At 69.4% G+C, this 57,671-nt stretch carries 51 protein-coding genes and 3 pseudogenes (1 of these 54 running past the window's edge); 22 read left to right on the forward strand and 32 right to left on the reverse strand.

From position 1 onward, the window contains the following. Positions 1-224 precede the first annotated feature (224 nt). From AB0950_RS06145 to AB0950_RS06155, 3 genes and pseudogenes are all read left to right on the forward strand, one after another. Positions 225-467 (forward strand): DUF5302 domain-containing protein, encoded by a 243-nt coding sequence (locus AB0950_RS06145; RefSeq protein WP_366777929.1) that lies wholly within the window; start codon positions 225-227, stop codon positions 465-467. Between the two features lie 536 nt (positions 468-1,003). After that, a complete protein-coding gene (locus AB0950_RS06150) occupies positions 1,004-1,207 on the forward strand; it encodes a cold-shock protein (protein WP_014670069.1) in 204 nt (67 codons plus the stop codon). A 269-nt stretch (positions 1,208-1,476) separates the two neighbouring features. Then, positions 1,477-1,692, forward strand: a pseudogene (locus AB0950_RS06155) (hypothetical protein); the annotation flags it as partial. Between the two features lie 31 nt (positions 1,693-1,723). Here AB0950_RS06155 and AB0950_RS06160 read toward each other — a convergent pair. Continuing rightward, a pseudogene (locus AB0950_RS06160) lies at positions 1,724-2,032 on the reverse strand (HNH endonuclease signature motif containing protein); the annotation flags it as partial. Between AB0950_RS06160 and AB0950_RS06165 the strand changes: the two are divergent. Beyond that, positions 2,033-2,488 (forward strand): hypothetical protein, encoded by a 456-nt coding sequence (locus AB0950_RS06165; RefSeq protein ID WP_366778186.1) that lies wholly within the window; start codon positions 2,033-2,035, stop codon positions 2,486-2,488. It abuts the pseudogene before it with no gap. 372 nt (positions 2,489-2,860) lie between these two features. Here the strand turns inward: AB0950_RS06165 and AB0950_RS06170 are convergent, their stop codons facing one another. The 7 genes from AB0950_RS06170 to AB0950_RS06200 form a co-directional block, all read right to left on the reverse strand. Beyond that, positions 2,861-3,265 (reverse strand): RidA family protein, encoded by a 405-nt coding sequence (locus tag AB0950_RS06170; RefSeq protein WP_158918976.1) that lies wholly within the window; start codon positions 3,263-3,265, stop codon positions 2,861-2,863. A gap of 214 nt (positions 3,266-3,479) precedes the next feature. Continuing rightward, positions 3,480-4,667, reverse strand: a complete 1,188-nt coding sequence (locus tag AB0950_RS06175; RefSeq protein ID WP_366777930.1) for a saccharopine dehydrogenase NADP-binding domain-containing protein — start codon at positions 4,665-4,667, stop codon at positions 3,480-3,482. Between the two features lie 128 nt (positions 4,668-4,795). Continuing rightward, positions 4,796-6,103 carry an FAD-binding oxidoreductase gene (locus AB0950_RS06180; protein ID WP_360155314.1) on the reverse strand — a complete coding sequence of 436 codons (1,308 nt, stop codon included), beginning with the start codon at positions 6,101-6,103 and terminating at the stop codon, positions 4,796-4,798. Positions 6,104-6,295: 192 nt separating this feature from the next. Next, a complete protein-coding gene (locus tag AB0950_RS06185; RefSeq protein WP_366777931.1) occupies positions 6,296-7,750 on the reverse strand; it encodes an SDR family NAD(P)-dependent oxidoreductase in 1,455 nt (484 codons plus the stop codon). Between the two features lie 142 nt (positions 7,751-7,892). Continuing rightward, the gene (locus AB0950_RS06190) at positions 7,893-8,786 is read right to left on the reverse strand and encodes an NAD(P)-binding domain-containing protein (protein ID WP_158918972.1); all 894 of its coding nucleotides are present in this window, start codon (positions 8,784-8,786) and stop codon (positions 7,893-7,895) included. A 34-nt stretch (positions 8,787-8,820) separates the two neighbouring features. Beyond that, a complete protein-coding gene (locus AB0950_RS06195; protein WP_158918971.1) occupies positions 8,821-10,068 on the reverse strand; it encodes a cytochrome P450 in 1,248 nt (415 codons plus the stop codon). Between the two features lie 135 nt (positions 10,069-10,203). After that, complete coding sequence (locus AB0950_RS06200) at positions 10,204-11,766, reverse strand: AMP-binding protein (protein WP_366777932.1); 1,563 nt, start codon at positions 11,764-11,766, stop codon at positions 10,204-10,206. A 256-nt stretch (positions 11,767-12,022) separates the two neighbouring features. Here AB0950_RS06200 and AB0950_RS06205 point away from each other — a divergent pair, with 256 nt between their 5' ends. After that, positions 12,023-13,384 carry an NAD(P)/FAD-dependent oxidoreductase gene (locus tag AB0950_RS06205; RefSeq protein WP_366777933.1) on the forward strand — a complete coding sequence of 454 codons (1,362 nt, stop codon included), beginning with the start codon at positions 12,023-12,025 and terminating at the stop codon, positions 13,382-13,384. Between the two features lie 52 nt (positions 13,385-13,436). On the opposite strand, the gene AB0950_RS06210 is transcribed toward AB0950_RS06205, so the two are convergent. Continuing rightward, positions 13,437-13,559, reverse strand: coding sequence for a hypothetical protein (locus AB0950_RS06210; protein ID WP_360155327.1), 123 nt, complete (start codon positions 13,557-13,559; stop codon positions 13,437-13,439). Between the two features lie 179 nt (positions 13,560-13,738). On the opposite strand from AB0950_RS06210, the gene AB0950_RS06215 reads away from it, so the two are divergent. The 4 genes from AB0950_RS06215 to AB0950_RS06230 all read left to right on the forward strand — a co-directional run bounded on the left by AB0950_RS06215 (position 13,739) and on the right by AB0950_RS06230 (position 17,665). Continuing rightward, on the forward strand, positions 13,739-13,942 hold the full coding sequence (locus tag AB0950_RS06215) for a ferredoxin (protein ID WP_360155330.1): 204 nt from the start codon (positions 13,739-13,741) through the stop codon (positions 13,940-13,942). A gap of 4 nt (positions 13,943-13,946) precedes the next feature. Then, positions 13,947-15,125 carry an FAD-dependent oxidoreductase gene (locus tag AB0950_RS06220; RefSeq protein WP_366777934.1) on the forward strand — a complete coding sequence of 393 codons (1,179 nt, stop codon included), beginning with the start codon at positions 13,947-13,949 and terminating at the stop codon, positions 15,123-15,125. A 569-nt stretch (positions 15,126-15,694) separates the two neighbouring features. Further along, a complete protein-coding gene (locus AB0950_RS06225; RefSeq protein WP_360155336.1) occupies positions 15,695-16,288 on the forward strand; it encodes a TetR/AcrR family transcriptional regulator in 594 nt (197 codons plus the stop codon). A 138-nt stretch (positions 16,289-16,426) separates the two neighbouring features. After that, positions 16,427-17,665 (forward strand): cytochrome P450, encoded by a 1,239-nt coding sequence (locus AB0950_RS06230; RefSeq protein ID WP_360155339.1) that lies wholly within the window; start codon positions 16,427-16,429, stop codon positions 17,663-17,665. 242 nt (positions 17,666-17,907) lie between these two features. Here the strand turns inward: AB0950_RS06230 and AB0950_RS06235 are convergent, their stop codons facing one another. After that, positions 17,908-19,281 (reverse strand): NAD-dependent succinate-semialdehyde dehydrogenase, encoded by a 1,374-nt coding sequence (locus AB0950_RS06235; RefSeq protein ID WP_366777936.1) that lies wholly within the window; start codon positions 19,279-19,281, stop codon positions 17,908-17,910. Between the two features lie 344 nt (positions 19,282-19,625). On the opposite strand from AB0950_RS06235, the gene AB0950_RS06240 reads away from it, so the two are divergent. Together AB0950_RS06240 and AB0950_RS06245 are read left to right on the forward strand one after the other, a co-directional pair. Further along, positions 19,626-19,820, forward strand: coding sequence for a helix-turn-helix domain-containing protein (locus AB0950_RS06240; protein ID WP_360155345.1), 195 nt, complete (start codon positions 19,626-19,628; stop codon positions 19,818-19,820). A gap of 62 nt (positions 19,821-19,882) precedes the next feature. Then, a complete protein-coding gene (locus AB0950_RS06245; protein ID WP_366778170.1) occupies positions 19,883-20,182 on the forward strand; it encodes a hypothetical protein in 300 nt (99 codons plus the stop codon). Positions 20,183-20,282: 100 nt separating this feature from the next. Here the strand turns inward: AB0950_RS06245 and AB0950_RS06250 are convergent, their stop codons facing one another. Together AB0950_RS06250 and AB0950_RS06255 are read right to left on the reverse strand one after the other, a co-directional pair. Further along, positions 20,283-20,855 (reverse strand): response regulator transcription factor, encoded by a 573-nt coding sequence (locus tag AB0950_RS06250; protein ID WP_360155348.1) that lies wholly within the window; start codon positions 20,853-20,855, stop codon positions 20,283-20,285. A gap of 307 nt (positions 20,856-21,162) precedes the next feature. Continuing rightward, entirely contained in the window at positions 21,163-22,275 is a 1,113-nt protein-coding gene (locus tag AB0950_RS06255; protein ID WP_366777937.1) for an NDMA-dependent alcohol dehydrogenase, read from the reverse strand. A gap of 425 nt (positions 22,276-22,700) precedes the next feature. Here AB0950_RS06255 and AB0950_RS06260 point away from each other — a divergent pair, with 425 nt between their 5' ends. The 3 genes from AB0950_RS06260 (at position 22,701) to AB0950_RS06270 (ending at position 26,831) form a co-directional block, all read left to right on the forward strand. After that, positions 22,701-23,858, forward strand: a complete 1,158-nt coding sequence (locus AB0950_RS06260) for an acyl-CoA dehydrogenase family protein (RefSeq protein ID WP_360573487.1) — start codon at positions 22,701-22,703, stop codon at positions 23,856-23,858. A gap of 226 nt (positions 23,859-24,084) precedes the next feature. Then, the gene (locus AB0950_RS06265; protein WP_360155357.1) at positions 24,085-24,873 is read left to right on the forward strand and encodes an SDR family oxidoreductase; all 789 of its coding nucleotides are present in this window, start codon (positions 24,085-24,087) and stop codon (positions 24,871-24,873) included. A 161-nt stretch (positions 24,874-25,034) separates the two neighbouring features. Beyond that, entirely contained in the window at positions 25,035-26,831 is a 1,797-nt protein-coding gene (locus AB0950_RS06270; RefSeq protein ID WP_366777938.1) for an acyl-CoA dehydrogenase, read from the forward strand. A gap of 65 nt (positions 26,832-26,896) precedes the next feature. Here the strand turns inward: AB0950_RS06270 and AB0950_RS06275 are convergent, their stop codons facing one another. From AB0950_RS06275 to AB0950_RS06330, 12 genes are all read right to left on the reverse strand, one after another. After that, positions 26,897-28,468, reverse strand: a complete 1,572-nt coding sequence (locus AB0950_RS06275) for a transporter (protein ID WP_360155363.1) — start codon at positions 28,466-28,468, stop codon at positions 26,897-26,899. Between the two features lie 11 nt (positions 28,469-28,479). Next, positions 28,480-28,683, reverse strand: coding sequence for a hypothetical protein (locus AB0950_RS06280; protein ID WP_360155366.1), 204 nt, complete (start codon positions 28,681-28,683; stop codon positions 28,480-28,482). Between the two features lie 189 nt (positions 28,684-28,872). After that, a complete protein-coding gene (locus AB0950_RS06285) occupies positions 28,873-30,096 on the reverse strand; it encodes an acyl-CoA dehydrogenase family protein (RefSeq protein WP_360155369.1) in 1,224 nt (407 codons plus the stop codon). Beyond that, a complete protein-coding gene (locus AB0950_RS06290) occupies positions 30,096-31,130 on the reverse strand; it encodes a phosphotransferase family protein (RefSeq protein ID WP_366777939.1) in 1,035 nt (344 codons plus the stop codon). Before AB0950_RS06290 ends, AB0950_RS06285 begins: the two co-directional genes overlap by 1 nt. Continuing rightward, positions 31,130-31,579: a MaoC family dehydratase gene (locus AB0950_RS06295; protein ID WP_360155375.1), complete on the reverse strand. Its 450-nt coding sequence runs from the start codon at positions 31,577-31,579 to the stop codon at positions 31,130-31,132. Before AB0950_RS06295 ends, AB0950_RS06290 begins: the two co-directional genes overlap by 1 nt. Then, on the reverse strand, positions 31,576-32,331 hold the full coding sequence (fabG, locus tag AB0950_RS06300; RefSeq protein ID WP_360155378.1) for a 3-oxoacyl-ACP reductase FabG: 756 nt from the start codon (positions 32,329-32,331) through the stop codon (positions 31,576-31,578). Before fabG ends, AB0950_RS06295 begins: the two co-directional genes overlap by 4 nt. A gap of 34 nt (positions 32,332-32,365) precedes the next feature. Then, positions 32,366-33,121 carry an SDR family oxidoreductase gene (locus AB0950_RS06305; RefSeq protein WP_360155381.1) on the reverse strand — a complete coding sequence of 252 codons (756 nt, stop codon included), beginning with the start codon at positions 33,119-33,121 and terminating at the stop codon, positions 32,366-32,368. Next, positions 33,118-34,335, reverse strand: a complete 1,218-nt coding sequence (locus AB0950_RS06310; RefSeq protein ID WP_366777940.1) for an acetyl-CoA C-acetyltransferase — start codon at positions 34,333-34,335, stop codon at positions 33,118-33,120. The genes AB0950_RS06305 and AB0950_RS06310 overlap by 4 nt, the downstream gene beginning before the upstream one ends. Positions 34,336-34,470: 135 nt before the next feature. Next, complete coding sequence (locus tag AB0950_RS06315) at positions 34,471-34,935, reverse strand: thioesterase family protein (RefSeq protein WP_366777941.1); 465 nt, start codon at positions 34,933-34,935, stop codon at positions 34,471-34,473. A gap of 200 nt (positions 34,936-35,135) precedes the next feature. Further along, positions 35,136-36,581 carry an MFS transporter gene (locus tag AB0950_RS06320; RefSeq protein ID WP_360573475.1) on the reverse strand — a complete coding sequence of 482 codons (1,446 nt, stop codon included), beginning with the start codon at positions 36,579-36,581 and terminating at the stop codon, positions 35,136-35,138. 138 nt (positions 36,582-36,719) lie between these two features. After that, positions 36,720-37,151, reverse strand: a complete 432-nt coding sequence (locus AB0950_RS06325; protein WP_366777942.1) for an ATP-binding protein — start codon at positions 37,149-37,151, stop codon at positions 36,720-36,722. A 176-nt stretch (positions 37,152-37,327) separates the two neighbouring features. After that, complete coding sequence (locus AB0950_RS06330) at positions 37,328-39,616, reverse strand: LuxR C-terminal-related transcriptional regulator (RefSeq protein ID WP_360155396.1); 2,289 nt, start codon at positions 39,614-39,616, stop codon at positions 37,328-37,330. Positions 39,617-39,957: 341 nt separating this feature from the next. Here AB0950_RS06330 and AB0950_RS06335 point away from each other — a divergent pair, with 341 nt between their 5' ends. Further along, positions 39,958-40,620 carry a response regulator transcription factor gene (locus AB0950_RS06335; protein ID WP_360155399.1) on the forward strand — a complete coding sequence of 221 codons (663 nt, stop codon included), beginning with the start codon at positions 39,958-39,960 and terminating at the stop codon, positions 40,618-40,620. Between the two features lie 81 nt (positions 40,621-40,701). Here the strand turns inward: AB0950_RS06335 and mftE are convergent, their stop codons facing one another. The 5 genes from mftE to mftA are packed head-to-tail and all read right to left on the reverse strand — an operon-like array spanning position 40,702 to position 44,314. Beyond that, positions 40,702-41,400: a mycofactocin biosynthesis peptidyl-dipeptidase MftE gene (mftE, locus tag AB0950_RS06340; protein WP_360155402.1), complete on the reverse strand. Its 699-nt coding sequence runs from the start codon at positions 41,398-41,400 to the stop codon at positions 40,702-40,704. Beyond that, positions 41,400-42,593 (reverse strand): pre-mycofactocin synthase MftD, encoded by a 1,194-nt coding sequence (gene mftD / locus AB0950_RS06345; RefSeq protein WP_366777944.1) that lies wholly within the window; start codon positions 42,591-42,593, stop codon positions 41,400-41,402. The genes mftE and mftD overlap by 1 nt, the downstream gene beginning before the upstream one ends. A 37-nt stretch (positions 42,594-42,630) precedes the next feature. Then, positions 42,631-43,794, reverse strand: coding sequence for a mycofactocin radical SAM maturase (gene mftC, locus AB0950_RS06350; RefSeq protein WP_366777945.1), 1,164 nt, complete (start codon positions 43,792-43,794; stop codon positions 42,631-42,633). Between the two features lie 47 nt (positions 43,795-43,841). Beyond that, positions 43,842-44,183: a mycofactocin biosynthesis chaperone MftB gene (gene mftB, locus AB0950_RS06355; RefSeq protein WP_360155411.1), complete on the reverse strand. Its 342-nt coding sequence runs from the start codon at positions 44,181-44,183 to the stop codon at positions 43,842-43,844. An 11-nt stretch (positions 44,184-44,194) separates the two neighbouring features. After that, on the reverse strand, positions 44,195-44,314 hold the full coding sequence (gene mftA / locus AB0950_RS06360) for a mycofactocin precursor MftA (RefSeq protein WP_158918944.1): 120 nt from the start codon (positions 44,312-44,314) through the stop codon (positions 44,195-44,197). 177 nt (positions 44,315-44,491) lie between these two features. Here mftA and mftF point away from each other — a divergent pair, with 177 nt between their 5' ends. The 4 genes and pseudogenes from mftF to AB0950_RS06380 all read left to right on the forward strand — a co-directional run. Further along, positions 44,492-45,928, forward strand: a complete 1,437-nt coding sequence (mftF, locus tag AB0950_RS06365; RefSeq protein ID WP_360573463.1) for a mycofactocin biosynthesis glycosyltransferase MftF — start codon at positions 44,492-44,494, stop codon at positions 45,926-45,928. Continuing rightward, positions 45,921-47,480 carry a mycofactocin system GMC family oxidoreductase MftG gene (gene mftG, locus AB0950_RS06370; protein ID WP_366777946.1) on the forward strand — a complete coding sequence of 520 codons (1,560 nt, stop codon included), beginning with the start codon at positions 45,921-45,923 and terminating at the stop codon, positions 47,478-47,480. The genes mftF and mftG overlap by 8 nt, the downstream gene beginning before the upstream one ends. 317 nt (positions 47,481-47,797) lie before the next feature. Further along, complete coding sequence (locus AB0950_RS06375; RefSeq protein WP_366778171.1) at positions 47,798-50,185, forward strand: SpoIIE family protein phosphatase; 2,388 nt, start codon at positions 47,798-47,800, stop codon at positions 50,183-50,185. Positions 50,186-50,666: 481 nt separating this feature from the next. Further along, positions 50,667-50,897, forward strand: a pseudogene (locus AB0950_RS06380) (RNase J family beta-CASP ribonuclease); the annotation flags it as partial. Between the two features lie 457 nt (positions 50,898-51,354). Here the strand turns inward: AB0950_RS06380 and AB0950_RS06385 are convergent. Together AB0950_RS06385 and AB0950_RS06390 are read right to left on the reverse strand one after the other, a co-directional pair. After that, positions 51,355-52,473 carry an acyl-CoA desaturase gene (locus AB0950_RS06385; RefSeq protein WP_366777947.1) on the reverse strand — a complete coding sequence of 373 codons (1,119 nt, stop codon included), beginning with the start codon at positions 52,471-52,473 and terminating at the stop codon, positions 51,355-51,357. A gap of 7 nt (positions 52,474-52,480) precedes the next feature. Next, complete coding sequence (locus tag AB0950_RS06390) at positions 52,481-53,545, reverse strand: ferredoxin reductase (protein WP_366777948.1); 1,065 nt, start codon at positions 53,543-53,545, stop codon at positions 52,481-52,483. An 87-nt stretch (positions 53,546-53,632) separates the two neighbouring features. Between AB0950_RS06390 and AB0950_RS06395 the strand changes: the two genes are divergently transcribed. Continuing rightward, positions 53,633-54,772 (forward strand): helix-turn-helix domain-containing protein, encoded by a 1,140-nt coding sequence (locus AB0950_RS06395; RefSeq protein ID WP_366777949.1) that lies wholly within the window; start codon positions 53,633-53,635, stop codon positions 54,770-54,772. After that, the gene (locus AB0950_RS06400) at positions 54,769-54,897 is read left to right on the forward strand and encodes a hypothetical protein (RefSeq protein WP_360573509.1); all 129 of its coding nucleotides are present in this window, start codon (positions 54,769-54,771) and stop codon (positions 54,895-54,897) included. The genes AB0950_RS06395 and AB0950_RS06400 overlap by 4 nt, the downstream gene beginning before the upstream one ends. Positions 54,898-55,267: 370 nt before the next feature. On the opposite strand, the gene AB0950_RS06405 is transcribed toward AB0950_RS06400, so the two are convergent. Continuing rightward, positions 55,268-56,356, reverse strand: coding sequence for a hypothetical protein (locus tag AB0950_RS06405; protein WP_366777950.1), 1,089 nt, complete (start codon positions 56,354-56,356; stop codon positions 55,268-55,270). Positions 56,357-57,038: 682 nt separating this feature from the next. On the opposite strand from AB0950_RS06405, the gene AB0950_RS06410 reads away from it, so the two are divergent. Then, positions 57,039-57,671, forward strand: the 5' portion of a protein-coding gene (locus AB0950_RS06410; protein WP_366777951.1) for an IS110 family transposase. It continues 456 nt past the right edge of the window; only the first 633 of its 1,089 coding nucleotides appear in the window; its start codon is at positions 57,039-57,041; the stop codon falls past the right edge of the window.

A 57,671-nucleotide genomic window follows, 5' to 3' on the forward strand; every position in this document is an offset into this window, starting at 1 on the left:
GCAACGGCTGACAGCCGTTGTCCTGGCAGTGAATGGCCTGGCCACGGGATCGACAACCCACGGCCCGGCCCGAAGCCGTCCTGTGCACCTCACCTACGAAGTCAACGCCTTTGGCCGCGGGAGGGATGCCCGCCGAAACGGAGCAAGATGATGTTGCCGGCGCCTGGCACTGCGCCCGGCATGACAAGCTGTGCTTGCCCACCCCCCGAACCCAGGAGGTCACCATGACCGCAGAGCCCGTATCTACGGAAGGTTCGGAGCCGGCTGCCCCCGAGACGTCCCCTCTGGAGCCGGACAGCGACGACAACTACGACCTCAAGCGCAAGTTCCGCGAAGCCCTGGCGCGCAAGCGCGGTGCGCAGGCGGATGCCGCTGATGTTGCCGCCAAGTCCGATACATCGAAGGTGCGTTCGGCGCACGGCCCGGCTGCGAGCCAGCGGTCGTTCAGGCGCAAGAGCGGCGGCTGAGTCGATGAGTCCCGCGATCTAACCGCTTCACCGGCACTCGCGCTATCCACTCGCGCGTCCCGTGCAGTGGCCCGCGACGTGCGCATGCCCGTGCGCGCGTTGCGGGCGGGGCGTAGCCGGGGACTCGCCTGGGGGAATGGCCCGGATGCGGTTGGCTCGGGTCGGTGGCGCCGCCGAACTGGAATTCCGGGATGAGGGCATGATCGGTGGGGCCCACCCGGAGAACAGTCGGCGGCGGGGAGAGGCCATGCCTCGCCGCAGCCTTGTGCAGAAAAAGGGGCGCGAAGCTGCTTGATCACCATCGGCCGAGCCTCACGGGCGATCCAGCCCTTCGTTCCGGGCCGGATGCTGGCGCGTTTTCGCTAGCGGCTTCCGTCATGCCGTTATAGCGTTGTGATCAGCAGTCGTGGTTCCGAAGTTCCGTTCGCCCGTGATCGCCTCACGGGCGTTCTTGCTGTTCAGCGCCTCTCCGGACCAGGGCGATCACCTCCCGGTCGCGCAGCGTGCGTGCCCGGTTTCCCTCAAAGGAGACAGTCATGGCCAAGGGCACAGTGAAGTGGTTCAACAGCGAGAAGGGCTTCGGCTTCATCGAGCAGGAGGGCGGCGGCCCCGACGTCTTCGCCCACTACTCCAACATCGCCAGCCAGGGCTACCGCGAGCTGCAGGAGGGCCAGAAGGTCGAGTTCGACGTCACGCAGGGCCAGAAGGGCCCGCAGGCTGAGAACATCCGCCCCGCCTGATCGCGCCCCGGTAAGGGGGCCCGGCATCCCGGCTTCGGGACGCCGGGCCCTTACCGTCGCACGACGGTTCATCTGACTACGGGGTGCGGCCGGGCGCTGGCCTGGGACGGGCAATATGGACACCCGTTGTTTGACACTCAGGTCGCCCGACGCATCAGTACGGCCCCTTGGTCGCTGGCGACGCCGTCTACATCGCCGCATTCGACCCAGGGCGGCTTGTAGTCCTCGATCCGCTCTCTGGCAGAAAGCTGTGACGCAAGAGCGCAGGCGGCGCCTTCACCACCACGCCGTTCATGGCGGGCGATCGGATCTGGGCCAGTGACCGTACTGGGGTCCTGCACGCGTGGGATCCGCGCACCCGCCGGAGTACGGCCCAGCTGCCAGCGCGGTGGAGCGAAGAAGGCCGCGGACAACCCGCCGTTGAGAGCCGCATGATGTTCGTCTCCACCAGCGGCGGTTGGCTGCAAGCGTGGGAACTGCTGTGAGAGCGCCGGTGACAGTGCCACGAGTCTTAAGAGCATGGCAGTTGGGACACAGAGCGATCATTGCCCGGGGCAGGTCTTCGCCGCCCTTCGCTTGATCATCAATGTGATCCACTTCCAGCAGATAGGTGCCGTTTCGGCTGAGGGCTGAGGTGTAACGGGGATCAGGGCAGAGGGGGTTTTCACAGGCGCCTCCGCTGCGTTCGAGAACTGCCTGGCGTGAAGCAGCGATGCGGCTCAGCCGCTCCCTGGGCGCGGGCCGCCGACGGTGGCTCTTGCCTTCGAGTACCGCGCGCTCCGCTTGTGCGTTGAGTTCCGCGTAGCGTAGGGCAGGGATAGCCATGTGGTGCAGAAGGTCAGCAGTCACTCGGCAACGCTCAAGGGCATGGGCAGCTGGCCTATCGGTCGGCAAAGCGAAGTGCCCGCATTCAGAGTGCCATTCATTCGCGAGCTCGGCGTGGCGCAGGCGGGCACACTCCCAGCGGCTTTGACCCAGTCTCTTCAGGGTGGTCGCGGTGTCAGGCCGCATGGTGCCAATGGGCAGGTTATCTCCTGCCCAGGCGTACTCCGCTGCTGTGTAGACCGCGGCGTACTGCAGGTTTCTTCCATAGGAAACGACCCGCTTGCCTTTCAGCTTGCGGAACAGAGTGTCACTGACTTCCCGAATGGCAGGAGCCGCTTCGAGGTCAATCGGCCCGACACCATCCAGGCGGATGTGCTGGAGGTACTTCGTCTCCCAGCCCGGATTGATGAGTTGGTGCCACCTCTTTTGGCCATGGGCGTCAGCGCTATCTCGTAGGGCGTGGCTCGTTCGAGCGGGGGTGTGGTTGGCGCGGGCGATCCGAGGGCGCTGACGGCCAGGATGACGGTGTCCGGATCAACGAGGACGTCCTGCGCCCCCTGGGTCGCGGCGCGACGTGCTGCGTGCGCATCGTCAGGATGGGGCCGCGTAGAGAACGCGACTGGTGGTTGTCCCGTCCCTCGCCTACGTGAAGAAGGCGCGCCCAGTATCTGGTCGCCCTCGGGCCGGCTGGACTGGCTTTCATAAGCGCGGTCCCCGTGGGGGCCGAAGGTCTCTGAGGACTGGCAGGACCCCGCCGCAGACACCTCCCTCGGCATGAGCCGGAATCAGGGGACCTCCGGTGTCGTACGGCCGGGCCTCTGCCATTCATCAGTCGGTGATGGCGGTCATGTCCGCCTCGACCAAGGCGCCGGGCGTGGACAGGCCGACGACGCCTATCAAGGTCATGGCGGTGGTGCTGCCGCCGGCCTCGGAGGTGGCCCTGGCCAGCCCGCCGTAGAGCTTCTCGAGGTTCTCCTGGGTCGGATCGACGACGTACACCATCATCCGAACCACATCCTTCGGATTGGCGCCCGACGCAGCGATGGCCGCGTAGGCGTTCTTCACCGTGTGGTAGCCCTGCGTCTCGTAGTCCCCTTCGCCGAGCAGCTTCTCATCGACGTCGATGGCGATCTGCCCCGAGATGTAGACGTGCTTGCTGCCGGTCGCGACGATCACCTGCGTGTGGCCGTGCGGTGGCGCGATCGTGTCCGGGTTGATCTTCTGAATCGTCATGCCCAGATGTTCGCCAACCGCACGGTGCCGCGCCGGTCTCCCGAGGGTCATCGCGCCCGGTTGGGGGATCAGCTCGGCTCGGGAGCCGCGGCCCTGCTCGCTGTCCCCGCGCTCCTCGCCACTGTGACCGACGCCGGAGAGGCCCACCGCCGGTGGCGGTGGGCCTCTGTGGCGAGGTGACATCGGCGCGCGCCGGCGTCACCGCGGTCGTCGATCAGCCGACCGGGCCTTCGTGGATGATCAGGAGATCATCCACCGACGCGACGGCCGGCTCGACGAACCCCAGGAACACCGAGAAGAAGTCGTGGGGGTCGATGACGCCCTCCGGGGCGTGCACGCCGGGCTCGGTAATGCGGCCCTGGCGCAACAGCTCGAGTCCCACCGCCAGCGCCGCGCCGGTGCCGCCGCCCATCTTGCCCGGTGGCATCGACGCCGGCTCGACCGAGATCGCGAGCGGCTCCCCGTCGCGCTCGCCGCGCGCCATGGCCCAGACCTGGGCGAGCCGGTCGCGAGTGCGCGGTGCGTCGACCGGGGGAGCGGGCATGTCTTCGAGGCGGCCGGCGCCCTCAGCGAGGGTCACCCGCCCGGCGTCGTAGTCGGCCGCGACCCTGCGCGCGTGGTCGAAGACCCACGCCGGACCGGACGTGAGGTTGGTCGAGCTGACGACGGTCGGGAAGCAGCGCGGCAGGGTGATCGCCTCGGGGTGCCCGACGGTGTAGGCCCGGACCTGCCCCTTGCCCGGGTACAGGAGCTCGACGGGAGTGAGGGGCTCGATGTCCTTCTCGGCGCCGTCGCGGTAGGCGCGGATCGAGCCGCTGATCTGGATCAGCCAGTGCTCGACGGCCGCCCCGGCACCACCGGTCGACGGGTACGCCGGCTCGTCCTCCAGCACCGCGCCACGCATCGACCATCCGGTGAAGATCTCGGTGACCTTGTCGAGCCGCCGGGCGACCAGTGCTGCCGCCAAGTTGGAGATGCCCGGGCTGCCGCCGATGCCCTTCACGACGCGGAGGCCCTTGTCACGAGCCTGGGCGTCGAACTCGAACGCCTCGACCGTGGACTCCCAATCGTCGTCGATGTCCAGGTAGTCGCAGCCGCAGTCGATTGCGGCCTCCACTATGGGCCTGGCGAACTTCGAGAACGGGCCCATGGTGTTGAGGACGACGTCGCACTCAACGAACGCCTGCCGCAGTGCTGCCGGGTCCGTGGCGTCGAGGCGCACGGGGACGCATGGACCGCCGACCTCATCGGCGAGCTGCTGGGCGCGTGACACGTCGATGTCGGCGATCAGCACCTTCTTGGCCGTGCCGAGTTCGGCGATCCCTCGGACGGCCCAGCGCCCCATCGCGCCGGCGCCGCCGACAATGATCACAGTGCCCAGGGGCGGCTTGGTGTCAGACATGGGTGGTCAGGCTCCTCTTTCGGATCAACATGTGGTTCACGGCCTCTTCGATGCCTGGCGCGTTCCTGCATCGTCGACGTACGCGGGCCGAGCGACCGCGAGCGACGCCCGGCCGGGGGAGGCCGGCGTCATCGGCGGACGCGGCCGATTCGGTCGCTCAGGCGGTCGGCGAGCCAACCCAGGCGCAGCGTCACCGGGTTCACGATGCCCGGAGCGAACCGTCGTGACTCTCGCCAGACGGCGGCCAGGTCGTCGTGCATGCCCTTCTCAACGAGGTGGTCGGCGAGCAGGGTGCCGAGGTACGGGGCCTGCGGCAGCCCGTGCCCGTTGCAGGCCATCGAGTAGTAGACGCGGCGTGTTGCCCGTCCTACGACCGCCATGTTGGACGGCGTGAGACCGATCCAACCGCCCCAAGCGCGAGCCGGGGCGACGTCGGTCAACGTGGGGAAGCGCTCCCGGAAACCACGCACCAGGTCGTCGACCACCGCCTGGTCGGGCATTCGGTCCGCCCGCGGCCGACGGGCCGTCTGCAGCCTGCGCGTGGTGAAGACGATGGTGCCGCGGTTCGTCGGCCGGAAGCTCTCCATCACGAAATGGTTCGTCGTCATGGGGGTGCGACTCGTCCAACCGGCGGCGTCCATCATCTCGGCGGAGACCGGCTCGGTCTCGACCGCCGTCACCCAGACGGGAGTGCTGAGGTTGCGCGGCGCGATCGGCAACTCGTTGGTGAAGGCGTTGGTGGTCAGGATCGCCTGGCGGGCCCTGATCCGTCCTCCGGGCAGCTCGATCCGCACGGAGTCACCGGTGTCGACGACGCCGGTGACCGGACTCTGTTCAAACACGCGCACGGCCGACGTGTGAACCACCTCGCGGACACCGAGCGCCAGCTGCCCCGGGTTCAGGATGCCGCCGACCTTGATGTGGATGCCGCCCGGGAAGGCCGGCGGGATGCCGAGCTGTGCCGCGTCGCCCACCACCGATCGGCGGCCCGGCCTGCCGTTCGCCACCATGCGCCGGAACGCGGCGGCGGTCGGCGCGGCCGCGATGTTGCCGGTCGGCTGGTAGCCGCAGTCGATCCCATGCCTGGTGATGAGGTCTTCGGTGAAGTCCACCGCATGACCGGCGAACTTGTAGAGCGCGCGCACCCGGTCGCCGTAGAAGCGGTTGAGGATACGGGGGTCGTTGCCGAGGGTCGGTGTGATGTAGCCGGCGTTGCGGGCGCTGGCTCCCCAGCCACAGAGGTCGGCCTCGACGAGTACGACGTCCCGGCCGAGCTCCGCGAGCCGTAGCGCGGCCGCCATCCCGCCGAGCCCACCGCCGATCACAGCGACGTCGCACTCCACGTCGCCGGTCAGGGCCGACTCGAGCGTTGTCGGCCTGTCGACCCACCCACTGCCCGAGAGGTAGGTGAGGGAAGTTCCGCCTGCTTGGTCCACGAGGCCACCTGCTCCGATTCATGCCGCTGAGTTCTGTCGTGCGCGCGAGCACGTTCGCGCGAGTGCTGGTCACGGTGGTGCAGCTCTTGGCCACCGGCGTGGTTCTGCTGCCTGATCCCACCCAGGTGACCTATGTTTGAGATCACTTTCTGGGCGAGGCAGGTGTGGTTGCGACGACTCCGCGGCGGGTCGTCAGCTGTCGAGGACGTCCGTGACGACCTCGTACACCGCGACGCCGGGCGCGGGCGGCTCGTCGGCGAACTGCGCCAGGTCGTTGAAGAAGATCTTCGGGTCGATGGCGCCCTCGGGTCCGTGGACGCCCGGCTTGCTCACCTGGCCGCGGGCCGCCATCAGCGTCGCCACGGCCAGCGGGATCCCGGTCATCTCGCCCATGTTGCCCTCCGGCTGCACCAGGGCCTGCGCGCCGACGCGGACGCGGGTTCCGTCCTTGGTGCCCTCCGCGATGGCGAAGATGTTGCTGGGCAGGCTCGGCGACCGGCCGGCGGCCTTGCCGCTGAGGTTCGGCTGACGCAGGAGCTCGTCGGAAGCCTGACGGACGTTCAGCTCTCCGGCGCGGACGCGCTCGGCGATGCCGCTGATGCCGTTCATGAGTCCGCGGCGGGCGCTCATCACGTTGAGCGACTCCCGTACCTCGGGCCGGATCCTCGGAAGGGTGAGCGGCTCGGGGTGGCCGCACACCCAGACCGCGTCCTCGCCCCACCCGGGGTAGGCGAGCGTCAGCTCCTCGAGGGCGTGCGCGTCGACAAGGCCACCGTCGCGCCAGATCTTGATCGGCTCGGTGCAGTTGTGCACCCAGTGCTCGATGGCAGCGGTCGCCTCAGGGAACTCCTGGTCGGCGGTGGGTCGGGGGAAATGGGCCGCGGAGGCACGCCACGACGTGTAGACCCGGTCGACGGCGTCGCACTCGTCCATCGCCAGGACGGCGAGCAGGTTGCTGGTGCCCGGGCTGGCGCCCATGCCGATCACGGCCGTGACGCCGGCCGCACGCGCGGCGTCGTCCAGCTCGAGCATCTCCAGGGTGGGCTCCCAGTCGTCGCAGATGTCGAGGTAGTCGGTGCCAGCCGCGATGGCGGCGCTGAGGACCTCGCGACCGAAGCGGTAGAACGGGCCCGCGCAGTTGAGCACGATGTCGACGTCGGCCAGCGCTCTCGCCAGCGCCTCTGAGTCCGAGATGTCGAGGGCCAGCGGGGTGGCCTTCGGACCGAGGTCGGCGGCGAGCTTGGTCGCTTTCTCCTCGTCGCGATCGGCGACGACCACCTTGGCGATCTCGTCGGCCTTGGCGAGCACGCCGCAGGCATACGCGCCCATCTCGCCGGCTCCGCCGGTCACGAGCACCCTCTTCGGCGCGCTCTGTTCAGAAGTTGAGGAAGTCATGGCCGCATCGTGCTCGCAGCGGACCGATGCGGCTGTCCCGAGGCCCGGCAGTGTGCCCACCTGGGGGAGTGGGCAGTGACTGTCGCCCGACTGCTTGGTGACCCAGCTCGCGATCTGGGCACGGGACACAGAGGACCGACTCGGCCCGCGGGAAGCGCGCAGCCGGACGGGCAGTCCGCTCTCGCGGCTGATAGCCACCCGCTCGGTGTCCGGTGCCGACCGGTGGCGGTGGCCGGCGGTCAGCCCGCTCATGTCGCCCCGGCACCGAGGATCGGTGTCTTGCCCATGCGCCGAAGAAAGAGCCCCGGACCGCGCGCAGCGGAGGGCTGCGCGCGGACCCGCCCAGTCGGGCGGGTCCGCGATCCGCGATCCGGCGCCTCGACGGTGCGCAGGGTCAGGCGTCGGCGCGGGCGACCTTCGTGGAGGCGAAGAACCCGAGTTCGCCGAGGCCGGCCTTCTCGGCCTCGGCGAGGTTCTGCACGGCGGCCGTGAGCAGCCGGGCCTTGTGACCGGCCGACTGCATGGTGCCGAGGGCGGCGCGACACCCCGCGGCGTAGACACCGAGCGTGGCCACGTCGGTCGTGTGCTGGTCGCTCACGATGGCGCCCACGGCCTCCTTCGTGGTGGCGGCCAGGGTCTGGAACGCCAGCTCGCTGATGGCATTCAGGGTCTCCGGGTCGACACCCTGGTCGAGCGCGTAGGTCGAGGCTTCGACGTAAGCGCTCAGTGCGGCGGAGTAGAACCCGGCGATGATCGCGGCGTCGAGGACGCTCGCCGCCTTCACGTCGTCGGAGACGCGCGTGGAGTAGGGGCCGGGGGCCATCAGAGTGCGCTCGTGCTCCGCCCAGATCTCAGGGGAGCCCGAGTAGAGGACCATGCCCCCCTCGGTGCCGATCTGCTGTGGGTAGCAGAGCACCGCGCCGTCGAGGTAGGGAACACCGCGTTCCTCGGCCCACGCCTTCATCTCCTCCGCCTCGATGGGCGTGCCGGTGCCGACGTTGACCAGGGCGGTGCCGGTCCAGTCGGCGGCACCCGCGATGGCCTCGCGGGTGGTCGCGTACGTCGACGTGACGGCCACGACGAGCCTCGACGAGCGCACGACCTCGTCGATGTCGTGGAGTGCGCTCACGCCGTCTCCCGCGAGCGCCTTGGCCTTGGCCGGTGTGCGGTTCCAGGCGGCGGTCTTCAGGCCCTGGGCCGCGAAGTTGCGGGCGAGGGCCGAGCCCAGCAGCCCGCAGCCGACCACGGCCACGTCGTACGTCTTGGTTCCTGCGGTGGTGTCTGACACGGGTTCTCCACTTCCTGTGCGGTGGTGGGTCAGGTCAGTTCGCGCGGGGGCCCAGTCGGACCGGAAGCGTCTGGCGCTGGTTGACGAAGAACGACGCGGTGAACGGCGCGTCGCCGGCGATCTCCATCTGCGGGTAGCGCTTGAGCGTTTCCCCGACCATCAGCCGCAGCTCGAGGCGGGCCAGCGCGTTGCCGAGGCAGAAGTGGCGGCCGCCGGCTCCGAACGCCTGGTGCTCGGGGTTGCGGGTGACGTCGAAGCGGTCCGGGTCCTCGTACTTGTCCTCGTCACGGTTCGCCGACGGGTAGAACAGGACGACCTGGTCGCCCTCCTTGATCGTCTGCCCCCCGACCTCGGTGTCCTTCGTCGCCGTGCGCCGCATCAACGTGAACGCGGGGAACATCCGGAGCGCCTCCTCGACGGCGCTGGGCACCAGCGACGGGTCGTCGAGGACCTTCTGACGCTCGTCGGGATTCTGCATCAGCGCGATCATGGCGCTCGTGTACGTCGCCATGGTGCTGTCGTTGCCGGCGGCGAAGAGCAGCAGCATGCCCGCGACGATCTCGTCGTCGGTGAGCCGGTCACCCTCGACCTCCGCGTTGACGAGGATGCTGATGAGGTCGTCGCCGGGATTGGCCTTGCGATCCTCGATCAGCGCCACGCACTGCTCGATCAGGTCGGGGATGAAGACCGTGAGCCACTCCTCGAGGCCGCCGGGGTTGAAGTACGGGTCGTCGAGGGCGATGTAGCGGCTGATGTTGTGGATCCAACGGGCATCGTCCTCCGCAGGGATGCCCATGAATCCGTGGATGACGCGGGCGACGATGGGCTTGGCGACGTCATTGACGAGGTCGCAGGTCTCCTGGTCGTCGAGGCGGTCGAGCACGTTCGTGACGGCCTCACGGACCTTGGCCTCCTCGGCCGCGATGCGCTCCTGGGTGAAGCCGGCGAGGAAGAGCTGCTTGAGCCGGTCGTGCCGCGGCGGGTCCAGGTTGATCATGTCCATCTTGGACAGTTCCTTGAGGTCCTCGGGCATGCCCTCCCAGGTCAGGTCGACGGCCCCCTCACGGTGGGAGGAGAACGTCTTCCAGTCGCGGCTGATCTTCGCGATGTCGTCGGCCTTCGTGATCGACCAGAACCCGGGCGCCTCGGGCATGCCGACGATGCCGGCCGAGTGGTGCACCGGGCACTTGCCGCGCATCTCGGCGAAGACCTCGTGCGGCGGGCCGTCGACCCACAACGCCATGTCCGCGACCGTGAAACCGGGGTTGTTGATCGAACTCATCGCTCCTCCTGTGTGACTTGGCGAAAAGCTGGTGCGGCGAAACGTAGGTCGTGCGACGCGGCCCCCTCGCGGTCGGTGTCGGGATCGGCCCAGTTGGGGGAGTACGGCTCGCGTGGGGGCGTCCGGCTCCGGCGTCTACACCCGGGGAACCTCGCCGTCCCACGCCGCTTCGGTGATGCCGCGCGAGCGCACCTTGTCCTTGTTGACCCGCTCGGTGGGTGTCCGCGGGAGGTCGTCGACCACCTCGATGAAGCGGGGAACGGCGTGCTTGGGGAGGTCGGCGGCCAGGAAGTCGCGCAGCGCGGGCGGATCGATCGTGCGCCCCTCCCGGGGGACGACGAGGATCGCGACGTCCTCCTCGCCGAGCTCCGACGGCACGCCGATGGCGGCAGCGACGAGCACGTCGTCGTGCTTGTTGGCCGCGCCCTCGACCTCCCAAGCCGACACGTTCTCGCCCCTCCGGCGGATCGAGTCCTTCAGCCGTCCGACGTAGTAGAGGAAGCCGTCCTCGTCAGCCCGCATCCGGTCGCCGGTGTGGAACCACAGGTTGCGCCAGGCTGCGACGGTCGCCTCCGGTTTGTTCCAGTAGCCGGCCATCATGATGTGCGGCGACCGGGGTCGCACGATGAGCTCACCGATCTCCCCGACCGGTACCCGCTTGTCCTCCGCGTCGACCAGCTGTACCTCGAGCTCCGGTGTGGGCACGCCCACCGAGCCGGGCCGGGTTCGCTCCGGCGTGTTCATCGTGATGCAGAGCGCCTCGGTCATGCCGTACATCTCGATGAGCTTGACGCCGTAGCGCTCCTCGAAGTCCCTCTGGAGCGCTGCGGGCACACCGCCGCCGGAGCCGATCACCGCCGGGTGGTCGCGATCGGAATCGCTGGGCCTGGCGGCGTACAGCATCGACAGCATGGTGCCGAGGTAACCGAAGCACGATGCGTCGGCGGCGCGCACCTCGTCCCAGAACCGGCTCACGCTGAATCGTTTGCCGAGGGCCACCCGGCCGCCGGTGAGGAGGGCGCCGAGAACGTACGACCGGGCGTCTGAGTGGAACAGCGGCTCGGGCGTGTACACGGTCTGCCCCGGCTTCATGCCGAGGGCGGACGAGCCGCGGCGGGCCCAGGTGACCTGGTAAGCATGAGGCAGCAGCACTCCCTTGGAAGGTCCGGTTGTGCCGGAGGTGTAGATCATCGTCGCGACGTCGCTCTCGAGCGGCGGCTCCACCGTGCCGTCGCGGCCCAACTCGATGACCTCGTCGAAGGTGAGGTGCCGGGTGCTCGCCCCGAACGGCAGGTCGCCGCCGTCGGGGTCGATCAGTACGGCGAACTCGGGATGCTCGGGAACGACCTTGGCCACCGCACGCAGGTACTCCGGGAGCCCGATCATCACCCGCGGGCCGCAGTCGCTGACGAGGTACTCGAGGAACGCGCCGCGGGCCTCCGGGTTGATCGGGACGTCGATCATCCGGGCCGAGTCGACTCCCAGCCATGCGACCACGGTCTCCAGCCTGTTGTCCGAAACGATCAGGCCCCGGTCACCGCGGTCGAGACCGAGCGCCCGCAGGCCGGCCGCGAGGGCGCGGACCGACTCGAACAGCTCGGCCCGCGAGCACTCCTTGCCGTCGATCAGGAGGACGGGGGCGTCCGGTGCTTGCTCGGCCTGCTCCTTCAGCACGGCGAAAACGGTGGCGTCACCCATGGCGGAGAGCTCCTCCTCAGTGGGCCGGTGGCCCGGTCTCGATCGGCAGTGCGGCGGCCGGAGCGCGACGGGCCCGTACCAGCAGGCGGCGCGATGGCCGGAAGGCAGCAAACCGCCCCACGCCCCCGGGCGGCCGGGCTGCCTGCCGAGCGGCACCCGGCTGGGGGAGAGAGGGAGGGGGCGGAGGGATCCCCCGACCGGGCGCCTTGCCGCGGTGCACGAGCCGTCGACGCCGACCGGCGCGCACGATCGCCCCATGCAGAGCAACGGGAACATCCGCGAACAACAGTGCGAGGTCGTCGTCGTCGGTGCCGGTGCTGCCGGTCTCATGGCAAGTTCGACACTGGCAGCCGAGTCGACTGACGTCGTGGTCCTGGAAGCCGCGACGAGAGCCGGTGGCCGCGTCGAGTCGGTCCGCCACGGGGACTACTGGCTCAACATCGGCACCCAGTTCACCGAGGGTGGGGGTCCGCTCTTCGACGTCATGGACCGCTACCGGATCGAGCGCGGTTCGCTCGCCGGCCGGAAGGCGGCGCTGTACCTCAAGGGCCGGATGGTGACCACCGACAGCGCGCCCCTGCTCCTGCTGCGCTCCCGCATGCCACTCGCGGCCAAACTGGAGCTGGCGCGGGTCGGGCTGCACATCAAGTACGCATGCGCCCGCCTCTCAGGGAACAACGCCGAGGTCGCGCGTGCGGTCCGGGCTCGCTTGGACTCCCGGTCGGGCGTCGAGGCGCTGATGGCGGGGGTCCGGTCCCCGGAGATGATCGCCCTGTTCCACGCCTGGTCCGGCCAGTGGATCGGCTGCGACCCCGAGGAGACCGCGGCGCGGCAGCTCGCCATCTCCATCGGCACTGCCCTCGAAAAGGCGGCGAAGGTGCCGAACTTCGCCCTTCCGGTCGGAGGCAACCAGGCCGTCACCGACGCGCTCGCAGAGGACCTCGGCGACCGGCTGCGGCTTGGCACCGAGGTGCAGCGGATCACCTGGACCGACGACAGCGTGACCGTCGAGTACGTCGACGCGGCCGGTCCGGCACGGCTGACGGCGAACCGTGCCGTCGTCGCCACTCCCGCGGACCGGGCCCTCGCGATCATGCCCGACCTGCCGGACGCCCAGTATTCGGCGCTGACCGACATCAAGTACGGCCGCTACATCCTGGCCGGGATCTTCACCAAGGAGCAGGGCTCGCAGCGGTGGGACGACTACTACGGCATCTCGACGCCGGAGCTGTCGTTCCAGATGGTGTTCAACCACGCGGCACCGCTGAGAGCCCAGGGCCCACGGAAGCCGGGCGGCGCCCTGGTGTTGCTGTCCGGCGGGTCCTGCGCCGACCAGCTGGGCAAACTCTCCGACGAGGAGATCGAGGCCGCGTTCCTCCGCGACCTGATCGGGATGTTCCCGGAGCTCGACGGCCAGATCGACCGCGTGGTCGTGAAGCGGCAGCCGCGCGTGGTGTCCTACTGGGAGCCGGGCAAGCGCGACGCGTCGCAGCAGACCCTGCGCGCTCCGCTCGGTCCGATCTGGTTCGCGGGCGACTACCTGGGCGATCCCTCATTGGCCGTGGCCGCGGCGTCGGGCCGACGGGCTGCCCGGAAGGTGCTGCAGAGCCTGGCGTGAGGTCGGCCGCGGGGTCGTTGTCCCGGGGCCAGCCGGTCGCGGCCGCCGGTGATCAGGTGAGGCTCGCGCCGAGGACGAACGTGTCGACCGTGAGCTGCCGGGTGTCGATGGGCGGGCCGAGGACCACCACGCCGCCGGGTCTGGTCGGCCCGTTGCCGAGAGCCGTGCGGATCATGTCCGTTCCGAAACGGACCGTCAGTTCGCACGCCGACGACCGCCCAGTCGGCGGCTCGTGCTGCGAGACCCCCCGGTTGGGCACTCTTCGGGGGCTCGGCCCGGCGGCCGACGACGAACGGCTCCAGCCTTGTCGGCAGACCCGCAGAACGCACGGGCCAGAACGCAAGGAGAGCCACCATGGCGCTGACGCTCAGGATCGACCTCGACGGATGCACGGGCTGTGCCTGCTGCATGATGGAGTGCCCGGACCTCTTCGACATCGACGACGAGTCCGGCCAGGCCATTCTCCTCGAGCCGCACCCCTCGGACGACCGTCGCGAGGAGGCGGAGCGGGCCGTACGTTCGTGCCCCGAGGGCGTCATCACGCTCGAGCAGGACTGACGTCGTGGACCGCATTGTTGTGGTCGGCGGCTCGGTGGCGGCGGTGAACGCCGTCGACGGGCTCCGGCACGCGGGTCACGAGGGCAACATCATGCTGGTCAGCGCGGAAGACTTGCTGCCGTACGACCGGCCTCCGCTGTCCAAGGAGGCACTTCGCGAGGGCCACGAGCACCACAGCCTGCTGATCAAGGAGCCCGGCTGGTACGACGACAACGCCGTCGAGGTCTGCCTCGGTGCGGCAGCGGTCGGGCTCGACGCCGCCGACAAGATGCTGTTCCTCGAAGGTGGCCGGGAAGTGTCGTACGACGGCCTCGTCGTCGCCACCGGATGCCGGACCCGTCCGTTGGAGCTGCTCGACGGCGTGCCGGACGTCCATGAAGTGAGGTCACTCGCCGACTCACTGACCCTCCACGAGCAGCTGCGGCCCGGCCGCCACCTGGTGGTCATCGGGGCCGGCTTCATCGGGCTGGAGGTCGCCGCGACTGCCCGGCAGATGGGCCTGGACGTCTCGGTCGTGGAGATCGCTCCCGTCCCGCTGACCCGGGTCCTCGGCTCGGAGCTCGGCCACTGGTTCCAGGACCATCACGTCGGTCACGGCGTGAACCTCCACTGCGGCACCGGCATTGACCGCGTCGAGGTCACCCCCGGTGGGAACAGGGTCCACCTGGCCGACGGCACGGTCCTGGCCGCCGATCTCATCGTCGCCGGCGTCGGGGTCCAGCCGGAGACCGGCTGGCTCGAGGGCAGCGGCATCGAGCTCGCAAACGGCGTGGTGTGCGACGAGGCTCTCAGAACGACGGCCCCAGACGTGGTCGCGGCAGGCGACCTCGTGCGCTGGCCGAACCGGCTGTTCGGGGAGATGATGCGGGTCGAGCAGTGGCTCAACGCCGTTGAGCAGGGCACCCACGCGGCGCGCACGCTGCTCGGGGAGAACGAGCCGTTCGCGCCCGTCCCGTACTTCTGGTCGGACCAGTTCGAGGCCAAGGTCAAGTTCGTCGGTCACGTGGACGGCCGGGACCAGGTGAAGATCACCCAGGCGGACGACAAGTCGCTGGTCGCCCTGTTCGGCCGCGCGGACCGGCTCCGAGGCGCGCTGTGCATCAACGCGCCGCGTCAGCTGGCGTTGAGCAAGCGGGACATCCTCAACGGCGTGTCCTGGGCCGACGCCACGGCCGGTACCTGACACGGACGCATAAACGAATCGGCCGGTGTGAGCAACGAGCTCACACCGGCCGATTCGTCGGGAACGGTCGGACCGATGTGTCACTGGGTGGAGTAGCCACCGTCGACGATGAGCACCGAAACCGGTCATGCAGCCCGAGGCGGACGCGAGGAAGATGATGCCGGCACGGGGCGGACGGCCGGGGACGACGGGCTTTCTGGCCCTCGGTGTGGGGACCCCCAACCGGTGGAGCGCGGCGACGGTCGGCCACGCGTGCGCGACCTTCGGCCGTAGCGCGCTCCAACCAGTCGGCGCACCTCGGCAAGCCCACGGTCCGGCGCCAGGACTGGCCCATGTGGGTGTACGTCGCCGTACGCCGTGCTGGCGCGCGAGCTTCGCGGCCATTGTGGTCTTGTGCGCTCGGCCACCGGACGGGTGTGCAGCACCGCAGAGACCGGCTACGCCGCGTGGGACCGCGAGCGCCGGCGTGCTCGCCCGCTCACCAGTGCCGAACGGAGCGGGACATGGTGATCGTGTCGGTCCGAGTGACACCCCGGTTGTCAGCCGGCCGAGCGATGAACAGGAGTCAGATGGCACACATTCCGGCCGATGAGCGGCGCGAGCAGTTCATCTCCGCGGCGGTCGCGGTGATCGCCGAGGTCGGCGTCGAGGGCGCCAGCACGCGGCGGATCGCCGAGGCGGCCAAGGCGCCACTGGCCGCCCTCCACTACTGCTTCCGGAACAAGGAGCGTCTGCTCCTCGACGTGTTCGACCGGATTCTGGAGTCGCACCGTGCGGACACCGCGTCGATCGACGGCCGCGGCCGGAGCGTGGCCGACGTCGCGGTGGACCTGCTCAGCCGCACCCTCGAGTGGGGCCTTCGCAACCTGGACGAGGCCCGTGCCGAGTTCGACCTCGCCCTGTGGGCGGCCCGCCAGGAGACCGGCCTTGGCGTGCAGATGTACGCCAGCTTCATCGACATGTGGACCGCGACGCTGCGGCAGGCGGACCCCGGGCTCACGGCCGCGGAGCTCGACGCGACCGTCCGCCTCGTCATCGCCCTGGCGGACGGGCTCGGCCTGCAGATGCTCTCGCACCAGGACGACGCTCGGACGCGCCGGAACACCGAGGAGGCCGCGGTCATGCTCGCAGCACATCTCCGGGCGCGCTACGGCGGCCCCTGACGCATCCCCCAGGCGGGCGCAGATCGCCTCACGCCGCTGCGTGGCCCGTCCCTGGCGTCCTAGCGTCCTCGCCCAGTGGGACAAGTGACCCAGTCGGGCGACCCAGGCGAACGGGCCGCCCCTGACGAAGGAGGACCGATGACCGCGGACGAACTGCCGGAGGACCTGACCCTGGCGGACTTCGACCTGTGGAAGGACGGGCCGCCGCACGGGATCTTCAGCGATCTGCGTGCGAAGTGCCCGGTGCACTGGTCACCCGGCATCCCCGTCCTGCCCGAGGAGGAGGGTTTCTGGTCGCTGACCAAGGCCGACGACATCGCCAGGGTCAGCCGCGACTGGCGGACCTTCTCGTCGGAGCGCATGGGCATCGACATCACCAACCACCAGATCCCGATCGAGTTCGCGCGTGCCGAGTTCATCGGCATGGACCCGCCGAAGCACGACCGGATCAAGCAGCTCTTCCTGGCGGGCTTCACGAACGAGCAGATCGGCCGGCACGAGGACTGGATCCGCAAGATCGTCGTCACGGTCCTCGACCGCCTCGACGCCGAGGAGACCTGCGACCTGGTGAGCGCCGTCTCCCAGCCCGTCGTCGCGCGGGTCATCCACCGCCTCCTCGGTATCGCGGAGGAGGAGGACGTCAAGTGGGCCGACTACATGAAGCGGTACATGGGTCGTGACGACCCGGACCTGAACCCGGGCGGCATCGACGCCTACGTCAACGAGCTCCTGCCGACCCTGATGCAGGAGGTCACCCACATGATCGAGGCTCGCCGTGCGAACCCCACCGACGACCTGATCAGCGTCCTCGTGCACGCCGAGATCGACGGGCAGACGCTCTCGGCCGAGGAGATCATGTATGGCACGCTGCTCCTGATCGGTGCGGGCAACGACAGCACGATGGCGACGTACGTGAGCGCGATGAAGGCGCTGATGGAAAACCCCGACCAGCGCCGGCTGGTCCTCGACGACATGTCGCTCGTGCCGAGCTTGGTCGAGGAGGCTTTGCGAATGTTTCCGGCGTTCTCGATGATGCGCCGTACGGCGACCAGGGACGTCGAGATCGGCGGCCGGCTGATCAAGGAGAACGACAAGGTCGTCATGTGGTACCCGTCGTCCAACCGGGACGAGGACAAGTACGACGACCCGCACCGCTTCGACGTGACCCGCAACCCGGAGCACCAGGCATTCGGAGCCGGTGGCCGTCACTTCTGCCTCGGCAACGCGCTGGCCCGGCTCGAGCTGCGGCTGATGATCGAGGAGACGCTGAAGCGCTACCCGGAGATGGAGATCGTCGGCGAGGCGCCGCACGCCGAGTCGTTCTTCATCAACCAGGTCAAGGCGCTGCCGGTGAAGCTGGGCCGCCGCGCCGGGTGATCGGTCGCCTGCCTCCGGCACCGCGCCCCGTCGCCCTGTGCCGGAGGCAGGCAGGAAGCCATCAGATGGGGCGTCGTCGCGCAGGGGTGGCCATCAGCCAGTTCGCCGCACATGCGCAGCTGCGGTGGAGAGCGATGGCGCGGATGCAGTCGTCCGGCAGACATCTCTGGGGTCGTTGCTGCAGGAACACCAGTGGCTCGCGCACCGAGGTGGGCGAGCCACTCTGACGCGTCGATGGATCGTCAGGCGCCGACCCGGATCAGCTTGCGGTTGACGAACTCCTCGGCGCCGAACCGACCGAGCTCGCGACCGAAGCCGGACAGCTTGACGCCACCGAACGGGAGGCCGGGCTCCTCGGCACCGACGACGTTGACGTACACCATGCCGGCCTCGATCCGGTCGGCGACGCGCTGCGCCTGCTCGGGGTCCGTGGTGAACACGTACGAGCCGAGACCGAACGGCGTGTCGTTCGCGACCGCGATCGCCTCCTCCTCCGAACTCACGCGGTACACGTGTGCGAACGGCCCGAAGAACTCCTCCTTGGCCACCTGGTTACCGGGGTCGATGTCGACCAGGACGGTCGGATCGAAGAAGCTCCCGTCGCGCGTGCCGCCCAGCGCGACCCTGGCTCCGCCCTCGATCGCACGGTTCAGCAGCTTCTCGAGCCCCTCCGCGGCGCCGACCGAGGAGACCGGTCCGAGCACGGTGCTCTCGGCGGCCGGAGCGCCCGGCTTGAGCTCGGCCAGCGTCGAGACCACCTTCTCCAGGAAGGCGTCGTAGAGCTCTTCGATGACGATGTACCGCTTCGCGCCGTTGCACGCCTGACCGGCGTTGTCGTAGAAGCGGGCACCCAGCGCGGCCTCCACGGCCGCGTCGAGGTCATCGGTGCTCAGCAGGATGAACGGGTCCGAGCCGCCGAGCTCGAGGACTGCCTTCTTGAGGTGACGTCCGGCGGTTGCCGCGACCATCGCACCGGCCTTTTCCGACCCCGTGACCGAGACACCGGCGACCCGGGGGTCGGCGATGACGGCGTCGATCTGGGCATAGGTGGCGTAGACGTTCTCGTAGGCGCCGGTGGGGAAGTCGGCGTCCAGCAGCAGTTGCTCGATGGCCGCCGCGGACTCAGGGCACTGGGAGGCGTGCTTGAGCAGAATGGTGTTCCCGGCCATCAGGTTGGGCGCGGCGAAGCGCGCGACCTGGTAATAGGGGTAGTTCCACGGCATGACGCCCAGCAGGATCCCGAGGGGCTGGCGCCGGATCACCGCGGTGCCCTCGCCCCACGCCAGCGGGACCGGCTCGTCGGCCAGGAACTCCTCGGCATGGTCCGCGTAGTACTCGAAGATGGCGGCTGCGAAGTCGACCTCCAGAACACCCTGGTTGGTCGGCTTGCCCATCTCGCGGCTGATGATGGTCGCCAGCACCTCTCGACGCTCCACGAACAGCGCCGCGGCGTTGCGCAACAGCGTCGCGCGCTCCGCAGCCGACGAGGTACGGCCCCACGTGCGATACGCCGCGCCGGCACGGTCGAGCTTCGCTGCCAGCTCGTCGTCCGACAATGCGGCGTACTCCTTGACGGTCTCCCCGGTGGTGGGGTCGACAACCGCGTAGGTACTCACGACATCCTTCTTTCTCGATCGCTGAGCGCTGCGCGTCCACCTTGGGCGACCCGGCGCGGCACGGGCCGCCGGTACGCGCAAGGACCCCCTAGTCGGGGGAGGTCCGAGGGCGGGACTCCGTCAGCTCAGGTCGCACCGCCCGGCTCGCCGGGGTGTGACGTCAGCTCCCGGTACAGACGACGTTCGGGGCGGCGGATGCATCGGTACGCCTTGCCTCCCCCGGGTGGGCAGGGCCTCTTGGGGACCCAGGGAGTCAGGGAATACGAACGGTACGGTCCGCACCATGTCAGACGTGGGCCTCCGAAGCTCAGGTATCCGTTCGCCCGGCGGTACAGCGTCGTGGGGTGGAGCGCAGGCGGCTCATTCTCGAAACCGCCGAGGCGCTGTTCGGCGAGCAGGGGTACGAGTCCGCCACCCTGAGGGCGATCGGTGAGCGGGCAGGCATCCCGACTGCCTCCGTCTACCACTACTTCTCCGATCGGCCTCAGATCGACCCAGCCTGCTCGCGCAGCGCCATGCCCACGAGCTCGAAGCACTGATGCACGCCTCGCTGAGCAGCTGTGATGTGCGCACGTTGCATGACGCGGGTCGACGCCGTGATATGCGCGGGCATCCGAGCTGCGTCGAGCTGTGGTTCGCCGGCGCGGTCGCCGACATCGTCCGCGCTTACGATGAGGCGCAGGCGAAGCAGTTCCTCCGCGTTCTCGTTGAGCGTGGTCTTCGGCCTGTCGGGACACCGCCACTCGTCATGCAGGTGGCCTGGGAGACCGGGCGCCGTCTCTTCGAGGTCGCGTTCCGGCGGACCCCAAGGGGTGACGCTGCCACGATCGGTGAGCTCCGCCGCCTCGTGGCCACGTACCTCGAGACCTATGCCACGCCGACCCCGAGGCCCCGTGCTTGACTGTCCCGAGGCTGCACACCCCCAGATATCGGCGTGCGCGGTGCCCATGGCAGGCGCGAAGCTGTCCGGCGTGCAGTCAGGCGCGGCATGGGTGCCGGGCTCAGACGAGGAGCCCGAGTTCCTGGGCACGGCTGGCCGCCTGGGCCCGGTTGCGCACTCCGAGCTTGCGGTAGACAGCGCTCGTGTGCTGCTTGACGGTGTGCCGGGAGAGGTTCAACGACGCCGCGACCTCGGGATTGCTGAGCCCTGCGGCCACGTGCTGCAGGATGTCCAGCTCGCGCGGGGACAGCTGAACAGCCGGCGGCTTCACGTCGATCGGGAAGACCCGGGCCCCCTCGGCAACGCGCCGCAGCGCGGCCGCGATGATCGCTCGCGGCATGTGCTTCGAAAGGGAGGCAACCGCTCCGTGCTGGAGAGCCATGGATGCGGACAGGCGCCCCTCGCCCGACATCAGCACAACCCGGACGTGCGACATGTGCTCCTTGAACGTCCGGCACAGCTCCAGCCCCGACTTGCCACCGAGCGAGGCACTCACGAGGACCAGTTGCGGATGATGCCGCTGGGCCACATGCCACGCCATCTCGGCCGAGGCCGCTACCAGGCACGACGCCACCCATGTCTCATCCGACAGAATCGCGCGCAATCCGGCCTGCACCAGCTCGTTCTCGTCCACGCAGAGGACCCGCTGCAGCCGACATCGGTCCTCGGAGGCGGGTCCGACAAGCACAGCGCTGACGTCACACCGTGGGCGGATCTGCGGGAGAACTTCACCCATCGTTCCTCCTGGAGGGCGGCTCTGTTTCACATGCGTTTGCGCCTCTGAGACTGCTGGCCGACCGCTCCGAGGGCACCCGGGGAACTACCTGCACCGGTACCTGTTTGTGTGAGCGGGGTCACCTCTGGGTGCTGTGAGGGGGAAAGGAAACGGCGCGGTACGACCGTGTGTGGCCGCGCCGCGCCGGACTGTGAGAGGCAGCGCCTCAGTGTTCGTGGATGAGTACGCCTCGGATGTTCCTGCCCTCGACCAGATCCTGGTACCCCTCGTTGATCTCTTCGAGCCGGTACTGCCTGGTGATGAGCTCGTCGAGCCTGAGCCGGCCGGCCTGGTAGAGGCCGAGCAGCTTGACGATGTCGTACTGAGGGTTTGAGCTGCCGAAGAGCGACCCCTTGATGGTCTTCTCCCACAGCGTCAGTTCCGCGCCCGAGACGTGCACTGTGAGGTGCTCCATGTTCGCCAGACCGGTCACGACGACGACGCCGCCCTTGCCGATGGCCGAGAAGGCGGACTGCACCACCGTCTCGTCGACGGTGCCGACGAGGATCAGGGCCTGGTCGGCCATCTGCCCCCGGGTCATCTCGGCGATCGCTGCGAGCGCCGGCGCGGCGTCGGCGAAGGCGTGCGTGGCGCCGAACTTCAGGGCGGTCTCGCGCTTGAACTCCTGCGGGTCGACCACCACCACGTTCTTCGCGCCGGCGTGCACGGCGGCCTGCACGGTGTTCATCCCGAGGCCACCGGCGCCAAAAATGACGGTGGTGTCGCCGGCGCGCACGTTACCGGTGTTGACGGCGGTACCCCATCCGGACGGGACGCCGCAGCCGACGAGGACGGCCTTCTCCAGCGGGATCGACTCGTCGATCTTGACCACCGAGTACTGGGACACCGTCGCGTACTGCGAGAACGTGCCGAGCGAGCACATGCCGCCGACGTCCGTGGCTTCGTGGTGGAAGCGGAAGGTGCCGTCGAGCATCTGGCCATCCAGCAGGAACTCGCCGAGGTCGCACAGGTTCTGCCGGCCCGTGGAGCAGTAGCGGCAGATCCCGCAGCTGGGGATGAAGCTGCACACGACGTGGTCGCCGGGCTTGACCTTGGTGACGCCGGGGCCGACCTCCTCGATGACTCCGGCTCCCTCATGACCGGCGACGATGGGCAGGCGGGACGGGAGGTCGCCGCTCGGCAGGTGGAGATCGGAGTGGCACAGGCCGGCCGCGACGAAGCGGATCAGGACCTCACCCTCACGCGGCCCGTCCAGGTCGAGCTCGAGGATCTCGAACGGCTGGTTGAGGCCGGTCAGGACGGCGGCTCTGGTCTTCATGGGTGTCTCCCTTGGTCGGGACGCGATCCGATGTGTCGCCCTCCTCCGGAAGGCCCAGGTCCGGTGGATCATGCAGGGCGAATGAAGCCCCTGAAGTAAGCAGCGGGCGGGACGGCCGCGACCGCTTGGGCCGGGAACACCGCCCACTTGGGGGACTGGCTGCCGCCCCGTCCGGGGCGGCAGCCGCTCGCTCGGCGGCCCCCGGGGCGGATGACCGGCCCAGTCCCCCAACCGGGTGCGGATTGGGCAGCGAGGATCGGCGCGCCTGGGGAGTGACGCTTTGCTGCCTCCGTGCGCGGGGCACGCGACGGCCGCCCGAGCTGGAAGTGGGGGCGCTCGGGGTGGACCGCGGCGGGATGAGTTGCAACTGACGTACGCAGGGCGGCCGGCCGTGCCGCCCGACCCCTCTGTCGAAGGAAAGACCCATGCACCGCACCGTGTTCGACGAGGACCACGAGTCCTTCCGCCAGACCCTTCGTTCCTTCATCGAGGCCGAGGTGCTCCCCGTCTACGACGAGTGGTACGCGGCCGGCCAGGTGCCCCGGGACTTCTATCACCAACTGGGTGAGCTGGGCATCTTCGGCATCAGCGTGCCCGAGGAATTCGGCGGCGCGGGCCTGGACACGCACAAGTTCGAAGCCGTGCTCACCGAGGAGACCGCCCGCGCGGGCGTTCTGTTCGGCTGCACCGGTGCGCACGTGCTGCTCTCGCTGCCGTACATCACGATGCTGGCCACGGACGAGCAGAAGAAGCGGTACCTGCCGAAGTTCGTCACCGGCGAGGAGATGTGGGCGCTCGCCATGACCGAGCCGGGAACCGGCTCGGACGTCGCCGGCGTGAAGACCACGGCCAAGCGCTCCGACGACGGCACGCACTACGTCCTCAACGGCGCCAAGACCTTCATCACCGGTGGCGTCCTCGCCGACCGTGTCATCGTCTGCGCTCGCACGGCCCCGCCGCGCGAGGACGACCGCCGCTTCGGTCTCTCGCTGTTCGCGGTCGACACCAAGTCCGAGGGGTACTCCATCGGCCGCAAGCTGGACAAGCTCGGTCTGAGGACCTCCGACACCGCCGAGCTGGCGTTCGTCGACGTCAAGGTGCCGGCCGAGGATCTCCTGGGTGAGGAGAACCAGGGCTTCTCCTACCTCGGCAGGAACCTGTCGTCCGAGCGCTGGGGCATCGCCCACAGCGCTTACGCGCAGGCCGCCGCGGCAGTGCGCTTCGCGCGGGAGTACGTCGCCCAGCGCACCGTCTTCGGCAAGCCGGTGGCCCACTTCCAGAACACCAGGTTCGAGCTGGCGGCCTGCCAGGCCGAGGTGGACGCGGCCGAGGCTGTCACCGACCGTGCGCTGGAGGCCCTTGACGCGGGTGAGCTGACGCCGGCCGAGGCCGCGAGCGTCAAGCTGTTCTGTACGGAGGTGGCGGACCGGGTCATCGACCGCTGCCTGCAACTGCATGGCGGCTACGGCTACATCAACGAGTACCCGGTCGCCCGCCTGTACGCCGACAGCCGGGTCAACCGCATCTACGGCGGCACGTCCGAGGTGATGAAGATGATCATCGCGAAGGGCATGGGCCTCTGAGGCCGCGCTCCATGCCGGAAGGCGGGCTGGTCGATCTCCTCGGCCGGCCCGCCCCTTCTTTTGCAGGACATTGCCTCGCGCGGCGTGCCCGCGCGGTCACGGACCCGGAAACGATGCCCGGCCGGGGGAGACGGCGGCTGAGTGCCCCTGCCCCGGCATCACCCAACTGGGCAGGTCATGGGCCCGCACCCGGGCTGTCTCGCCCTCCTGCTTGCATGCTCCGGCCATGAACTCGACCAAGACTTCTGCAGACGGATCCGCCGACATCTTCGATCTCACCGGGCGACGCGCCGTCGTCACCGGCGCCAGCCGCGGCATCGGCCGGGCGATCGCGATCGCCTTCGCGCAGCGGGGCGCGCACGTCATCGGCATGGCCCGCTCCGAGGACGGTCTCAAGGAGACGGCGGCGCTCGCCGAGGGCGCCCCCGGAAGCCTTGGCGTCCATGCCACCGACCTTCGTTCCCCGCATGCCGTGGAGGCGGCGGTCGCCGTTGCCGCCGAACGGCTCGGCGGTATCGACATCCTCGTCAACAACGCCGCGGACGACCACGATTCGTCGATCGAGGACACCGACCTCACGGTTTTCCAGCGGGTCCAGGAGCTGAACCTGCAGTCCTGCTGGGTGATGATCCGGGCGGCGTCCCCGTTGCTCAAGGACGGTGGCGGCAAGGTCATCAACATCGCGTCGGTGCTCGGCCTCGTCGGCATCCGCGACAACAGCGCCTACATCGCCGCCAAGCACGGCCTGGTCGGTCTCACCAAGGCCGTCGCCCTCGAATGGGCGCGCAAGAACGTCCAGGTGAACGCGATCGCACCGGGGTACGTCGAGACCGCGATGCTGGGTGATCTCAAGGGGAACGAGGCGCTGGCGGCGTATGTCAGGAAGACGACGCCGCAGGGTCGCTGGTCCCAGCCGGAGGAGTACGCGGGCCCGGCGGTCTTCCTGGCTTCGGCCGCCTCGGACTTCATGACGGGGCAGGTGCTCGTCGTCGACGGTGGCTACAGCGCGCAGTGACTCCCGCTCGTGACCGTCGGCAGGTCCACTCTCGCGGACGCCGGCGGTCACGGCACTTGCCGGAGCCGCCGTGCGGCGCTCGCGTTGACCCGACCTGAGCGACCGCTTAGTATCCCGGCTCGCCGGCCGTTTCCCCCGCCCTCCCGATCGGATGCCTGACCATGGATTCTCTGCTGCTCTCCCGGCGCGACCTCGATTTCCTGCTCCACGACTGGCTGGACGTCACAGCGCTGACCCGCCGCCCCCGCTACGCCGACCACGACCGGGACACCTTCGACGCGGTTCTGGAGCTGAGCGAGGCCCTCGCCACCCGGCACTTCGAACCGCACAACAAGAAGAACGACGCCGTGGAGCCCCGCTTCGACGGCGAGCGGGTGCACATCATCCCGGAGGTCAAGGAGGCCCTGCGGGTGTTCGCCGAGGCCGGACTGACCGGCGCCGCCATGGACTACGACGTCGGCGGACAGCAGCTTCCCCACGTGGTCGCGAACGCTTGCATGGCCTGGTTCCAGGCCGCGAACGTCGGCACCGCCGCGTACCCCTTCCTCACGATCGGCAATGCCAACCTGCTCCAGGCGCACGGCAGCAAGGAGCAGATCGACACCTACGTGCGCCCCATGGTCGAGGGCCGCTTCTTCGGCACCATGTGCCTCTCCGAACCCCAGGCGGGATCCTCGCTGGCCGACATCACCACCCGGGCGGTGCCGCAGGGTGACGGCACCTACAGGATCTCCGGCACCAAGATGTGGATCTCCGGTGGCGACCACGAGCTGAGCGAGAACATCGTCCACCTGGTGCTGGCCAAGATCCCCGGCGGCCCGGCGGGCGTCAAGGGCATCTCCCTCTTCATCGTGCCCAAGTTCCTCGTCGGGCCGGACGGCACCCTGGGAGAGCGCAACGACGTGGTGCTGGCCGGCCTCAACCACAAGATGGGCTACCGGGGCACCACCAACACCCTGCTCAACTTCGGCGAGGGCCGGTACACCCCGGCCGGAGCCCCCGGCGCCGTGGGATACCTGGTGGGCGAGGCCCACCAGGGGCTCACCTACATGTTCCACATGATGAACGAGGCTCGCATCGGCGTCGGTCAGGGTGCGGCGGCGCTCGGCTACACCGGCTATCTGCACGCCCTCGACTACGCACGCACCCGTCCCCAGGGGCGCCCGCTGACAGGCAAGAACGCCGACGCCCCACAGGTCCCCATCATCGAGCACGCCGACGTACGGCGGATGCTGCTGGCCCAGAAGAGCTACGCGGAGGGTGCGCTCGCCCTCGTGCTGTACTGCAGCCGTCTCCTCGACGAGGAGCACACCGCCGAGCAGGAGTCCGAGCGCGCCCGCGCCCGGCTGCTGCTGGACGTCCTGACGCCCATCGCCAAGAGCTGGCCGTCGCAGTGGTGCCTGGCGGCCAACGACCTCGCCATCCAGGTGCACGGCGGTTATGGCTACACCCGGGAGTACAACGTCGAGCAGTTTTACCGGGACAACCGGCTCAACCCCATTCACGAGGGCACCCACGGCATCCACGGACTGGACCTGCTCGGCCGCAAGGTCGTCATGAACGGCGGTGAAGGGCTGAGGCTGCTTCTCGAGACCCTCACGGCCACCACGGCCCGGGCGACGGCGGCCGGCGGCGAAGCGGCCGAACTGGCGGCCCGGTTGGAGGAGGCCGCGGCCCGCGTCGAGCGGACCACCGCCACCCTGTGGTCGACGGCAGACCCCGCGACCGCGCTGGCCAACGCCTCCGTCTACCTGGAAGCCGTCGGTCATGTGGTGCTGGCCTGGATCTGGCTGGAGCAGTTCCTGGCGCTGGGGGATGACACGGACGACTTCCGTGAGGGCAAGCGGCAGGCGGCCCGGTACTTCTTCCGGTGGGAACTCCCGTGTACGGCAGCCCAGTTCGACCTTCTGGACAGCCTGGACCGTACGACGACGGACTGCCGGCCCGAGTGGTTCTGATCCACGGGGCCGCCGGGGGCGCGGGGATCGCGGACGTCGCGGTTCCCGCGCCCCTTTTCGGCTCCCTATCGCCTCGGCTTCCGGCTCCCTGTCGCCTTCCACGGCATGACGCTGCCGAGCCACCCCAGGAGGAAAGCCGCCGGCACCGAGACCAGGCCCGGAGTCTGGAACGGATACCAGTCGAAACGCGCGTTCGGGCACAGTGCGTACGCGGTCCCCGAGACGGAGGGCGAGAAGGCCATGAGCACGGTGCAGATCAGCAGGCCCCCGTGGACGGCCCACAGCAGTCCCCTGCGGTTGAACCTGCTCCAGAAGAAGGAGTAGATCAGGACGGGAAAGACGCACGACGCCGCGACGCTCATGGAGAAGTCGAACAGGAAATCGATCGGATACCGGTGCGTGGCGGCGGACAGCGACAGGACGACCGTGCACAGGGCCACGAGGGCCAGCCGTAGGACCCGTACTTCTGCGACGTCGGTGCGGCGCCGGTTGGTCCGTGAGAACACATCGTGCGCGAAGGAGACCGCGGCGGCGAAGGTCACGCTGCTCACGGTCGTCAGCGTGGCGAGGAAGGCGACACACGCCACGGCGGTGATGAGCACCACGCGCGGCGCCGATCCGGCGGGCAGTACCCGTGAAGCCAGCAGGATCGGGGACGACTGGCCGTCGGCGTCGACCGAGCCTATGTCACCACTGCCCACCACGGCGGCCGCCGCGAATCCCGTCGTGATCAGCAGAAGGGTGAAGGTTCCGACCAGCCCTGCAGCGATGCTCATGGACCGTCGCGCGGAGCGCCCGGAGCGGGACGCGCTGATGCGCAGGATCAGGTGAGGCGTGACGGACGCGCCGAGAATCACGACCACGTGGTCGGCGAGCATGTTGAGCGGGCCGAGACTCGTCGTGTACGGCCACAGCCCAGGGCTGAGGTACGCGTCGGGCGCCGAGCTCCTGCCCACCGCGGCCGAGAGCAGGCTCCCGGCGTCCCAGTGGAACTTCCCCAGCGTCAGCAAGGTGACCACGGCAAGGGTCACCAGGGTGAGGGGCACCTTGACGACCTGCATGAAACCGGTGCCCCGCAGATCGGCTACGCCGGCGAAGCATGCGACGAGGCAGCCCATCGACACGGTGCACACCACCTGGGCGCCGTCGGTCGACAGACCGAGCAGGAGCGATGCCACGATGCCGACCGCGCGCAGTTGGAGCAGGAGGAGGGGAACTGCGATGATCAGCGTCACGAGGGTTGCCATGGTGCGGGGGAGCGGCCCGGTCGCGCGCAGGGCGAAGAGGTCGCCGAGCGTGTACCGGCGGCTGTCGCGGATTCTCTGCGCGAGGAGCAGCATCACGCCGAGGGTGAGCAGACCGTCGATCGCGGCGGTGAACCCGTCGTAGCCGAACAGGGCGATGGCACCGGGGATCGCCAGCAGGATGACAACGGAGATCTGCTCGCCCGCCATGGCGAAGCCGTTGAAGACCGGGGAGAGGGACCGGTCGGCGACGTGAAGCCCGTCCGGGTTGTCCTCCTGCGCCGTGACGAGCGTGAACAGCCATAGCAGTGACGCCCCGACGAAGATCAGGAAGGCGATGATCACGGGGACCTTGGCGTCGGAACCGATCGGGTCGACCAGGCGGGCGCTCAAGGCGTACAGGGTCACCCCTCCACCGCCAGGGAGTCGCACAGACGGGTGGACCGAGCCTCGTGCCACCAGGCGGTGGCCATGAAGAGGCCGCACTGCAGGATGCCCCAGACCACGCCGAGGGTGAGGTGCCCGAGCACCGGCACCGCGGGGATGTCCGTGAAGGGGAACACCATGGTGCTGGCGGCGAGGGGAACCGCGTTGGCGATGACAAACACACGCTGGGTACGGCGCGCGGCAATGCGACGGATCTCCTCGCTTCGCCGTTGCACAGCATCGGGATCCGGGGGAGACGGGATGAGCTGAGGGTGCACGGAGACCTCCGGCCGAAATGATGGTGGGCGACTGCGCCGCGCGCATCGTCCCGGCGCAGAGAGGTGGGTGATCGGGTTACGGCTCGCAGACGGTCATCGCACGTGCCTCCGGCGCCGCAGTTCGGCTCGGGCGAGGGCGTTCTTGTGCACCTCGTCCGGCCCGTCGGCGAAGCGCAGGGTGCGGATCGCCGCGTAGGCGCCGGCCAGCGGGAAGTCCTGGGACAGTCCGCCGGCGCCGTGCACCTGGATGGCCTTGTCCAGGATCCACTGCACGGTTGCGGGGGTGGCGATCTTGATGGCCTGGATCTCGGTGTGCGCGCCCTTGTTGCCGACGGTGTCCATCAGCCAGGCAGCCTTGAGCACGAGCAGGCGCAGCTGCTCGATGCGCACCCGGGACTCGGCGATCCAGTCCCGGACGACGCCCTGGTCGGCCAGCGGCCTGCCGAACGCGACCCGCTGCTCGGCACGGGCGCACATCAGCTCGACGGCCCGCTCGGCGACGCCGATGGAGCGCATGCAGTGGTGGATACGGCCCGGCCCCAGTCTGGCCTGCGCGATCGCGAAGCCGTCGCCCTCGCCGCCGATCAGGTTCGCCGCGGGGACCCGGACGTCGGTGAGGGACAGTTCGGCATGGCCGCCGTGTTCGTGGTCGTCGTAACCGAACACCTCCATGCCCCGCTTGATCTCGAGTCCCGGGGTGTCACGTGGCACGAGGATCATCGACTGCTGCCGGTGCCGGTCGGCTTCCGGGTCGGTCTTGCCCATCACGATGAAGACCCGCGCGTTGGGGTTCATCGCGCCGGTGATCCACCACTTGCGGCCGTTGAGGACGTAACCGTCACCGTCGCGTTCGATCCGGGTGGAGATGTTGGTGGCGTCCGAGGAGGCCACGTCGGGCTCGGTCATCGCGAACGACGAGCGGATCTCGCCGCTCAGCAGCGGCTCCAGCCACTCCTTGCGCTGTGCCTCGGTGCCGAACATCGCCAGCACCTCCATGTTCCCGGTGTCCGGTGCGGCACAGTTCAGGGCGGCAGGGGCGAGGTGCATGCTGCGGCCGGTGATCTCGGCGAGCGGCGCGTACTGCAGGTTGGTCAGTCCCGCGCCGTGCTCGCCGGGCAGGAACAGGTTCCACAGGCCGCGGCGGCGGGCCTCGGCCCGCAGTTCGGCGAGGACCGGCACCGAGTCCCACGCCCAGCGGTTCGCGAGCCGTCCCAGCTGCTCGGCGAACAGCGGCTCAGCCGGGTGGACGTGGCTCGCCATGAAGTCGAGCAGGTCCGCCCGCAGCTCCTCGGTCCTGGCGTCGAGGGCGAAGTCCATCAGCGGTACTCCTTCAGTGCGCCGAGCCCGGTGTCGAGCACGGGCTGCACCGCCGAGCCGACGTGCTCGAAGCCGGAGCCGACGGTCTGGCCGCGCAGATGGCGGTAGTGGATGCCCTCGGCGACCGCGGCCAGCTTGAACGCCGCCAGTGCGAGGTAGAACCCGAAACGGGACAGATCACGATCGCTGCGCGCGGCGTACCGCTCGATGATCTCGCTCTCGGCGAGGAACCCCGGCGCCGACGCGGCGTCCGGGGCCACCGCGCTCCCGCCGAGCAGCGTGCCCACCCGTTGGTAGAGCACCAGCAACGCCAGATCGGTCAGCGGATCGCCCAGGGTGGCCATCTCCCAGTCGATGACCGCGGCAGGCCGGTCCTGGTCGTCCGTCAGCACGTTGTCGAGCCGGTAGTCGCCGTGCACGATGCCGGGTGCGGACCGTGGGGGCACGTCGGCGGCGAGCCGGTCGTACAGCTCGTCCGCGGCGGGCAGGTCGCGACAGTACGAGGCGTCCAACTGCGCCTTCCAGCGACGGACTTGGCGGGGGAGGAACCCCTCCGGGCGGCCGAAGCCGTCCAGCCCGACCGCGACGGGGTCGACTGCGTGCAGCATGGCCAGGGTGTCGACCAGCCCTGCCGAGATCACCCGGGTGCGCTCCGGGCCGAGCCGTTCCAGCTCGACGGCGTTCCGGTACGGCGTTCCGGCGACCCGCTCCATCACGTAGAACGGGGCGCCCAGCACCCCGTCGTCGGAGCACAGGGCGTAGGTCCTGGGGACCGGCACCGCGGTGTCCTGCAGGGCCGACATCACCCGGTACTCGCGGGCCATGTCGTGGGCGGTCGCGAGGACGTGGCCCAGCGGAGGCCGGCGGACGATCCACGTCGAGACCCCGTCCGTGACCTCGTAGGTGAGATTGGACCTGCCGCCGGCGAGCAGCCGGGCGGTGAGGTCCTGCCCCGCCCCCGCCACCTGCTCGGTCAACCACGGGCCGAGCCGGACCAGATTCAGGCCCGGCAGGCTGTGCTGTGTCGTCGGCATCAGGCCACCACGCTCACCGTCTCGGCCACGCAGGCGGGCTTGCCCGCGCCCTGGCGCTCGATGGTGACCCGGGTCGTGACGCGGTACCCACCGCCGCCAGGTTCCACCGACAGGAGCTCGACGCCGGCGCGCACCTTGGAGTCGACCGGCACGGGAGACGGGAAGCGGACTTTGTTCGCGCCGTAGTTGACGCCCATCGACACCCCCTCGACCCGGTAGACCTGCCAGACCAGCATCGGCACCAGCGACAGCGTCAGATAGCCGTGCGCGATGGTGCCGGCGAAGGGTCCGGCCGCCGCCTTCTCCACGTCCACGTGGATCCACTGGTGGTCGCCGGTGGCGTCGGCGAAGGTGTCGATCTGCTGCTGGGTGACGGTGTGCCAGTCCGAGTACCCGAGGTGGGTGCCGACGGCGTTCCGCAGTTCTTCGAAGCCCTGGAAGACCTTCACGCCTGCGGCCCTCCGGCGACGTAGAGCACCTGGCCGGAGACGTATCCCGCGTCCTCGCTGACGAAGAACGACACGGCGTGCGCGATGTCCTTCGGCAGACCGCTGCGCGCCACCGGGATCTGCGCCGTCACGGCCTTCCTGAAGTCGTCGAAGGACATGCCCATCCGCTGCGCGGTGGCGGCGGTCATCTCCGTCTCGATGAATCCTGGTGCGATCGCGTTGGCGGTCACGCCGAACTTCCCCAGCTCCAGCGCGAGCGTCTTGGTGAAACCCTGCAGCCCGGCCTTGGCCGCGGCGTAGTTGGCCTGGCCCTTGTTGCCGAGCGCCGACGTGCTGGAGAGGTTCACGATGCGGCCCCAGCCGGCCTTCGTCATGTAACTCTGCACCCCGCGGGACATCAGGAACGATCCGCGCAGGTGCACGTTCATCACCGCGTCCCAGTCGGTGGCGGTCATCTTGAACAGCAGGTTGTCCCGGATGATGCCGGCGTTGTTGACGAGCACGGTCGGATCGCCCAGTTCCTCGGCGATCCGCTGCACGGCGGTCTGTACGCCCGGCTCGTCGCTCACGTCGACGCCGACCGCCAGCGCCCGGCCTCCGGCGGCCTCGATCCGCTCGACGACCGGCTTGCAGGCGCTCTCGTCGAGGTCGACGACCGCCACGGCGAGGCCGTCGGCGGCCAGCCGTTGGGCGACGCCGGCCCCGATGCCTCGGGCCGCGCCGGTGACGATGGCGGTACGGGTGGTGGTCATCAATTCGCTCCTGTGGGAAGAAGGGTGGGCGCCATCAGCCGGCGCCGGTGAGGGTCACACCGCCGTCGACGACCAGGACCTGGCCGGTGATCCAGGCGGCGTCGTCGGAGAGCAGGAAGGCCACCGTGCCGCCGATGTCCTCCGGGACACCGAGCCGCTTGAGCGGGTAGGCCGCGGCGGCCTCGTCCTCACGGCCGTCGTAGAGCGCGGTGGCGAACTTGGTCTTGACTACGGCCGGGGCCACCGCGTTGACCCGGATGTCCGGGCCTAGTTCGACGGCGAGTTCTTCGGTGAGGTGGGTGAGCATCGCCTTGCTGGCGCCGTACAGGCCGATGCCGGGCGCGGGGCGGACGGCGGCGACCGAGGAGACGTTGACGACGGCGCCGCCGTGCGCGGACATCCACGCCCGGTACATCTGCTGGGTCCACGACAGCGCGGCGAGGCAGTTGACCTCGACGATCTTGCGGGCGACGTCGAGATCCAGCGTCATGAGCGGGCCGTACACCGGGTTGATGCCGGTGTTGTTGACGAGCAGGTCGGCGCTGCCGAACGAGTCGAGTGCACGCGTGACGACCTCGGTCTGGTGGTCGACGTCGGCCGCGTGCCCGGCCACGCCGATCGCGTGCTCCGGCCCGCCGAGCCGCGCGACTGCTTCGTCGAGCGCCTCCTGCTTGCGGGCGGTGATGACGACCTTCGCGCCCTCGGACACCAGCCGCTCGGCGATGGCGAGCCCGATCCCCCGGCTGGCCCCTGTCAGGATGGCCGTCCTGCCTTCGAAGCGCCTGATCACGACAACCGCTCCAGCACCATGGCCATGCCCTGACCGCCGCCGACGCACATGGTCTCCAGGCCGAACTGCTTGTCGTGGTACTGCAGGGAGTTGATCAGGGTGCTGGTGATGCGGGCGCCGGTCATGCCGAACGGGTGGCCCACGGCGATCGCGCCGCCGTTGACGTTGAGCCGGTCGAAGTCGATGCCCAGCTCCCGGGCCGACGGAATCACCTGGGCGGCGAACGCCTCGTTGATCTCGACCAGGTCGATGTCGTCGATGGTGAGACCGGCCCGGCGCAGGGCCTGCTTCGACGCCTCCACCGACCCGAGGCCCATGATCTCCGGGGACAGACCGGTGACCCCCGTACTGACGATGCGGGCCAGCGGCGTGATGCCGAGCTGCTTCGCCTTGGTGTCGGACATGATCACGAGTGCCGCGGCGCCGTCGTTGAGGGAGCAGCAGTTGCCCGCGGTGACGGTGCCGTCAGGGCGGAAGACCGGCTCGAGCGCGGAGACCGCCTCCAGAGTGACACCGGGACGCGGGCCGTCGTCCCGGACGACCTGACCGCCGTCGGGCAGGGTCACCGGCGTGATGTCACGCGCCCAGAAGCCGTCGGCGATGGCCTGCTCCGCCAGATTCTGCGAACGCACCGCGAAGGCGTCCTGGTCCTCGCGCGTCACCCCCGTGGACTGGGCGACGTTCTCCGCGGTCTGCCCCATCGCGATGTAGACGTCGGGCAGAGCGCCCTCGGTGCGCGGATCGACCCAGGTTCCTCCACCGGAGGCGAGCTTCTCCGTGCGCGCCTGCGCCTCGGCGAAGACCGGGTTCTCGGTGTCCGGCAGACCGTCGGCATTGCCCTTGAAGAAGCGGCTGACCGTCTCGACCCCGGCGGATATGAAGACGTCGCCCTCACCGGCCTTGATCGCGTGCAGCGCCATCCGAGTGCTCTGCAGGCTGGACGAGCAGTAGCGGTTGACCGTGGTTCCGGGCACCGAGTCCAGACCGGCCAGCACCGCGACGATCCGGGCCATGTTGAAACCGGACTCGCCACCGGGCTGGCCGCACCCCAGTACCAGGTCGTCGATCTCGGTGGGGTCGAGCTGCGGCACCTTGGCCAGTGCCGCCCGCACCATCTGCACGGTCAGATCGTCGGGACGCATCTCCCGGAGCGACCCCTTGCCGGCCCGGCCGATCGGCGAGCGGGCTGTGGCGACGATGACGGCCTCGGGCATGGGCACTCCCTGACTGACTAAGCGCTTGCTTGTGGTGCGGCGAACGTACGACGGGAGCTGATGACATGAGCGAGGGCGCTCGGAACCTTGCCCGGCTGGGGGATGGCGGGGTGAGTCGGTGCGTTGCGCAGCACGTCAGGGCGCCATCGGGTGCGTCGGCTCCGCCAGGTATGCCTCGAACACGGCGCGCTCGTCCGGGGTGATCGGCCGAGACCGGCGGCGCTCCATGTCCCACATCACGAGCGCCGCTGTCGAACGAGCACAGAGGGAGCCTGCCGTCGTCAAGTGCTCCACCACACGGAAACTGGAGGTCCGCACCTCACACAGGGCCAGCTCGACGCTCACGGCTCCATCGTCGGGCGTGACCTCGTGCAGGTACTCGATGTGCTGGGTCGCCACCACATAGGTCGGATACGCGACGTCGAGCGTTCCGGTCATCCAGGCCGAGCGGGTCTCCTCGAACAAGGCGAGGTAGGCCGACGCCGTGAGATGGCCGAGGCCGTCGAAATCGCCGAATCGCAGGCGGAATTCGCTCCGCCACACGTCAGAGCCGTTGACTGCGATGATGTGACGCTTTGCTGCATTGCCGGGTACTGGCACGCTCCACCTCCATTGGCATTTCGCGCAACGTAGGTGGCATACGGGGCTGTTGGGTGCGGCCGGGCGAAGACCTTGCCCGAGTGGGGGGTGTGCACCGCGGCTGGACGGCCACACGCCGCGCGTTCGGAGCGGACCAGACTGCGGCCGGCTGACTCCGAACGCGCGGCGGGTGGCGCACGATCTCCCGGCGGGCCGGCTCGCTACGCTTCCACGGCGCTTGCCGTGAGCTCGCCGCCGTGGCGCAGCCGCGAGATGAGCGTGACGACCAGGACCAGCAGCGAGAGCCCGACGGTGACCTCGTAGCCAACCGTGTAGAGGTACTCCTTCGGCAGGCCGATCTTGGGGATGGTGTCGAAGGTGAGCAGCGTGGTGACCACTGCCGATCCGAACGCGAAGCCGATGGCCATGGTGGTGCCCGCCATGCCCGCGGCCATCCCGGCCTTGTCCTCGGGGACGACCAGCTGCGGCACGGCGAAGGCGCCGCTGTAGCCCACTCGGCTGCCGAGGCCGACGAAGGCGGCACCGACGAGGTACTGCCACCTCTGGTCGTGGGCGAAGGCGAGCCAGCCGAGCCCCACGACGGAGACCGTGGTGCCGATGACGAGGACGGTGGCCGGACGGCCCTTTTGGACTGCCCTTTCGGCGGCCTTGCCACCGACGAACATCATCAGCGCGAACGGCAGCATGAGCAGGCCGGTGCCCAGAGCGTCGACACCCAGTCCGTATCCGACCTCAGCGGGAGTCTGGGTGTAGTACGTCACCAGCAGCAGGAACGCGGCATCGATGGCGCCGAAGATTCCAGCGGCGAAACATGCCGGTGTGACCAGGGGCTTCTTCAGCAGCTGGATGTCGAACACCGCCGTGGGGGACTTGCGCTGGACCAGTCCCCACAGGACGCCGCCGACGACACCCGCGCCCAGGACCGCGAGGATCGCCGTGCCGCTCCACGTGAGGCCCTGGGTCAAGGCGAGCAGGACGGCCGTGACCCAGGCGATCAGCCACACGGTTCCGAGGATGCCGATACGTCCGGACGACTCCGGCCGGGACGAGGGGACGATGATGAGCAGCGCCACCGTGGTCACCGCGAATGCCGCGGCCAGAATGTAGAAGAAGCTCGCGAGCGACAAGTACTTGACCGTCAGTCCGCCACCGACCATCCCGAGGACCGTCCCGGAGCCCGTAGCCATGATCAGCACACTGACAGCCGTTGCGACCGCACTACCGGTCAGGTGCCGGCGCAGGAAGCTCAGTGGCAGCAGCTGTGCGGCGCCACCGAACCCGAGGAGTGCGGACCCGACCAGGAGCGCCGGGTAGGAATCACCGATGGCAGGCACGAGCGCACCGACGACCAGGAAGCCACCGGACAACAGTGAGGTCGTCCGATCGTTGAGCACGTCGGTGAGACGTGGAAGGAGGACGAAGCCTGCTCCGCCGCCCAACGTGAGCGCGGTGAAGATCCAGGCCGACGCCGCCACCCCGAGCCCGAACTGCTGCTGCATCAGCGGCAGGAGCGGCGGGAGCATGAAGGCGACCGCATTGGTCACGGTGGCCAGGACCGCCGCAATGGCGATCAGTGCGCCACGCCGCGGCGTGACGCTCGTTGCATCTGCTCTGGGTATGTCAACCGACTCGGTGAATTCAGTCATGCCCGTCTCCCATGGTCGTTCGCCGCCTTCGCGGTCAGAGGAACCAGCCGAAGCCGGGCGAACGTACGGCGAGTTTCAGGCCACCCCATGGTGCGGCTGGCCGAAACCCGCCCAGGTGGGGGATGTCCCTCCGACGGGCTAGGCGGCGAGGGGCAGGTCCGCCCAGTGGGTGGCGCTTCTGCCGCACATGCGCGTACCGCGGGCGGAGGCGAGAAAGCCGATGATGGAGCTTCCGCGCCCGTGCTCGTCGGGTTCGCAGTCGGCGGTTCGCGCACCGCGGTCGTTCGCCGGGCCGCCGTCCGTGACCGCGACGTGGATCATTTGGTGCTCGTTGGGCGGTACCGGCTGCAGGGCGACCGGGGGCAGGGCATGCTCGACGGCGTTGGTGACCAGTTCGGAGACCGCGAGAACGACCTGGTGGGCTTGGTCTTCCCGGACTCCCCAGCCCTTCAGCGTGTCGAGGGCCAGGTGGCGCGCGATGCCCGCGGCCTGCGGGGCGTGCGGCAGGTCCCACTGGCGGGCCTCGCGTCCGAGGGACGGGCGTGCGCCTGCGATCCCGGAAGGCGCCATGGCGCCAGGGTCACTGTCATGGGGAGGGGGCGTGACGTACATGACCATCGTCTCCGGTGATCTTGGGTGGAACTGCCTCCAATCTGCCGGTCGGGCATCGCGCCATTGAGCGTGGAACTACCTGTTCCGGTACCTGCCTCATCCGATATCCGCCCCGCCCTCATCACGAGGGTGGTTCACGTCCGCTCGGACTGTCTCTGCACGACCCAGCTCGCGATCTGGGTACGCGTGTTGAAGCCGAGCTTGGTGAGGATCTTCTCGACATGCCCTTCCGCGGTCCGCAGCGAAATGACCAGCCGCGCCGCGATGTCCTTGTTGGACAGGCCCTGCGCCACCAGTTCGGCCACCTCTCGTTCACGCCGGGTCAGCGTCGAAGCAGGACGTGGCGCATCGCTTGCGGGCTGTGTGCGCTCTCGCAGGGCGAGGGCAAGCGTTTCCTCGGTGGTCAGGGCACCGCCACGTTCGAGAGCCGCGTCGAACTGGGCGTCCCCCATCTTGTCCCGCGCCATCGTCTCGAACTTGGCTCGCTGTGCGAGCAGGAGCGTCCAGCCGAACAGCGGGGCGCCGAGGGTCTGCCACAGGGGGTTCGCCCCGCCGAACAACGTGGCGGCTCGCTCGGCGTTGCCCTTCGCCGCCGTGGTCCAGGCGAGTACGTCGAGCGCGAGCGCCATCCCAAGGGTGTCGTGGAAGAACCGCTTGATCCTGAGCGCCTCGCACAAGTCGGCTTCCGCCGCGTCGAGCTCGCCGTGAATCAAGCGCAGGAATCCGCGCCCCCACAGCACCCATGACAGCACCCACTGATCGCCGGCCGCTGTGCAGCGCCGGAACAACTCCTCGATGATCTCCGCGGCTTTGTCGAGTTCGCCCAGGAGGATGAGGGCCGCTGCCAACTCCGTCCGCAGGTTGTTCGGATAGTGGACGGGTGTTTTGGTCTCGGCGTACTGCTCGAGGGCCTCGTTGAACAGGGGGATCGCGCCGGACAGGTCCGTGCTGAGAAACTTGCTCAGTCCGCGCACGTGCGTGGCATAGGCGAGCGCGGCGGGGTCGTTCAGGTGGACGGCGACCTTTCGGGCGTCCTCGGCCGACTCCGCTGCCGCAGCCTCGTCTCCCTGGCATGCGGCGATGTACGCGACGGTGGCAAGCGCCCAGGCCCGTTCGCGGCTGGGCTCCGCGTCGAGCGCCAACGCTCGGCCCAGCCACAGCCTGGCCTCGGTGGGGTACCCCATCGCCAGCCACAGCCAGGGCGCCGCCGCCATGCGCAGTCCGGTACGCGCCTCACCAGGCTGGGACAGGCAGTATTCCAGTGCGTGCCGCAGGTTCGGGAGCTCCAACTGAAGCCTGCTCGCCCACTCCCGCTGCCGCGGGCCGCTCCACTCGTCCCCCGCCACCTCCATGAGTTGCCGGTACCGGTCGCGGTGCCGCCGGCGGAGGGCCGGTTCCAGGCCCGACTCCGAGAGCCGGGCCTGGCCGTACGCACGGATGGTTTCCAGCATGCGGAAGCGGACGTACTCTCCCTGCTCCTCGCGAATGAAGATCGACTTGTCGACGAGGCCGGCGACGGTGTCGAGAACCGCATGCCGGGGGAGCGCCTCATCGGTGCACACCGCCTCGAGCGCGTCGGTGCTGAACCCACCGACGAAGACGGACGCCCGCGCCCACAGCCTCTGCTCGTTCGGGGTGCACAGGTCATAGCTCCAGTCGATGAGCGCCTGAAGGGTCTGATGCCGTTCCGGCAGGTTGCGGGTGCCCTCCCGCAAGAGCTGGAACCGGTCGTCCAAGCGGCTCGCGAGATCATGGACGGTGAGCACCCGCAACCGCACCGAGGCCAGTTCGATGGCCAGCGGGATCCCTTCCAGGCGCCGGCAGAGGCGGACGACCGCGGCTTCGTTGTCGGACGCGATCGAGAAGCCGGGAACGACGGCCGCCGAACGGTCGGCGAACAGAGTGACCGATGGGTACTGGGTCGCCGTGCCGGGCTCGACGGACTCATCAGGAGGGGGAGTCGGCAGCGGTGGGACGGGGTAGATGTGCTCCCCGGCGATTCTGAGCGCCTGCCTGCTGGTGGCCAGGATCCGCACCTCGGGCGCCGCACGCAGCACCTGGTCTGCCAGGCCCGCGGCCGCGTCCACCAGGTGCTCACAGTTGTCCAGGACCAGCAGCATGCGCCGCTGCCCCAGATGATCACGCAGCACGGTCATGGGTGAGCGGGGGGACTGCTCCTTGATCCCGAGAGCGTCGACCACGCTGTGGGGGAGCAGCGCCGGGTCTTTCAACGACGCCAGTTCCACCAGACAGACACCGTCCGGGAAGGCTCGCTGCATCTCTCCGGCGACGCGGAGAGCGAGCCGCGTCTTGCCGACCCCGCCGATGCCGGTCAGCGTCACCAGCCGGGTCGTGGAGAAGAGCTGCCGGAGCGCGGCGACATCCTTTCGCCGCCCCACGAAGCTGGTGAGTTCCGCCGGCACGGCGTTCGGAGTAGGCATCGAGTCCCCACGTGCGCAGTTCGGGAGCGGTGATCCGATCGTACCGCCGTACACAGCCCGAGCCGAGACCCCCGGGAGCCCGGGGACAGGTACTCGTACGGGTAGTTCCCCGGGCGTCTGTCCGCCGGTCGGTGGTCAAGCTGTGAGGTCAGATCGCGCCGGTGAAACCGCAGGTCACGACGGGGAGAGCCGGACGTGTCGGAGGATCGGGAAATCCGTGGATTTCTTCAGCCTCTCCGGTCAATGCGCCCGGCGAGCCCTCCTGCCGCGGTTGGCCGGCCGGTCCGTTCTTGCATGTTCTAGGAGTAGTCGGAGGTGTCGTCATGACACTTGTCCTCGCCGAGCGGGTTGCTCCCACGGGTCGGGTTCGCCCGGTGCTGGAGGACCGATGTCAGATGCAGCGGGTGCTGGTGGCGGAGGAGCACGAGCTGGTGCTGGCGGGGTTGCGTGCGGTGTTGCTGAGCCAGCCGTGGGTGGCGTCGTGTCTGGCGGCGGATTCGCAGGAGGCCGCCTGGCAGGTGGCGCGGCGTCATCATCCGCAGCTGGTGTTGGTGAGTACGTCGTTGGGAGGCCGGTCGGGGCTGGACCTGTGCCGGGACCTTCGGGACCGGATGCCGCACGTCAAGGTTGTTCTGCTGTCCGGAGAGGGGCGGGTGTCGGCGGCGCTGGCGTCGGCGCACGGCGCGGTGGCGTCCTTGTCGAAGCAGATGCCGACTGCGGCGATCATGGCGGCGGTGAAGCGTGTCGCGGAGGGCGCGCGGGTGTTCCCGAAGGATGAGGCACCCGCCGCGGTGCGGCTTTCGAAGCGTGAACTGGACGTCCTGCAGCATCTGGTGCTGGGGTTGAGTAACCCGGAAGTGGCAGCTGTGCTGAATCTGTCCCGGCATACGGTGAAACAGCACACGACCACGGTGTACCGGAAGCTGGGGGTGCGGAACCGGGCCCAGGCGGCCAGCCGCGCTCAGGAGCTCGGACTCGTCGGCTGAGTTTCGAGTCGCAGCGCAGGCGTTCACCCACCGGCTGTGTGGCAGCGCCTGCGCTCAAGTCCGGACAGGCGGAACGCCTGCTCAAGAGGCGGCGTCGGTGTGCCGGCGATGCCGGGTCACCAGGTCCGCGAGCTCGGCCACGGCTCGCTGGATGAGCAGCCGGCCCTCGTCGGGGTTCGCGCCTCCGGGATCGCCGAGCACGCCGTTGGCGGTGACGGCGGACAGGCCGGCGTCCCGCAGACGCGGGAGGAGTGTGTGGACGGGGGCGGTGTTTCCGGCTCGCGCTGCCTCCATCCGTACCAGGTGGGGGGCCAGCGCCAGCATGACGGAGGTCTCGGTGCGGCCCGCGTGGGCGTCGCCGCCCCAGTGCGGGCCCCAGGCCAGGACGTGCCTCCCCTCGGTACGCAGTCGTCGGACGGCCCGGGTGACGGGCTGTGCGTTGCCGCCGTGAGCGGAGACCAGGACGACGCGAGGGAATGTCACCGTTGCCGACCTCACGAGCTCGACGAGGAGCAGTTCGACGGCCTCCTGGCCGACGGACAGCGTGCCGGGGAAATCCTGGTGCTCGCCGCTGGATCCGAACGCCACGGCGGGCGCCACGACGACATCGGGCGCCTGTGCCGCCAGCCGGTCGGTCAGGGCGACGGCGATGTCGGTGTCCGTGGACATCGGTAGGTGCGGCCCGTGCTGCTCCGTGGCGCCGACCGGCACGGCGAGGACGGTCCCCCGCCCCGCCAGATCTGCTACGTCAGTCCAGGTCAGGGAGGCCAGCGTGGTCATCAGGGGGCCTGGGCCGGGCGCGGTGCCCCGAGGACGCGGGCGAAGCCGTCGGGGAGCACCACGTCGTCGGGTGTGAGGTCGTGGATGGAGGAGCGCCCGAGTCCGAGGAGCGCGGAGTCGATGCCGCCGCGCAGGATGTCGAGCACGTTCTCCACGCCGGCCTGGCCACCCGCGGCCAGGCCCCACAGGTACGGCCGCCCGATCATCACGGCGCGGGCGCCGAGTGCCAGGGCCTTGACCACGTCGCTGCCCCGACGCACTCCGCCGTCGAGGAGTACTTCGATTTGGCCGCCCACGGCGTCGGCGATGGCGGGCAGGGCACGGATGGTCGCAGGGGTGCTGTCAAGGTTGTTGCCGCCGTGGTTGGAGACCGAGACGGCCTGGGCGCCGGCGTCCACGGCGCGCTTGGCGTCGTCGACGCGGATGATGCCCTTGACGAGGAACGGGCCGCCCCACTGCTCGCGCATCCACCGCACGTCGTCCCAGGTGGGAGGGGGTGTCTGCATCCATTCGCCGTAGGCGCCGAAGAACGTCGGGGCCTGCTCGCCGACGGCGGCGACGTTCGGGGTGGTCAGGTCGGGCAGCCGCCGGGTCCGGGCGAACGCGAGCAGCCAGCGCGGGTGGGTGATTCCCTCCGGCGCGAAGCGCGCCATTGCCTTGAGGTCGAGGCGCTCGGGGATGTGGGGGCTGCCCCAGTCCCGGCCGTGCGAGAACGACCAGTCCAGGGTCACGATCAGGCCCTTGGCGCCGGCCTCCCGGGCACGCTCCATCTGGGCGATCATGGAGTCCTTGCTGCCCATCCAGTACATCTGGAAGAACGTCTGCGGATTGGCCGCGACGACCTCCTCGACGGGCTTGCTGGCAAAGGAGCTCAGTCCCATCGCCGTGCCTCGGGCTGCCGCGGCGCGGGCCACGGCCACCTCCCCGTCGGGGTGCACGGCCTGCACTCCGGTCGGGGAGATGATCACCGGAAGGGAGATCGACTGGCCCAGGACGGTCGTGGCCTGGTCACGCTTGGCCGGCAGATCCGCGACGTGCGGCGCGAAGCCGGCCTCGGCGAAGGCGGCCATGTTGTCCTGGTAGGTCGTGCCGCGCTCGGAACCGGCGAGCAGGGCGCCGTAGACGGATGCCGGCAGTCGTCGCTTTGCTCGACGCTGCGCCTCGGCGACGGTTTCGAACCATGCGTTGGGCATGACGCCCCTTTCTTTCGTGGACCGAGCGGCCTTTCGGTCAGGCCAGAGGACTTTCGTCGCACATGCGCGTGGGCCGGCTCTCCCGCCGAACCGGCAGGCCGAGAAGGACGGGCTGCCCGCGCACCGGCCCCCGGTGGGAGTGGTCCTCGCTGGGCCGGGGAGCGGACGACCGGTCGCCGGCCAGCGCCGCCTCCGCGTGTCCCTGGACGCATTCCGGATCGGGGCCGTCGAGCGGTAGTCCTGTGAAGAACTTGGCGGCCATGCACCCACCACGGCAGGCGTCGAAGGCGGAACACTTCGTGCAGGCGCCACCCGTCTGAGGCTGCCGCAGCTCCTGGAAGAGCGACGAGGAGCGCCATACCCGGGTGAACCCGCCCTCGTCGCGGACGTTTCCGGCGCGGAAGGCGTCGTGGATGGCGAACGGGCAGGCGTACACCTCACCGACCGGGTCGATCAGGCACACCACCCGCCCGGCGCCGCACAGGTTCAGCCCGGGCAACGCCTCGCCGTAGGCGGAGAGATGGAAGAACGAGTCCCCGGTGAGCACCTCGTCGCCGTGCTCGACCAACCAGTCGTAGAGCTGCCGTTGCTGCGCAGCTGCGGGGTGCAGTTCGTCCCACACGTCGGCGCCCCGGCCGGCGGGCCGCAGCCGCGTCAGCCGCAACTGTGCCCCGTACCGGTCGGCGAGTGCCTTGAACGCGTCCAGTTGCCCGATGTTGTGGCGGGTGGCCACGACCGAGATCTTGAACCCGGCGAAGCCTGCCGCGGCAAGGTTCTCCATGGCCTGCAGCACCGTCGCGTACGAACCCTCGCCCCGTACGGCGTCGTTGACCTCGGCCGTCGCCCCGTCCAGGGACAACTGGACGTCCACATAGTCACTGGCAGCCAGCCGCCGCGCGGCGTCCGGGGTGATCCTGACGCCGTTGGTGGAGAACTTGACGCCCACCTGGTGGGCGGTGGCGTAGTCGACCAGTTCCCAGAAGTCCGGGCGCACGGTCGGCTCGCCGCCGCCGATGTTGACATAGAAGACCTGCATGCGCTCCAGCTCGTCGATGACCATCTTGCACTCGTCGGTGGTCAGCTCGCGCGGGTCGCGCCGACCGGAGCTGGACAGGCAGTGCACGCAGGCCAGGTTGCAGGCGTAGGTGAGCTCCCAGGTCAGACAGATCGGCGCTTCGAGGCCGTGCTGAAAATGGTCCACGAGGCGGCCCGTCCGGGCCGGGCTCGGCGATGCTACGGAAGGCACGGTCATCGCGCGTCCTCTCCTTGCAGATGAGCGTCACCGCGGCTCGGCGGACCGGTGCGCTCGGTGATCATCCGAGACTTCGCAAGCTGCGCCAGCGCGTCCCGGTAGCGCCCCGACTCGGCGGGTTCGACGCCTGCCACCCGGCAGGCTTCCGCCGCACTCGGGCGGTGGGCCAGTTCCTGTACGACGGTGAGCAGCCGGCGGTCCTTGAGGAAGGACAGTTGCCGGGTGCCGAAGTGGTAGAGCAGCGCCCCGAAGGGCTCCGGACGAACGGCGACCTGGGGGTGCACGGCCCAGGCCGCCTCCAGGTCGAACCGCTCGGACCCGTTCCTGTGCGTGGGCATGGTGTCCCGCCTCAGTACACGCCGCACATGCCGTCGATCGACACGTCCTCGACAAGCAGGTCCTCCTCGATCAGTTGGTCGTCCTCGGCGGGGAGACGGTCAGCGGTCGAGGTCTGTGAGTTGTCGGTCATGGAGGTTCCCTTCGTCGTCCACGGCGCGGCCGGTGTCGCGGCGCAGGGTGACGGTAGGTATCCGCGGTGCCGTGAGCGGGTCGGTGCGCCGCACTTGCTGCCCACCTGGGGGATCGACGCGTCGAGACGAGCGGGTGAAGGCTGGTCGCCCGGCCTTCCGATGTTCGAGGACACCTGGTGATCGACGTTCCCCCACTCCCCGCGGTCTTCCGGCTGCGCCCCGACCCCGGCCTGCGTCTGCTGCGGGACGGGCGGGTCCTGTTGGGAGGCTCCCCGTACCGGCTGATGCGGCTGACGGCGCGCGCCGTGCCAGTCGTGAGCGCGTGGCTCGACGGGAAGCCGGTCGGGGAAGGGCGAGCGACCGGACTGCTGGCCCGTCGGTTGGTCCAGGCAGGCATGATGCACCCCGTACCGCCGTCCGAGGCACCGCGCCCGTCCGTGACGGTCGTGGTACCGGTCCGGGACCGGGCCCGGCACCTCGCCCGCTGTCTGGCCGGCCTGAGCGGCGGACCGGAGGTGATCGTCGTGGACGACGCCTCGGCCGACCCCGGCGCGGTTGCGGACGTCGTGCGGGCGGCCGGCGCCAGGCTGGTCCGTCGCCCTGTGAACGGGGGCCCGGCGGCCGCGCGGAACACCGGACTCGCCCACGCCACCACCGAATTGGTGGCCTTCGTGGATTCCGACTGCCTGCCGACCCGCGCATGGGCCGACGCCTTGCTGCCGCACTTCGCGGATCCCGCCGTGGCCGCGGTGGCGCCGCGCATCGTGGCAGAGGGAGCGGGACGTGGCTTCCTCGCGGCCTACGAATGTGCGCGCTCGGCCTTGGACATGGGGCCCAGGGAGTCACTCGTACGACCCGGCTCGCACGTGCCCTATGTGCCCAGCGCCGCGTTGGTGGTGCGGCGCACCGCCGTGGGCCGGGGCTTCGACGAGACGATGCGCGTCGGGGAGGACGTCGACCTGGTGTGGCGGCTCGCGGCCGACGGTCACCACGTCCGCTACGACCCCTCCGCCACCGTGGCCCACCGGCACCGGACGCGTCCGCACCAGTGGCTGGCCCAGCGCATCCAGTACGGCACCTCCGCCGCACCGCTGGCCGCCCGGCACCCGGGCACGCTCCCGGCCACGTCGATGGCCGGCTGGAGCGCGCTCGCCTGGGGACTCGCCCTGGCACGACGGCCGCTCGCAGGTGCCCTGGTCACGGCGGGAACGACCGGACTGCTGGCGCGCAGACTCGCGGCCTGGTCGGACCGACCGTGGGCCACCGCGGCCCGGCTGAGTGGAGGCGGCACGTTGCTGGCAGGCGAACAACTCGGCCGCGCCGTGACGCGCACCTGGTGGCCACTGGCCCTGCCGCTGGCCGCAGCCGTACCCCGGCTGAGGCTCCCGCTGGCCGCAGCCGCCCTTCTGCCCCCGCTCCTGGAACACCGACGCAGCCGCCCCGGACTTCCGGTCCTGCCCTGGACGGTCACCCGCCTCGCCGACGACCTGGCCTACAGCCTCGGTGTCTGGAAGGGCTGCATCCGGGAGCGCACCACCGAGCCGCTCCGTCCGAGACTGTGGTGGCTCTCCGCCGACGGCGTCACGCCTCCGTCGGGACGTACTGGTGGCTGAGACCACGGACCGGACGTCCGCGGATGTGATCGTGGTCGGAGCAGGGGCTTCCGGTGCCGCGCTGGCGGCCCGCTTGAGCGAGGACGCCGGACGCACCGTACTCCTCGTCGAAGCAGGCCCGTTTCCGCGCCGTCTCCGCGATTTCGCGCCCGAGCTGCTCGACGCGCGGCTGATTCCCGGAGCCCATCCGGACCACCCGGCCGTCCAGCGGTACGCCGCGCACCTCACGCCCGAGCGGCCCTACACGGTGGTCCGCGGGCGCCACCTCGGTGGCTCGACCACCGTCAACGGCGGCTATTTCGTCCGCGCCCGGCGCGCAGACTTCGACCGCTGGGCGGCAGCGGGCAACCCGGCCTGGACGTACGACCGGATGCTCCCTTGGCTGCGCGCCCTGGAGACGGACCTCGACCACGGCGCCGACGACCTGCACGGCGGCTGTGGACCGGTGCTGGTACGCCGCGCATCCCTCGCCCACCCTGCCGCAGTTGCCTTCCGCGACGCGGCGGACCACCTCGGCCACCCGCTCGAACCCGACAAGAACGACCAGGCGCCGCCGGGCTTCGGCCCCGTCCCGTGCAACGCCGTCGACGGTGTGCGGCTCAACATCGGCCTCACCTATGCGCTGTCGGCGCTGGGGCGCCCGAATCTCACCGCGCTCGGCGACTGCCCCGTCAGCAGGATCGTCATCCGCAACGGTCGCGCCACGGGAGTCGCCGTACGCCAGAACGGGCAAGAGACCGTCTTCTGTGGCGGCGAGATCGTCCTGTGCGCCGGCTCCCTCGTCACTCCGCAACTGCTCCAGCTGTCCGGCATCGGCCCGCGAGCCGACCTGGAGCGGCTCGGCATCCCCGTCGCCGTGGATGCCCCGGCGGTCGGCACCCGCTTCAGCGACCACCCTCAGCTCGTCTTGGAGTGGTCCCCACGGCGGGAACTGGGCGCGCCGCACGGCTCCTGGCTGGGCGGCTGCCTGCACCTGTCCTCCTCGGACGGAACCCATCCGGGTGACCTGGAGATCCTGCAGTCGCTGGTCCCCCTGGCAGGACTCGTCGGCGGCACGACGACCGTGCCCGGCGCGCCTTTGCCCTTCCTCGTCTCGGTCCAGTCACCTGGAAGGACCGGCCGCCTGTCCCTGAGGTCCGCGGATCCCGCGACGCCCCCGCGTATCGAGTACGGCTACCTCGCCAGCCCCAAGGACCGCCGCCGCCTGCGCGAAGCCGTGCGCGCCACCGCGGAACTCATTACCACACCGGCCTTCGACGAAATCTCCCACGGACTGCTCCAACCGGGTCCGGACGTGCTCAACTGCGATCACGCACTGGACGGATGGATCAACCGGAACATCGGCACCGCTCACCACACATGCGGGACCGCACCGATGGGCCCGGACACCGCGAATGCGGTGGTCGACCAGTACGGAAGAGTCCACGGCGTGCACGGTCTCCGCGTCGCCGACACCTCGATCCTGCCCACGGCCCCACTGCGCGGCCCAGCGGCGACAGCCGTACTCATCGGAGAGGTCATAGCGCATGCCATGCGCGCTGAACTGCCCTGACAGGGTCTGTCGTGCGGCGTGGCCTCCGACCGGTGACCATGTGGCGAAGTGAGCCGAGTTACTGAAGGCGGCGGCTTCGGGTGATCGTGAAGGAGGGGTGTGCCAACGCGTCGCTGCGCAAGGTGGCACAGTGCGCCGGGTGCACGACAGGGGCGGTGACGCACTACTTCGCGAACAGGAGCACTGTCTCCCTCAGCCGGGGGGATGCGCGATGTCCCGGGATCGCAGTGGCGGTGACCTGGGGCGTAAGACGCGCCGCGGGAGCCAGGCGTAGCCTTGATTCCAGACGTTCCAGTACTTGGCAGGTCGTGTGCATGATGCGCGCATCACGTGAGACCGGTCATCACAGCCCTTTCGACACGCCTACGGCTGCGATGATCGTGGTGGATGCGCGGGGGAGGGTGACCGGCTGGAGTCCTGGAGCCAGCAGTCTCTACGGTGCTGACACCCGTGACGTGCTCGATCGTCCGGTGAGCGAGGTGCTGCGGGACGTTCGGACCCGGGCCGACACGCTGCAAGGGTTCGAGGCACCGGGGGCACCGGCATCCGGGGGCGCCCGGACCGAGACCCGTACCGTTCGACGCCCGGACGGGTCGCTGGCGGAGACGGTCTTGCGCATCTTTCCGGTGGAGCAGGGCCAGGGGAGGCCCGCCTGGGTCGTGATGGCGGTGGCAAGCGACCGCTACGAGGAGCGGATGACGGACCAGTCGATGTTGTCCCGGCTCTTCACACAGGCGCCCGTGGGGCTGAGCGTCTACGGCCCCGATACCCGACTCAAGTGGGTCAATGAGGCTGTGCAGGAGGCCATGGGCTGGCACGCCGGTGAATGGTTCGGACGGCCCCACAGTGTGCTCTATCCGCACGGCAAGATCCTCTCTCCTCCGGGATACCACGACATGGACGAGGTGCTGAACGAGGTGTTGAGCAGCGGCGAACCGGTGCTCGACGTCCATTGGCGCGGGCCCACCCCCGCTGCCTCCGAGTACTACCAGGTCTACTCGTGCTCGTACTTCCGTCTGCAGGACGAGGCGGGCCACCCCCTAGGCATCTGCGAGGCGGCCGTCGATGTCACCGACCGCTACGAAGCGCGGACTCGCCTGGCCCTGCTCAGCCGCGCCAGCGGGATCGGTACCACGCTCGACGCCAGGCAGACGGCGGAGGAACTCGCGGGGCTCGTCGTTCCGGAATTCGCCGACTCCGTACGGATCGAGGTCGCGGAGTCGGTCCTGGGAGGAGAGGAAGCCCCGTCCTCCGCTTCTGGCGCACCGGCTGGGCTACGGCTCATGACAGAGCGCACGAGGAGTTACTCCGACAGCACGAATAGTGATGTGCTGCTCGGTGTCATCGGGACCCGCTCGACGACTGCGCACCAACGCTTGCTGGCCCTGCCTCTGCTCCTCGGCAGCACTACGCTCGGCACGGTCACCCTCCTGCGGCAGCCGCCCCGTGCACCCTTCACCGAGGAGGATCGCGCCCTCGCCGAAGAACTGACCTCGCGCACCGCGGTGTGCCTGGACAACGCTCGCCGCTACATCCGCGAGCACACCACGGCGCTGAAACTGCAGCGTGACCTCCTCCCGCGAGCGCTACCCCAGTCGAGCGGAATCGAGGTCGCGGACCGCTACATCCCCGCCGCCGGTCCTCTCGGAGTCGGGGGCGACTGGTACGACGTGATCCCGCTGTCGGGCGCCCGGGTCGGACTGGTGGTCGGCGACGTGGTGGGGCACGGGGTGGACGCCGCAGCCACCATGGGCCGGTTGCGCACCAGCGTGCGCGCACTGGCCGCCCTGGACCTTCCACCGGACGAACTCCTCGCCCGGCTCGACGACTTGGTGGGTCAGACGCGAGTCGGCGTACACCGCACACCGGGCGACGAGGGGACCGACAGGGCGCTGGGAGCGACCTGCCTCTACGCCGTATACGACCCCACCTCCCGCACGTGCGCCATGGCCAGCGCGGGCCACCTCCCGCCGGTCGCCGCCGGCCGTGGGGCAGGGGCCCGACAGGCTGAAGCGCTCGACCTGCCGATAGGCCCCCCGCTGGGCATCGGTGGGCTGCCCTTCGAGAGCGTGGAGTTCGAGTTCGCCGAGGGTACTGTGCTCGCCCTGTTCACCGACGGAATCGTCAAGGCGCGCAGCCGGGACGTGGACGAGGGAGTGGCGGACTTGTGCGACGCACTGGACGCCTCGACCGCGTCGCTGCAGAAAGCGTGCGACGACGTCGCCTCGCTGTATGCCCAGGGATCCACCGACGACGATGCCGCACTGATGCTGGTGCGCGTCCACGCTTTCCCAGAGGACAGCATGGCAGTCTGGCATGTCGCCTCCGACCCGGCCGAAGTGGCCGGAGCCCGTACGCTCGTCCGAGGCAAGCTGGAGGAATGGGGACTGGACGACGCGGCGTTCGTCTCGGAACTGGCCGTGAGCGAACTCGTCACCAACGCGATCCGATACGGCCGCCCCCCGGTCACCCTGCGCCTGCTTCGGGACGTCGATCGCACGCTGATCTGCGAGGTTTCGGACGGGGGTCACACGTCTCCACATCTCCGCCACGCCGGCAGCGAGGACGAAGGAGGACGGGGCCTGTTCCTGGTGGCACAGCTCACGACCATGTGGGGCACTCGTTACGGCCGCCGAGGCAAGACGATCTGGGCCGAGATCGGGCTGGGGCAGGAAGTGCCACTGGAGCTGTTTCTGGAGCCGTGACCTCGATCCCCCGGCCCCTGCAGGAGTGCCCAGGAGGGGGCCGGAGTCTGCGGAAAAGCCGTTGCACGGGGCAGCCGACGGCTTGGCAGGTAGCGAAGACACTGTGGGTCTTGTCGCGGGCACGCGGGAACATGCGCGCATCTTCCCTGCAGAGATCAAGGAGACGTGGGCGCTGGCGCCCCTCTGACGGGGGCCACGCCCTCGAGTTGGCCGCGTACCTGCGCGTCCTGGTCAGACGGACTCGGAGCTTTGCCCCCGACAGACCGAGTGACCGCGCAGGGGGACGACTGGCGCGCCGTCAGAAAAGTCAGCAAAGGGTCAGTGTGAGTCCTCGAACACCCGGAGGACACTGAGCGAACTCGGGGTAGGCGAACCCGTACTTCCCCAAGGGCACCGACCTATCCCGCCACACCCGCGAGGACCTGGACGCCAGCCACCGAACTCAACAGCCGCCCATGCAGAACGCTCGACTGGGAGACCCATCGACGCGGACACCGGCGCCCTCGCAGAGGCCCCCGACTTCCTGGCCCGCGGCTTCGTCCACGACGACGCCACCTTCGAGCCGGTCATCCCCGTCATCGAGAAGACCCTGGCCACCGCAGCCGAGGAAGGCGTCGGGGACGCGCGCCAACTCGAACAACTCCTCGCCCGCGCCGTGGCGAACTGGGTGTTCCGCACCTATTGCCGCAACCCCGTCATCATCGATGCCTGAGCCACATCCGGGCAGGCGTCCGGGGGCGGACGCCGATGTGCACGAGGTGAAACCCGGCGACGAGTCGGTCCTGATGTCCAGCCTCATCACCGGCCCACCGGGTCGGCCCGGGCGGCCCGGTGGCGAGCGCTGCGCCGGGCATCCCGCAGCACCTCCAGCAGCTGACCTGCCGCCCGAGCAGCAACATGACGGCCACGGGCATCAGAAACGCGGACAGCCCGGTGTACCGGCCAAAGGAGGAGAGAAAGTCCGTCAGACATGACGCTCATTTGACGCTCCGGCCGCCTCACAGCCCGCGCCCAAGGCAGGAAAACCCCATGTGAACTGCAGATTCTCCTCCCGTCCACACACCTTGTGACGTGTTTCCGATGACGCATCACGTGGAGTGCGTGGCGATTCTGGAGCCTGCGGACAAGGGCGCCTGACCTCGGGTTCGTGAGCCAGGCGCTTGTAACAATCAGGCGGCGACGAGCTCCTGCTCACGGTCCGGCGTCTTGACCTCGGGCTTCTTGTTCGGCAGCGAGAGCCGGAAGACCTTGCGCCACGCGGAGAACACCTGCTTGGGCAGCGGCCCGGTGACGTACTCCAGCTCGTACTTCTCGAACAGCGCGCGCACCTTCACCGCGACCTCGGCGTACCGGTTGCTCGGCAGGTCCGGGAACAGGTGGTGCTCGATCTGGTGTGACAGGTTGCCGGTCATGAAGTGCATGGCCCTGCTGCCGCTGATGTTCGCCGAGCCCATCATCTGGCGCAGGTACCACTGGCCGCGCGTCTCGCCGTTGATCGACCGGCGCTCGAAGACCTGCACGCCTTCGGGGAAGTGCCCGCACATGATCACCGAGTGGGACCAGATGTTGCGGACCAGGTTCGCGGTGAACGTGGCGGCGAGCGTGGTGAGGAACGACGGGCCCGACAGCAGCGGGTGGATCACGTAGTCCTTGACCACCTGCTTGCGGATCTTGCGGCCCACAGCCCTGGCCCGGGCGCGGAACTCCGGGTTGTTGCGGCGGCGCTTGTTCAGGTTCTTGCCGAGCTCCAGGTCGTACGCTGCGATGCCGTACTCGAAGAAGCAGGCGTTGAGGAAGTTCCACAGCGGCTGGCCGAGGTGGAACGGGTGCCACTTCTGGTCCTCGTCGACGCGCATGATGCCGTAGCCGAGGTCGTTGTCCTTGCCGATCACGTTGGTGTAGGTGTGGTGCAGCTCGTTGTGCGAGTGCTTCCACTGGTCGGCCGGCGAGACGTGATCCCACTCCCAGGTCGTGGAGTGGATCTTCGGGTCTCGCATCCAGTCCCACTGGCCGTGCAGGATGTTGTGGCCGATCTCCATGTTGTCCATGATCTTCGCCACGGACAGCCCGGCGGTGCCGAGCAGCCACGCGGGCGGGAACATCGAGAACAGCAGCACGCCCCTGCTGACCAGTTCGAGTTTGCGCTGCGCCGAGATGACCTTGCGGATGTAGGCGGCGTCCTTCTCGCCGCGGCCGGCGATCACCTCGTCACGGATCGCGTCCAGCTCGCGGCCGAGCTGCTCGATCTGCTCCGCGGTCAGGTGGGCGGTGGGGTCGATGGCGGTCAAGGTGCTCCTACCGTTCGATGTCACAGGGGCCCGCCGCGGCGGACACGCAGGTCTGGATGAGGACGCCCGGCTCGGCCTCGGTGATCTCGCCGGTGCGCAGGTCGCGGACGGCGCCCGCCTTGAGCGGCGTGACGCAGCCGAAGCAGATGCCCATGCGGCACCCGGACGGCATGAGTACGCCGGCCTTCTCGCCGATGTCCAGCAACGGCGTGGCGCCGTCCGCGTGGACGGTCTTGCCGGTGGCGCTGAACGTGACCTCGCCGCCGCCGCATCCGTCGCCGGCGACGACGATGCCGGGGCGGAAGCGTTCGGTGTGCAGGCGCTCTTGGACGCCGTGCCCGCTCCAGTGCTCTTCGGCGGCGTCGAGCAGGCCCGCAGGTCCGCAGGCCCAGGTCTCGCGCTCGGCCCAGTCGGGCACGAGTTCGTCGAGACGGGCGATGTCGAGCATGCCGTCTGTGGCGGTGTGCACCTCGATGAGCCGCAGCTTCTTGTCCGCGACCAGATCGTGCAGTTCGTTGCGGAAGATCACGTCCTGCGGCCGTGGCGCGCAGTGGACCATGACGACGTCGTCGAACTCGATGTCGCGCAGCATGCCCATCACGGGCGTGATGCCGCTGCCGGCCGTCAGGTAGAGCACCTTGGCGGGCTTCGCCTGCGGCAGCACGAAGTCACCGGTCGCCTGGTCGAGCTGGATCAACGTGCCCGATTTCGCCCTGCGGACCAGGTGGTTGCTGACCTTGCCGTCCGGGATCGCCTTCACGGTGATCGTGACGCGGCCGTCCTGGCGGTTCGTCGGCGAGGTGATGGAGTAGGCACGCCACAGGCGCACCCCGTCGACGTCGACCCCGATCCGCACGTACTGACCGGCCGTGTGGCCGCGCCAGCCCCGTCCCGGCCTGATCACGATGGTCGCGGCGTCATCCGTCTCGGGGTGCACGGCCTCGATGCGCCCCCGCAGGTCAGCGCCCGCACGCAGTGGGCTGACCAGGTCGAGGTAGTCCGACGGCAGCAGCGGCGTCGTGACCATCTCCAGCAGTTTCCACGCCCTGCTGCGAAGGGCTGCACTCGTCATGACTCCAGCTTGCTGCGTCTCAGGGCGTAAAGTCCTGACCGTAGGATGTGAATCTGGTGGGTGGAATTGTTCGCAGGGAATAAAAACGTGAGTCGTGTGACCCGGAGGGCCAGCGAACTGGCCCTGGATGAGACGACGGTCACCGCACTGAGGGCCGCGTTGAAGACCACCGCCGACGAGGTCGTCCAGGCGATCATCGACGAGGTCCCTCCCTACGCCAACGCCCTTTCGGGCAGCATGGGCGGCACCATCCGCCGAGCCGTTCGCACCGCCCTCGGGCACTACCTGGACCTCGCGAGCGGGAACGCCACGGGCGGCGACGGCGGTGACGCGGCGTACGAGCTGGGCCGCGGCGAGGTGCGCGACGGCCGTTCGATGGACGCCCTGCTGAGCGCCTACCGCGTCGGCGCCCGCGTGGCCTGGCGATGCCTGGCAGCGGGCGCCGTGTCCGCAGGTCTGCCCGCCGCCGAGGTCGCCAAGTTCGCCGAGCTGACCTTCGCCTACATCGACGAGCTCTCCGCCGCGAGCGCCGCGGGCCACGCCGACGAACTGGCCGCCCGGGGCAGGGCCCACGAACGCCACCTGGAACACCTGGCCCGCGAAATCCTCGCCGGCGCGAGCCCGGACGTGCTGCTGGCCTCTGCTCAACGGGCCGGATGGCAGCCTCCGGTTACGCTGACGGCGGTCCTGCTGCCCACCGCCCAGGCCCGGCCTGCCTACCGCGCGCTCGACCCGAGCACCCTCGTCCTCGACGACCTGCCGGACGCCACCGGCGTGCTGCTCGTCCCCGATTCCGACCGATCACATCTCCTGCGGCAGCTGACCGACCGCACCGCCGTGGTCGGCCCGGCCCGGCCATGGACTCGTGCGTCCGCCTCGTACGCACGAGCCGCACGCGCGCGCTCCCTCTCCTCTGATATCCGCGACACCGAGGACCACCTGCCCGAGCTGGTGCTGAGCGCCGACGTGGACGCGTTCGCAGACCTGCGTGCCCGAGCCCTCGCACCGTTGCGGACCTTGCCTGTCGCGACCGCACGGCGGCTGGAGGAGACGTTGCGGGCGTGGCTGCTGCACCAGGGCAGGCGGGACGAGGTGGCGGCGGCGTTGTTCGTCCATCCCCAGACCGTCCGGTACCGGATGTCGCAGCTGCGGGAGCTGTTTCCGGATCTCGCATCGCCACACCGGGTCCTTGAACTGACGCTGGCGGTCGGTCTTCGGGCCAGTTGACGCGTACTTCGACCGCCCACGAACTCCCGGCGGGTCCCGGCATCGTGCTCGGTGTCTACCTGGACGTCCTTGCAGCCGGGACGGTTCGGGTGAGCGACGCGATCAAGGTGCAGCAGGTCGGCTGACAGGGAGCGTTCCACCACGAGTCGCCCACCTGCCGATCCGTCAGGCCCGCGTCTGGCACGACCAGCCACACCCGGTCGCGACTGAGCGGGAGTTGGCCGAGGAGGACGCCGGTCGCGTCGAGCAGGGTGTTGGCGAAGGCTGGAGCGACCGGGTTGAAAGGGCGGACTGTCGGCCGTGACGCCCGTTTGCCTCCCTGGGCACCCACATGCATGGCGATGGGCCAGGAAATGGGATCTGACCTCGGGTTTTCCGACGATCGCTCAGGTCGACATCTTTCCGATGACCCACCAGGCCGGTGTGCCGCGATTGAACCGGTCGCGAAGAGCTCCTGAACTGCGGTTGTGGGCGCACAAGGTGCGGTGCGGGCGTTCAGTAGGTGGGACCGTAAGGGCTCCAGTGCCCGAGGAAGGGTTTCAGGTCGTCGGCTTGTGGCTTGGGAATGTCGGGCAGCCGGGGCGGTGTGTTCAATGGGTCGAGGCGCTCAACGGTGGCCGCTGCCCAGCTGATCCATTCCTCGGCGTCGGTTCTGGTCTGCCCCGGAGGCATGTCCTCGACTCGCGTGCGTACGGTGCTCACGTATTGGGTCAGTCGGGTGGCGTGGCGCCATGCCGCTTCCTGAGCTTCTAGGTGTCTGACGCGGTACGCCTCCGCGTACCGGATGCGGGCTTGTTCCATGGCGGCTTCCCAGCGGATGCGCTTCTGGCGTGCCACTTCGGCCTCGTCCTGGCGTCTGCGTTCGGCGGCTTCGCCGCGAAGTGTGACCTCCTGTGCGATCTCGGCGAGCTGCTCTTCGAGGGGGCGGCCGGGAGCGTCGGCCCATTCGCTCGCCCGGTGTGGCTGGCCGCCGCTGAGGATGATACGGAGGCGTTCGGACGGGGTGTAGTCGAAGCGGGGAATTCTGACCCAGGAGTGCTTCTCGGCCTCCGCGAGTTCCTTCTCGGTGGCGACGTGCTCGGCCCGGTCCTGTTCCTGGAGGACAAGAAACCCCACGGTCTGGCCCTGTGCGGTGATGGTGAAGTGAGGATGTGCCCTGCGGCGCCGATGAGACGGGGGTGCGAAGCCGGTGTGCCCGGCCGAGCAGGTGTGTCCGTCGGCCTCGGCGGTGGTGATCAGTGCCTGGATGAGTCGGAGAGCGCGTCCTTGGACGGGCTTGGTCAGGCCGAGCGGTTGGCGTTCGTTCTGCATGGCCCGGATAACGGTGTGCGGCCGAGTGAGCCACGAGGGCACGGGAACGGGGTCGAGGACGGCAAGACGCCAGGCGGGGATGTCGACGAGCTTGATTTCATACCCGTCGCGGCACCAGCTTCCGTACAGCTCCTTCGTCTCCGGAACCCTTCCGGACCTGCGTGCCGCGGCGACGCGGGACGGCCACTTCTCCAAGCCCGGACCGCTACCGCTCTTGACGATCCTGCCGCCGGCCTCCGCGAGCTCCTGTAATAGCTGCTCGGTGAGCGTCACACGAGGCTGTGAGCGAGGGCGTGGCTTCCGCCCGGCGGCCGGAGTTGCCTGTGCTCGGGTGGACTGGGGTCGTGCAGTGGGGGCCTGGGTCTTCCGCGGGCGTGATCCGCGGGGAGGGTATGTGCCGTGTGTCAGGTAGTGTCGGCCGGCGCTCGTCAGGGCGACGCTCCACTGCCCGGCCTTCCGGGAGACCGTGACCAGGCCCCGGTTGTGCAGTGCCTGACAGGTGGTCTTGTAGGAGTTGGTCTCCCATACGCCGGCAGGGCACCCGGCCTCCACCCACTGCAACACCGAGAGCTGCCGCTCGTTGACCTGTCGTTCCAATGGTCCGCCTTCGACTCGAAGTGACGTACGACGGCGGCATGGTGCCAGTTCCGGTGGTAGGCGACCGGTGCTTCGAGTCAATTCGCTCGAACGAGCGGGCTGACGTGGCTGGAAGCCGGTTGGGCCGAGAACCGTAGGTGGGTGCCTGTCTACGGCGGGGTCTGACTCCTGAGATCTCTGACCGAGGTGTCCTGATCACACTGTGTCGACCGCCGGCCAGGGGACTGCGCACTGTTGGTCTCGGGCTGATGGACGTGTCTCGATAGGGGCTTGCCGTAAAGGCGTCATCACGATTCTGACCGTCCGCACGGCCCGCTGCCGGCTACGCGATAAGCCGTCGGCCTGAAAGGGAACGAGCATGACCGGCACGTCCGCCGCTTCGCGTCCTCGTCGGCGCCGGCCGGCGGCGGAGGTGGTCCTCGGAGTGGACACGCACCGGGATGCCCATGTGGCCGCCGTGCTCTCCCTGGTGGGGGAAGTGATCGGCACCCAGCAGTTCCCGGCCAGCGCGGCCGGCTACCGCAACCTGCTGGGGTGGGCCAGGGCGTCGGGTACGGTGCGGCGGGCCGGAGTGGAAGGGACCGGTTCCTTCGGGGCGGCCCTGTCCCGCTACCTGCTGGCCCAGGGCGTGGACGTCTTCGATGTGAACCGGTTCGACCGGGCCGACCGCCGACGGCGAGGCAAGTCCGACCCACTCGATGCCGAGAACGCGGCCCGTGCGGTGCTGAGCGGGCGGGCGCGGGCCCAGGCCAAGACGGGCGACGGGCCGGTGGAGATCGCCCGGATGTACAAGCTGGCCAAGGACTCGGCGGTCAAGGCCCGCACCCAGGCGATCAACCAGCTCAAGGCCGTCCTCATCCGTGCCGATCCGCAGCTGAGAGAGGAACTGGCCGGGCTGGGCAATGCAGAGCTTTTCCGCACGTGCGCAGGGCTCGTCGACGACAGTCTGACCCATGAGGCCGGCGAGGGATCGGTGCTCCACGCCACCCAC

The organism is Streptomyces sp. NPDC007189 (assembly GCF_040703635.1).
In the GTDB taxonomy this organism is placed as follows: domain Bacteria; phylum Actinomycetota; class Actinomycetes; order Streptomycetales; family Streptomycetaceae; genus Streptomyces.

Bases quoted from the DNA above. Each gene is read 5' to 3' on its own strand.
- AB0950_RS06145 (WP_366777929.1), top strand. From the start codon at position 225: ATGACCGCAGAGCCCGTATCTACGGAAGGTTCGGAGCCGGCTGCCCCC.
- AB0950_RS06150 (WP_014670069.1), top strand. From the start codon at position 1,004: ATGGCCAAGGGCACAGTGAAGTGGTTCAACAGCGAGAAGGGCTTCGGC.
- AB0950_RS06170 (WP_158918976.1), bottom strand. From the start codon at position 3,265: ATGACGATTCAGAAGATCAACCCGGACACGATCGCGCCACCGCACGGC.
- AB0950_RS06175 (WP_366777930.1), bottom strand. From the start codon at position 4,667: ATGTCTGACACCAAGCCGCCCCTGGGCACTGTGATCATTGTCGGCGGC.
- AB0950_RS06185 (WP_366777931.1), bottom strand. From the start codon at position 7,750: ATGAGCGGGCTGACCGCCGGCCACCGCCACCGGTCGGCACCGGACACC.
- AB0950_RS06195 (WP_158918971.1), bottom strand. From the start codon at position 10,068: ATGAGTTCGATCAACAACCCCGGTTTCACGGTCGCGGACATGGCGTTG.
- AB0950_RS06200 (WP_366777932.1), bottom strand. From the start codon at position 11,766: ATGGGTGACGCCACCGTTTTCGCCGTGCTGAAGGAGCAGGCCGAGCAA.
- AB0950_RS06205 (WP_366777933.1), top strand. From the start codon at position 12,023: ATGCAGAGCAACGGGAACATCCGCGAACAACAGTGCGAGGTCGTCGTC.
- AB0950_RS06210 (WP_360155327.1), bottom strand. From the start codon at position 13,559: ATGATCCGCACGGCTCTCGGCAACGGGCCGACCAGACCCGGCGGCGTG.
- AB0950_RS06215 (WP_360155330.1), top strand. From the start codon at position 13,739: ATGGCGCTGACGCTCAGGATCGACCTCGACGGATGCACGGGCTGTGCC.
- AB0950_RS06225 (WP_360155336.1), top strand. From the start codon at position 15,695: ATGGCACACATTCCGGCCGATGAGCGGCGCGAGCAGTTCATCTCCGCG.
- AB0950_RS06230 (WP_360155339.1), top strand. From the start codon at position 16,427: ATGACCGCGGACGAACTGCCGGAGGACCTGACCCTGGCGGACTTCGAC.
- AB0950_RS06245 (WP_366778170.1), top strand. From the start codon at position 19,883: ATGCGCGGGCATCCGAGCTGCGTCGAGCTGTGGTTCGCCGGCGCGGTC.
- AB0950_RS06255 (WP_366777937.1), bottom strand. From the start codon at position 22,275: ATGAAGACCAGAGCCGCCGTCCTGACCGGCCTCAACCAGCCGTTCGAG.
- AB0950_RS06260 (WP_360573487.1), top strand. From the start codon at position 22,701: ATGCACCGCACCGTGTTCGACGAGGACCACGAGTCCTTCCGCCAGACC.
- AB0950_RS06265 (WP_360155357.1), top strand. From the start codon at position 24,085: ATGAACTCGACCAAGACTTCTGCAGACGGATCCGCCGACATCTTCGAT.
- AB0950_RS06270 (WP_366777938.1), top strand. From the start codon at position 25,035: ATGGATTCTCTGCTGCTCTCCCGGCGCGACCTCGATTTCCTGCTCCAC.
- AB0950_RS06285 (WP_360155369.1), bottom strand. From the start codon at position 30,096: ATGGACTTCGCCCTCGACGCCAGGACCGAGGAGCTGCGGGCGGACCTG.
- AB0950_RS06290 (WP_366777939.1), bottom strand. From the start codon at position 31,130: ATGCCGACGACACAGCACAGCCTGCCGGGCCTGAATCTGGTCCGGCTC.
- fabG (WP_360155378.1), bottom strand. From the start codon at position 32,331: ATGACCACCACCCGTACCGCCATCGTCACCGGCGCGGCCCGAGGCATC.
- AB0950_RS06310 (WP_366777940.1), bottom strand. From the start codon at position 34,335: ATGCCCGAGGCCGTCATCGTCGCCACAGCCCGCTCGCCGATCGGCCGG.
- AB0950_RS06320 (WP_360573475.1), bottom strand. From the start codon at position 36,581: ATGACTGAATTCACCGAGTCGGTTGACATACCCAGAGCAGATGCAACG.
- AB0950_RS06325 (WP_366777942.1), bottom strand. From the start codon at position 37,151: ATGGCGCCTTCCGGGATCGCAGGCGCACGCCCGTCCCTCGGACGCGAG.
- AB0950_RS06335 (WP_360155399.1), top strand. From the start codon at position 39,958: ATGACACTTGTCCTCGCCGAGCGGGTTGCTCCCACGGGTCGGGTTCGC.
- mftE (WP_360155402.1), bottom strand. From the start codon at position 41,400: ATGACCACGCTGGCCTCCCTGACCTGGACTGACGTAGCAGATCTGGCG.
- mftD (WP_366777944.1), bottom strand. From the start codon at position 42,593: ATGCCCAACGCATGGTTCGAAACCGTCGCCGAGGCGCAGCGTCGAGCA.
- mftB (WP_360155411.1), bottom strand. From the start codon at position 44,183: ATGCCCACGCACAGGAACGGGTCCGAGCGGTTCGACCTGGAGGCGGCC.
- mftA (WP_158918944.1), bottom strand. From the start codon at position 44,314: ATGACCGACAACTCACAGACCTCGACCGCTGACCGTCTCCCCGCCGAG.
- AB0950_RS06375 (WP_366778171.1), top strand. From the start codon at position 47,798: ATGCGCGCATCACGTGAGACCGGTCATCACAGCCCTTTCGACACGCCT.
- AB0950_RS06390 (WP_366777948.1), bottom strand. From the start codon at position 53,545: ATGACGAGTGCAGCCCTTCGCAGCAGGGCGTGGAAACTGCTGGAGATG.